This window comes from Phyllobacterium sp. LjRoot231, from assembly GCF_964253365.1.
Taxonomy (GTDB): domain Bacteria; phylum Pseudomonadota; class Alphaproteobacteria; order Rhizobiales; family Rhizobiaceae; genus Phyllobacterium.
The window spans coordinates 569929-624921 of sequence record NZ_CAXUQT020000001.1 but is presented as its reverse complement, the minus strand read 5'-3'; the positions used below and the strand labels follow the sequence as shown (position 1 = coordinate 624921).

The window sequence follows — 54993 nt, the reverse complement described above, 5'->3', positions numbered from 1 at the left end:
ACTGGTTGAGAGCCTCGGGATCGCGCGAAAACTGGACGCCGTCAAAGTAGTCGGGCCAGGGGCCGACACGGAACTGGTTGAACCAAAGCTGCTCGTCGGGTGTCGGCTTGATCGTCGACTCAATCGTGGTTCGTCCGGCGTCGCCCCTTCGCGGTTGATCGAGGAGATAGACGGCGAAGCCCCGCCGGAGAAAGATCGTCTGAAATCCCTCCCGGCCGTCGGCTGTCGTCTCCCACGACTTCGATGATTGGCCCGCCCCATGCCACATGACGATCGGATATTTCCTGGCATCCACCGGAACTTGATAAAAGGCGAAGGCGTGGTCGCCGTGGTAGGTCTGCCCGGCGGGGTCCATCGGCTTGAGCGGATCGAACGTGCCCGGAGCCGTGATGACCTTGCCACCGACCGCGAAGCTGCCTTGGTCATAGATGCCCAATGGCTCGTTCTTGGTCTCCTGAGCCCAAGCCATCGTCGAGATCAGGAAAAGTGCTGCGCCTATCGTCGACGCGAAGATTCTACGATTGTCTCTCATCGAGTTCCTTCCCACGAAATTGGAAGACGCCAAGTTACGTGAGAGAACGACGCAGCATTAGACCTTAAAACCCGTATGAGCCTATTAGGCCTGCTTATTAATCGCGAGCAGTTGATAAGTCGTGATGGAATAATCTTCGACTTCACCCCCGATAGCGCAGGGTGTCGACGAATATGACGAAGGCTGGCGAGGCGTGCCTGCGGTTTGGATAGTAGAGATGATATCCCGGAAACGGCTCGCACCAATCTTCGAGCGCACGCTCCAGCCGGCCCTCGGCCATGTAAGCCTGGGCCTGGTCTTCGGGAAGATAGGCGAGGCCAAGACCCGCCAACGCAGCGTCGAGGCGCATGGCGAGATTGTTGAACACGAGTTGTCCATCCACCCTGACCTTTATCTCCCTTCCATCGCGCTCAAAATCCCAAGGGTAAATGCCGCCGCGTGTCGGGAGACGAATGTTGATGCAGTTGTGCTGGGTCAGGTCCTGCGGAGCCTCCGGTCTGCCGTACCGCTCGAAATAATCCGGTGTTCCAACGACGGCCATGCGCATGTCGCCTCCCACCTTCACGGCGATCATGTCTTTTGCGACCTGCTCCCCCAAGCGGATGCCCGCGTCATACCGTTCAGCAACAATGTCGGTAAGGCCGTAGTCGACGATTACTTCCACATTGAGGTCGGGATAAACGGGTGCGAGTTTGCGGATCGCAGGAGCCAGAATGGTGATGGCCGCGTGTTCGCCTGCGGTGATGCGGATCGTGCCCGACGGCTTGTCCTTGAGTTCGCTGAGCGCACTTAGTTCCGACGATATCTCTTCGAACCGCGGACCCACAGTGGTCAGCAGGCGCTGCCCGGCTTCGGTAGGGGAGACGCTTCGGGTCGTGCGGGTGAGAAGCCTGATGCCGAGTCGCCCCTCAAGTGATCGCACCGTTTGGCTCAGCGCAGACTGGGAGACCCCGAGCTTGGCTGCCGCCTTCGTAAAGCTCTGCTCCTTCGCTACGGTGAGAAAGGCCACGAGGTCGTTGAAGTTTTCTTGAGCCATTCATAAGTCCATCTAATAGGTTCATGCGGATTATTGCAGCTAATGGAAGCCGACCGCAATCGCTAGATTCTGAACAACGCGCAGCGGACTCGACTGACGCCTATTGGCCTTCGAGAAGCACAGGAGATGAGAATGACGACATGGCTCATAACGGGATGCTCGAGCGGTTTGGGCAGGGCATTGGCGCAGTGCTTGCTCGAGGACGGACAAAACGTCGTGATGTCGGCGCGGGATCCCTCGACATTGAGCGACCTTGCCGAGCGGTTTCCCAACGCCGCGGTGTCAGCTCTCGACGTCACGAACAAGAAGGAGGTAGCCGAGACCGTTAGACACGCCCTCGAACGGTTTGGTGGCATAGACGTGCTGGTCAACAACGCGGGCTACGGATACCGGGCTGCCGTTGAAGAGGCTGACGACGAGGACGTCAAAGCGCTGCTGGCCACGAACTTTTTTGGCCCCGTTTTCATGATCAAGGCTGTGCTGCCAGGCATGCGTGCCCAGCGCAGGGGTACGATCATCAACGTCTCGTCGATTGCCGGGCGCTTTGCCGCGCCGGGTTCAGGCTTCTATTCGGCCTCGAAATTTGCCCTCGAAGGGATGTCCAACGCACTTTTGAAGGAAGTCGGTCCGCTCGGTATCCGGGTTATGGTCGTCGAGCCGGGCGCGTTCCGGACCGATTTTACAGGTCGCTCGCTCCACCAGAGCAGTGTGGCAATCGCCGACTATGCCGACACGGCTGGCCGGCGTCGCAAGGAGAACGACCAGACCCATGGCACTCAGCCGGGAGATCCAGTGCGCGCGGCGCGCGCGATCGTCGAGGTCGTGAACAGGGACAAGATGCCCTTCCGGCTACTCCTGGGAAGCGACGCCGTTCGCCTCGTAAGCGCCGAAATGGAGATTCAGCGCCAGGAACTCGACGACTGGAAGAACATCAGTCTCGGCACCGATTTCGACGCGGCAGAGCGTGAATTTTGAAACGAGAAGCCATTCGTACGATTAGTGAGATTGAACTCAGAAGGTGATAAGGAAATGAAAACCCGCAAGATTGGAAGCCTGCAAGTCTCGGCGCTCGGGCTGGGCTGCATGAGCATGACTTCGGCCTACGGCCCTGCGGCCGACAAGGCAGAGATGATCAAGCTCATTCGCGGCGCGCACGAGCGCGGCGTTACCTTGTTCGACACCGCCGAGGCATACGGGCCGTTCGTCAACGAGGAGCTTGTCGGAGAAGCTCTCGCGCCGATCCGCGACCAGGTCGTGATCGCGACAAAATTCGGCTTCGACATTGACTTGGAAACGGGTAAGCGCGGCGAGGGCACCAACAGCCGTCCCGAGCACATCAAGGCTGTCGCGGATGCCAGTCTGAAGCGCCTGAGGTCAGACCGCATCGACCTGTTCTACCAACATCGTGTCGATCCAGAAGTGCCGATCGAGGACGTCGCCGGAGCCATCAAGGATTTAGTCGCAGCCGGCAAGGTCAAGCACTACGGACTGTCAGAAGCGGGCGTTCAAACGATCCGGCGTGCTCATGCGGTCTATCCTGTTACCGCCGTTCAGAGCGAGTATTCCATGTTCTGGCGGGGGCCGGAATCTGAGTTGCTTCCCGTGCTTGAGGAATTGGGTATCGGTTTCGTACCGTTCAGCCCTCTCGGCGCGGGGTTTTTGACGGGCAAGATCGACGAAAACACCAAGTTCGACCCGACCGACTTCCGCAACATGGTTCCACGCTTCTCACCCGATGCCCGCAAGGCCAACATGGCTCTTGTGGATGTTGTGAAGGCGGTAGCCGAGCGCAAGGCCGCAACGTCCGCCCAAGTGGCTCTGGCATGGCTGCTTGAACAGAAACCTTGGATCGTGCCGATTCCGGGGACGACCAGGCTGCAAAGGTTGGAGGAAAACCTTGGCGCAGTGGACCTCGACTTAACTTTCGACGATCTCGCCGAAATTGCGATGGGTCTTTCGAAGATCGAGGTCCAGGGTGAACGCCTCCCCGAAGCGGCTCTGAAGATGACCGGCCGCTAAGATCGACCAATGGAATGTCAAAATTCGAAATCGCAGTGATTGGTAGTTAATAGGCAACCGAGTTACGGAGGATAATAGATGACCGCCGTTGGCGATTGTTGCCCGTCTGGAACGGGGCCGAGAGCGGCTGGTCCGCTATGGAATGAATAGACGCGGATAGCGGACATTTGGCTTAGGAACCGCCTGCGCGGCAAGAAGCCATCGAAATCAGAAGAAAAGGTTGTGAGCCTGAACGATGGTTTTAGAGTTTCGGTCACATCTTTTGAAAGCGGCAACCTATTGATATCACTGGCTCTAACTCATTTTCCAGAAGTTTTGATTTTTTGCAGCACTGGATGCATACGGCATGAAACAGAAACTACTAAATACTCCCGGAGATCCAGAAGGTCAGGCGTCTCCGTCGCACGCTTGATCCGTCCCGGACTTACGCCTTAGCGGCGTTCTGTGCAGCCTCGAATACATCGCGTGCGGACGTCGTACCTGCTACGTGCTCCGTACCCGCGACTCCGAGGTCCATCCATCCTGCATTCACGGCCTCAAACATTTCTTCGGCAGGTCCGGTGTTGCCTTTCGGGATGCCGAATTGCTCGAACGCTTCCGCCCACCCTGCACGCGGGACTGCAAAGGCTTTCACGTCGAGATTCAGGACTTCACCCAATTGCGCCGCGACTTCATCCGCGGTGACCATCGAACCAAGCTCGACGACGCGCTGCCCTGACCAAACTGGCCCGGTCAAAAGGGTTGCGACCTCCGCGCCGATGTCGTTCGCCGCGACCATGGTCGATTTCCGGTTTGTCGGATTGTAGTAGACCGGTAGCGTTCCGCCCTGCGCGACCTGCAAGCCATAAAGAAAATTTTCGAAGAATCCACCTGCGCGCACAAATGCAATTGGCGATATCAGGTCGCGAAAACCTTGCTCCAGAAGCGACAAGGCCGTGATCATCCCAAGCCCGCTGGTCCTGTTAGCACCCATCGACGAAAGTGCAACCACTCGCGGCGGCGCCGCCTTGGTGAGCGCTTCGACATAGTTTGCAATCACGCCCCTTGCTTCTTTGTAATCGGGCGAGGGAGCCCAGACAGCGGGCAACATGACGAACGCGCCTTCGACGCCTTTGAGCGCTTGCTCGATGGCTGCTGGATCATTCCAATCGCCGTCTACCAATTCCACGCCCTGATTCGCCCAGTTAGCCGCCTTCTCGCGATTGCGGACGAGCGCGCGCACCTGCCTGCCGTGCGCCAACAAATGTTCTGCCGTTGCGCCGCCAACTTTTCCTGTGATTCCCATTACTAAAAACATGTTTTCTCCTGATGTTGAGAGACAGAGCACTGCCCCTGTTGGTTCAATGGATGAGCGGTAGAATGGCCCGGATTCGGGGATCGCGCAGATAGAGGCCGCCCCACGTCATCGCGCCCAGAAGCAGGGAAATGATTTCCGGCGGCGATCCCAACTCACCAATGCGGACATGGGCGCAGATCGCGCCTCCCAAAAAGCCCGTCACTAGGATCGCGCCGAGGACGGCGGTGGCCGGGATGGCGTAAAGGATGGCGCAGGCGAGTATGATCGGACCCACGACACGGGTCAGGTCCATCGCGAACCCGGTTTCCTGCAACATGCTCGCGATCTGTGCCGGCGCGAAAAGCTGAATAGTGCCGTCTGCCACCAGAGCGATAACGACAATCCCGCTCATTATTCGGCCGACCCACAGGGCGCGATGCAAGGTCGTAGTTTCAGGCAACTGATGCAGGTTCATAGTTTCGGACACTTTTCATTCTCGATGGGGGGATCTCATATTCGGAGCGTACTATGTCTCTTAGGTGTGATAAACACCGAGGAAAGGAACCAACTGTTCTCTTTTTGGTAAACAATACCGAGGCACGAAAATGCAGAATCTCGAACCCATCCTCATTTTCATAACGGTAGCGGAAATGGGGAGTTTCACCCGCGCGGCCGACAGCCTGGGCATCCAAAAGGGGAGAGCCTCAACGGCGGTCCGGAAGCTGGAAGAAGATATCGGTGTCAGGCTCCTGCACCGGACGACGCGCAGCGTTCAGTTGACGGAGGACGGACGCGCATTTCATGCCCGTGCCCGCGATCTGCTTGCTGAAGTCGATGACCTACACTCGATGTTCGCAGGCGATCGCGTGGCACTTCGCGGACGTTTACGGGTCGATCTTCCGACCGAGGTGGCGCGCACAACGATCGTGCCGGCCTTGCCGGATTTCATGGCGGCTCACCCCGAGTTGGAACTGGAGGTGTCCAGTACGGATCGGCAAGTCGATCTGGTTCAAGAGGGGTTCGACTGTGTATTGCGGCTTGGAGCCATAGGGGATGAGACGCTGATTGCCCGCCCACTGGGCCTGTTGCGCATGGTCAACGCTGCCAGTCCCGCCTATCTGGCGCGCTTTGGCGTCCCTCGATCGCTAGAAGATCTCCAGCGTCAGGGACATCGGACAATTCATTTTTCGACGATGCTGGGCGCAAGACCCTATGGATGGGAATATCCGGACGGCGGCAGCTACGCGACGCTTCAGTTGCCAGGTGCGCTACACGTCAACAGCGCGCAAACCTACGACGCCGCTGCCCTCGCCGGCCTTGGCTTGATTCAAGCCCCGCTCTTGGGGATTGGCCAATATTTTGAGAGTGGAGCGCTTGTGGAGATCATGCCCGATTTTCGTCGCCGGGCGATCGCCGTTTCCCTCGTTGTAGCACATCGGAGCAATCTGTCGCGCCGAGTCCGCGCATTCATGAAATGGATCGAAGATGTGCTGACGCCGTATCTGGAATAGATGGCCGCTTTCGGAACGACTCACTTTGCCCGAGAACGGCGAGGATGAAGGCGCAAAGCAGTCGTTAAATGCATTGATCCCGAATATCCGGTTTGGGCCAGACGCGGCGATCGACGCAGTCGTTTGAGGAGAAGCCGAAGAATCCGGTAGCCTGCGCGTCCGGAAAAAGCGCCAGGTGGCTCGCCAACTAAGCCCGCAATCAATAGTACGATGAGACGCACGCCCGTCGCGGACCGTAGTAGGGCTGGAACGTGTTGTCGTAAGCCCTATAGGACCGGTAGCGCGCATAGCACCAGCGCGTATGTGTGTTGCCGCCATAATAGACCTGGCGGTAATTGCGTGGCGCGTAGTAGCGCGGACGGTAATAGGTCGGCCCGTAGTAGCCCTCATCGTAATAGCTGGGGCCATAATACCTCGGCTGCGCCAGCAATCCGCCGATAATTGCGCCGGCTGCGAGCCCGCCGAGTGCCAACGCCCAATCGTCGTTACCATTGTGGTGTCCATGTCCGCGGTAGCCTCGATAGCCGCCCCAGTATCCACGGTTGTAACCGCCGCGGTAACGTCTGTACTGGACCGGCTGCGCCTCTGCGACTTCGATCTTCGGCACGGCAACGGTGGGAAACGCCATGGCCGGCGGGACGCTCGTCAGCGCCGTCACCAGCGACAGGGCAAAGATTGCTAACCTTTTCATTAGCTTCACCATTCCTCTGCAGCGCCCTGCGTCGAATACGGCGCGCAAGGACGCTGCAGCCCTTTAAATGCGCTGCGTAATTTTACCCTAAAATCGATTTTGACTCGAGAAAATTATGCATTAGCAGGAAAGCTTTCCTTCAATAATGGACCCATTCGCGGTGTCGCATCGCCCCGCGCGAAAAACGCATTTCGTTGATCGCGAACGCTCGTATTGTGGTTCTCTTTCCATCCGGTGCGGTCCTTCTGCAGGTGAGGCCCGCTTTGGGCGCGTTGCAGCCGAAGCTCATTGACAAGGTGAAGGGCAGCTTTCCCGGCGTAGCCCCCCGGCATCTGCCAGTCCGTTTCCCACCCCCAAGCTGGACATTCAGCCTGCATAAGGCCACCGGCAGCTTTCAGGAATTTTAGCAGCAGGCTGAACGGCTGGATTGAGGGCGCAAAGGGGTCATAGTCCGTTTGCGCCACTGCTGCGAACAAGCAGCGGGATCGGTCGGACGCGCGTCAGTGGCGCTGCGGCAGGAGAGCTGGGACGTCGCGCGAGCCATAGTCTCAAGGGGCGTGATCTGTGGTATCATAGGCCGGTAAGGGGGGTAAGGCCGGAGGCGCCGGTCCTGCCTGCCTCTGACCTGCGGCTTGCGAGTCGTGAATCTTTATTGAGGCTCAACATGGAGCGGAAGCTCGCTGCCATCCTTGCCATCGATGTTGTCGGGTACTCGGCGCTCATGGAGGCGGATGAAGCGGGCACCTTCGACCGGCTGAAACGTGGCCGCAAAGAGCTGTTCGAGCCGGAAATCGCGACGCGACACGGGCGAATCTTCAAGCTGATGGGAGACGGCCTGCTGGCGGAGTTCGGCAGCGTGGTGGATGCGGTCGAATGCGCGGTCACGCTTCAGCGCGGCATGGCGGAGCGTAACGCGAGCGTCGCCGAAGACCAGCGCTTCGAAGTCCGGATCGGAATCAACCTTGGAGAAGTGATCGTCGAAGGGGACGATCGCTATGGCGAGGGCGTGAACGTGGCGTCGCGTCTCCAACAACTCGCCGAGCCCGGTGGTATCTGCGTTTCGGAGAAGGTGTCCAAGGAGGTCAGGCAGAAGCTGGCGTTTGCGTTCGAGCCCATGGGCGAGCAGCGGGTGAAGAATATAGCCGAGCCGATATACTGCTATCGCGTGAACCTGCACGTTCCGAGAGCCGCTCCGGTCGGCCGACTGGCATCGCTCGAATTGCCCGACAAGCCCTCGATCGCGGTCTTGCCTTTCACCAACATGAGCAACGATCCGGAACAGGAAACCTTTGTCGACGGCTTGACCGAAGACCTGATCACCGACCTGTCTCGCTCAGCCGGCCTCTTCGTCATCGCGCGCAACTCAACCTTTGCTTACAAGGGGCGGTCGGTCGATGTGCGTTTGACCGCGCGTGATCTTGGGGTGCGCTATGTGGTTGAAGGCAGCGCCCGGCGCGCCGCGGCGCGCGTGCGCATCAATGCGCAGCTGATCGACGCGATCGGCGGCGATCATATCTGGGCCGAGCGCTACGACAGCAGCCTCGAGGACATCTTCGCAGTGCAGGACGAGGTCACGGCCAAGATCGTCGAAGCCCTTGTCGGCCGATTGGCCGGACAGCCGGCGCGCAAACGGCCGACGAGTCTCGAAGCCTATGACCTTTGCGTGCGAGCCCGCGGCGTCAGTTTTCAGACCGGGTTAGGCGCGCGGGAAGCGCGCATGCTCCTGGAAAAGGCGATCGGACTCGATCCCGACTATGCCGAGGCACATAGCTTGCTGGCCCTCAATCTTTGGCTCGGCTGGCTGTTCTGGAACGAGCCGAAGGAAACCAACCAGCCTCGCGCGCTGGCGGAAGCGCAGCGGGCTGTGGCGCTCGACCCTAACGATGCGGGGAACCGCTGGGGGCTGGGCATCATACTTGGTCACGAACGGCGTTACGCGGAATCGGATGCCGAGTTCGAGGCAACCTTCAAGCTCGATCCTAATCATGCCGATGCCTGGGCGATACGCTCGGATCTCATCACCCTGAGGGGCGACGCGGTCAAGGGCGTCGAATTCGTGAAGCGGGCGTTGCGGCTCAATCCGCGCCCACCGGGATGGTACTATTGGATGGCAGGCCAAGCCTATTATGCGCTCGGCGACTATCAATCCGCGGTTGAGGCTTTGCGCAAGCCGGAAACCTACCGCACCACGTCGCGGCGCTTGCTTGCGGCAGCCCTCGCGCAGCTCGGGCGCCTGGATGAAGCCCGTCAGGAGGCGGAATTCTTCATGATGAACGATCCCCATTTCAGCATCAGGCACTGGGCAACATCGCAGCCATTCGACAACGAGGAAGTGCTCCAGCGCTTCGTCGAAGGCTACCGCAAGGCTGGCCTTCCCGACTAAAGAGCGCATCATTTTGGATCGCCGGCTTGCTCTGGTCAGGACATAGGCTCGTCTTTTGGCTGTGAGGCCAATGCCCGTGGGTTCCATCGATCAATGTCCGTTGATGGCGCGCGAGTACGGCGTTGGTGATGGATCCTGCAATGTCCGCTTTCGAGAAGCCGGAAAAGCAGTTTTTGTGACCGACAAGAGGGCGCAAAGCAGTCGTCGTCCGTTAGCCGCTTTCATTCCTGTTTTCGCCAAATCAGAACGAAAGGGGATAGCTAGCGGGTCTGCAGCCACACTCTGTTCAAGGCGTCCTATTGAATAGAGGCACGCACAACAGGCTTTAATCGAGATTGTAGATGGGGTGGACGCCCCTCGGCGGCATCAAGGTGCCATAGTGGGGTGATTGCAACCGCCACGCGAAGAGGAGGCGTCCGAAATGGAAATTAACATAATAGGTCTGGATCTGGCGAAGAATGTTTTTCACGCGCATGGGGCGGATGCATCTGGCGCTGTGCTTTTCAGCAAGCAGCTTCGCCGAAACACGGTGCTTGAGTTTTTCGCCAGACAGTCACCCTGTACGGTCGCCATGGAAGCCTGTGGCGGAGCGCATTACTGGGCGCGCGAAATCGGTAAACAGGGTCACACGGTTCGCCTGATCCCGCCTAAATATGTAAAGCCGTTCGTCAAACGGCAGAAGAATGATGCCGCTGATGCGCAGGCCATCTGCGAGGCTGCACAGCGCCCGACGATGCGCTTTGTTGCGGTGAAGAGCGAAGACCAACAGGCCAATGCGGCTGTATTTCGCGCCAGGGATCTGCTGGTGCGTCAGCGCACTCAACTGATCAATGCGCTTCGCGGTCAACTGACGGAATATGGATGGATCGTTGCCCGGGGTCCTTCACATGTCGCCAGGCTTATAGAGGTGGTGAAGGACCCGGCGAGTGATGTACCGCAAGCGGCGCGTGAGGTGTTTGCAATCCTCGCTGAGGCAGTGCAATCACTTGATGAGCGTATCAAGAAGTTCGATGCCGAAATTGGGCGCCGCGCCAAAGTGGATGAGGTCGTGCGCAGGCTTATGACCATTCCGGGCATTGGGCCGATCACAGCAACGGCCTTGGCTGCACTTGCCCCCGATCCGGCGACTTTTCGAAAGGGACGTGATTTCGCGGCCTGGGTCGGGCTGACGCCGTTGCAACATTCCACCGGCGGAAAACAGAAGATCGGGAGAACATCAAAAATGGGTGAGCGAACATTGCGGCGTTTGCTCATCATCGGCGCTTGCGCCGTCGTTAAGCAGGCTTCGGCCGGCCGGGGTGCTCCAAAAGGATCATGGCTCGCACGCATGATCGCCAGCAAACCACGTATGCTGGTGGTTGTCTCTCTTGCCAACAAGATGGCTCGCATTGTCTGGGCACTGATGGCAAAGGGTGAGGTTTATAAAGCTCCGACCGTGACTGTATAGTCGTTCACGGTCAGAGGTCGCCGAGAGTGTAGGGCAGCTGAAGGATTGATATGGCGCAACAGTCGATGAGACGGGGTCGGTAAACCAGGAAAATGTCTATGCGTCTCGAACGCGAATTGTAGATTTTGGATCCGATCTACGAACTCCCATATGGGCCGGCGGCGTCTGGATGACCGCATCAGAGGCCGAACAGAAGTCACGCTCGACTACACGCGCTTCATCCAAAAATTGTCTTGCATTTTAGGGGGCGTCCACAGAAGACATTTGCGCACCAATCGAATTTGAGGAAAAATCCGCTGTTATCGGCATTTTCAAACGAACAGTTGCTGGTGCCTGCCCGTATTGTACAGCGCTGGGTCTGCCGTGGCTGTCCCATTTCGCTAAGCATCTCCTGATTGACATTTACGGTCGCGACTATGAATCTCTAGCCGCACTATAACCGGGTTGTCGCCAATCTTTCGCGCGCCCATACGCACCAAGAAGGTTTAAAATGGCTACTGGCACTGTTAAATGGTTCAATTCGACCAAAGGTTTTGGCTTCATTCAGCCGGATGATGGCGGCACGGATGTTTTCGTTCATATCTCTGCGGTAGAGCGGGCCGGACTACGCGGCCTCAATGACGGTCAGAAAATCAAGTACGAAATGGTGCGGGACAAGAAATCGGGCAAAATGTCGGCCGATCAGTTGAGCACCGATTAACGATGTGACTCGTTCGCGCCCGGCGGCGAAGGCTGGCCTGGTATAGCAAGAGGGTTGGAGTTGCTGTCTGGCCCTTTTTTCGCATCACTCACACTGAGAGCGGCAAACGCTGGTCGGGCCGCGCCTAAGCGCGGCCCCCGAAGGGATCAGCGGCGACTTGCGGCTGCGATGGCGGGATAATCCGTATAGCCCGCGGCGCCGCCGCCATAGATCGTGGCAGGATTGATCTGCGCCAGCGGCGCGCCGGTTTGCAGTTGCTCCACCAGGTCGGGATTGCCGATAAACGGCCGACCGAAGGCGAACAGGTCCGCCTTATCCTCGGTGAGGTGCGACGTCGCAAGCTCAAGATCGTAGCCGTTATTGGCAATATAGGTGTTGCCGAAGCGGCGGCGGAGCGAGCCGAAGTCGAACGGCGTGACATCGCGTGGTCCGCCCGTGGCGCCCTCGACGACATGAATGTAGACGATGCCCAAGGCATCGAGTTGATCGACGATGTAGTCAAACTGCGCTTGAGCGTCACTGCTCGAAACGCCATTGGCGGGCGATACGGGCGAAATGCGAATTCCGGTGCGCTCGGCGCCAATCTCCTGGACTACCGCAGCCGTAACCTCCAGCATCAGCCGGGCCCGGTTCTCGATCGATCCGCCGTACGCGTCCGTCCGGACGTTGGCGCCGTCCTTGGCAAACTGGTCGAGCAGATAGCCATTGGCGCCATGGACTTCCACGCCGTCGAAGCCCGCCGCAACGGCGTTTGCAGCTGCTTTGCGGAAGTCGTCCACGATGCCCGGCAGTTCATGCAGTTTGAGTGCACGCGGCTCCGAGACGTCGATGAAGCCATCGTTGACAAACGTCTTGGTTTTGGCCCGGATTGCAGACGGCGCAACCGGTGCTGCGCCGTTTTCCTGAAGGTCGATGTGGCTGACACGGCCGACATGCCAGAGCTGCACGAAAATCCGCCCGCCCTTGGCGTGCACAGCGGACGTGACCTTGCGCCAGCCCTCGATCTGGGCCTGGGAATAGATGCCGGGCGTGTCCTGGTATCCCTGTCCCTGCTGCGAGATCTGCGTGGCCTCGGAAATCAGCAGGCCGGCCGACGCGCGCTGGCCGTAATATTCTGCGGTGAGATCGCCTGGAACGAAGCCCGGGCCAGCGCGATTGCGCGTCAAGGGCGCCATGATTATTCGATTGGAGAGGGTCAGCGAGCCGAGAGTATAGGGCTCAAACAGCGTTTTTGTCATCCTAGGTCACCTTTGCTTGTCCCGCCGCGGGGGGGTCGTTTATCGAAATGGCTTCGTTGATGTTCAGGCGGCCGTGCGATACCGCTCGGCCGGATGTTCGTTCCCATAGTTTGGAAGCATTGCCTGGCGCGCTGCCTCGAGCGCGTCCCATTGCCCGGCATCGGGAAGCGGGGGGATGGTTACCGGTTCGCGGCGGTCGAAGCCAACCAGCGCCGCATCAACCAGATCGCCCACCTCCATCACGTTGGAGAGCGTGTTGACGTCGGCGCCGACGTGCTCCCATATCTCGGTTCGCGTCGTGGCGGGAAGCACGGCCTGGACGTAGACACCCTTTGGCGCGAGCTCGAGACTGAGCCCTTGCGACAGAAACAGCACGAAGGCCTTGGTCGCGCCATAGACCGTCATGCCGAACTCCGGCGCCAGGCCGACCACGGACCCGATGTTGACAATCGCTCCTTCGCCGGCCTTCGCAAGTCGCGGGGCGATGGCACTGGCAAGCCGCAGAAGTGCGGTTGTGTTGAGCGCAACGAGCCGCGCGACGACATCAGTGCTCTGCTCGATGAAGCTTCCGCCAATGGCTGTTCCGGCATTGTTGACGAGGATCCCGATGCGGGCGTCATCGCGCAGCCTCGTCTCTACCGCCGCAAGGTCGGAAGGCTGCGTAAGATCAGCCTGGATGATGTCGATCGCCACGCCATTTTCCTGACGCAGACGGGAGGCCAAAGCCTCCATTCGTGCCACGTCACGGGCAACCAGCACGAGGTCGTGTCCGCGGCGCGCGAAGCGCTCGGCATAGGAGGCGCCGATGCCGGTGGAGGCGCCGGTGATGAGAACTGACGGAATGGTGGTCATGGCATTGCTCTTTTCTCTAATGGAACCTATATTCATGACGGATATCATGATTGTGGCTAAATATGATAGCCATCATGTAAATGTCAATGGCACCAGCGGAGAATTTTGAAATGAAGGTCAGTCGAGAGCAGATGGCGGAGAACCGCCGCCGGATTCTGGACGTTGCCAGTCGGCTGTTTCGCGACAAGGGGTTCGACGCGGTCAGCGTGGCGGAAGTGATGAATGCCGCCGGGCTCACCCACGGCGGCTTCTATGGCCATTTCAGTTCGAAGGACGACCTGATCGCAAACACCCTTGCCCATGTCCTCGCGGCGGACGCAGGCGGAGGGGGAGATTTGCGCGCGTATGTTGATTCCTATCTCTCGCCTCGCCATCGTGACAACGCCGCCGGTGGTTGCCCGACGGCGGGCTTGGCCGCGGCCATCCGCCACCAGAACCCCGCTGCACGCTCGGCCATGACCGAAGGCCTTCGATCGCAGATCGACCATATCGGCAAGGCGCTCCCGGAGTTGGATGCGGACGACAGACGACGGGTGGCGATCGGAAGCTTTGCGGCGATGGTGGGGGCAGTGATCCTTGCACGGGCGATCGACGATCCCGCGCTTTCGGATGAGGTGTTGGAACAGACCCGTTCCTGGATCGATACCGGCATTAGCCAGGTGTCTGCAAGCTAGGCGCCTGCGGCAGGAGTGCACTTGTCAAGAGCGTGTCGTTCGGCACTAAAATGTAAGAATGGGTGGTTCCAGTCGAGTTTGGCATTAAAAGGTGAGACTCCAGTGAATTCGAATCTCACGTGTGAAGCGGCCGTTTGGTGCAGAATTCTCAAAAAACTGCACGCTCTCAAATTAAGTGCAAAGCTAACTCGTTGAAACCTTGAGTCGACATTCCATTATTAACTGCAGCGCGTGTAGATGCCCCCGAAAGATCGGACAGTTTCACGGGTTGATTTGGTCAGCGATGAACTCTCGGGGTGAACGATATCCGAGAGCTTTGTGCGGGTGAAGAGCATTGTAGTGCTCGAACCACAAAGGCAAGGATTTAATGACGGTTTTTGCGTCTGGCGCTGGATTAACGTCGGCGTAGTCGCGCTTGAAGGTTTTGACGAGGGCTTCGGCCATGCCGTTCGATTCCGGGCTTCTGACCGGAGTGGTTCGTGCTTCCATGCCAATGTCCTTGAGCAGGGATTTGGTGTCTTTGGCAATGAAACAGGAGCCATTGTCCGTCAGCCATTCAATGGAGTGCGGCAATGTATTGACCTGGCCGAAGCGGCTTTCGACAGCAAGGATGGCGAGGTCCTGCACGTCTTCGCTCTTGATCCCTTCTGTGGTTGCGACATGGCCGATCACTTCCCGATCGCAGCAATCGAGAGCGAAGGCGACACGGACTTTTTCGCCATTGTCGCATCCGATCTCGAAGCCGTCGGAACACCACCGCAGATTGGATTGGTCAACGCTGACACGGCCGTCATGCTTGCGGCTTTCGTGATTGCCGGTATGGCGCTGAAGCAAGAGGCCATGAACCTTCATCACCCGGTGAACCCGCTTGTGATTGGGCCATGAACGGTTTTCCGCCTTGGCATTTCGGCGCAAAACTGCATGAACACGGCGATAGCCGTATGTCGGCATGGCACTAATAATGGCTTTGATCTCTTCGACCAAATCAGCATCGGGTTGTGGCGGACGGCCGCGCCGCATGGCCGGTCTGCCGGATGAGCGTTCGGCAATATTAGAGCGGGAAACATTCAAGATATCGCAGATGGGGTTCATCGGGTGCCGTCCTTCGGCCACGACAAGGACCGCAATGTCTGTTTTTTTGAATCCGTGGCGACCTCAAGGGCATCCTTGAGGATTTCCGTTTCCATGGTTTTCTTGCCTAGAAGCCGCTGAAGTTCACGGACCTGGTTCTGAAGGGCGCGGTATTGCGAAGCTGGCACAACTTCTTCTTCCGATCCCGTTGCCATCAAGGCACCCTGAGCTGCCAGCTTGCGCCAGCCAAACAGCTGATTGGGCGCAACACCCCGGCGACGGGCAACGAGACTGACCGTAGCGCCAGGCTCGTAGGTTTCCTGAACCATTTCCAGCTTCTCGGCTGTCGTCCAACGACGGCGCCGTTCCGGTCCGTTCAAAATCTCAATATGGGGCATGCGACTGGTCATATTCCTAACAATACTCCTACCACTTAATTAAGTGTGAGGGACTGTCCGGATAATTCGGGGGCTATTTCAGCGCGATACGAGCATCTTGCGCCATGGGCGGACATCGAGCGAGGCCCGTCTTGCGTTCCTACAAAACAAGGAACTGCTATCTGACCTTGATGACGACCTTGCCCTTGGCACGTCCTGTTTCGACATAAGCCAAAGCCTCATTGGTCGCATCGAAGGGAAAGACCCGATCGACAACCGGGCGGATCGCTCCGGATTCTATGAGGGACGTGATTTTGCTCAGCTGATCACCCTGCGCCCACATGAAAAGGAACGAAAATTTCACGCCACGGCGCTTCGCCTTGATCCGAATAGCGCGGCTCAATAGGCGCAATATCAACCTCAGCACCAGGTTCAGTCCCCGCTCCCTGGCAAATTCGGGATCCGGGGGGCCGGAGATAGAGATGAGCTTCCCACCCGATTTCAGCACATGCACGGATTTTTCAAGCGTTCTGGCGTCCTGGCTGTTCAAGACGACATCGTAGCCCGAGAGGACTTGCTCGAAGTCATCTTTCCTGTAGTCGATGACGACATCGGCGCCGAGACTCTTGACCAGATCGGCACTCGCTGCGCTCGCTGTTGTCGCAACGGTCGCGCCGAGCTGCTTTGCCAGTTGGATGGCGAATGTTCCCACGCCGCCCGAGCCGGCCTGGATAAAGACTTTCTGGCCTTTCTTCAGACTGGCCTTGTCGACCAGCACCTGCCAAGCGGTCAGGCCGACCAGCGGGATCGAGGCCGCCTCTTCCATGCTAAGGTTCTTGGGCTTCAGGGCGACGTCGGCTTCATTGATGGCGATGGATTCGGCGAACGTCCCTATCCGGCCATCGCGCGGTCGCGCGTAGACTTCGTCACCGGGCTTGAATTTGCCGACTTTTGTTCCAACCCGGACCACCATCCCGGCCACATCGTGGCCCAGGATGAAGGGTCGGCGATAGGGAAGGATGAGTTTAAATTCGCCTGTTCTGATCTTCGAATCCAGCAGATTCACCCCTGCAGCATGGACCTCGACCAAGACGTCGTGGTCCTGAAGCTCCGGCTCCGGCATCTCGGCCAGCCGCAGAATGCCCTTTTTATTATACTTATCGACAACGAATGCCTTCATGGCGTTACTTTCTAAGAATGCCTGTTGGTGTTTCGGGCCGAAACAAGCCGACCGTTTTCAGCTGGACGGCCGCCCTGCGGGAAGGCCTCCGTCTCGAGGAACGAGAGAGCTTTCGGGACGAAATCGGCGAAGTTCTGAAATACTCCGCCATGCCCGGCATCCGGGTAGATAACCAGGTGCGCCCCCGGGATACGCTGGGCGAGATCGTATGTATTGCTGCTCGGCACCATCCTGTCCTGGTCGCCATTCGCAACCAAAGTAGGAACGCGGATGGCGCTCAGATCTTGCGGTGCCTGCAGTCCGTAGGCCTTGATCGCCTTGAGTTGCGCGCCGAACGCGCTCAGCGATATCGCCCTATCCCGGTCAATCCGGCGTTCTTTCAGCCGTTCCAGAAATGCCTTCGCCGCGCGGCGCCCATTCGGTGTCCTTGTGAAGAAGAGATAGTATTTCGGATCCCGAAAAGTCAGCGCGCCCTTGATCATGTCGACGATCGTCAGCGGCGTCACCTTGTCGATGCCATCCCCACCGGCCGGCCCCGTGCCAGCCAGGATTAGTTTGCGCACAAGCTTAGGCTCAGTCAGCACAATCTCCTGCGCCACGAAGCCGCCGAGTGAAAAGCCGAAGAGGTCGACTTCCTCGAACCCCAACGCCTGGATAAAGGCGACCGCATCCCGCGCCATCTCGGGAATGGTCGACGGAGTTTTGCCACCCGAAGCACCGATGCCGCGATTGTCGAAGGCAATCACCCGCCGGGTCGCAGCGAGGCCATCGACGATGCGCGGATCAAAATTGTCCAGCTGAGCAGCGAGATGGTTCAGCAGGATCACCGGCACGCCCGTCTTGGGTCCGACCTCCCGGTAGACAAATGCCGTGCCGCCGACATCGATAGAGCGAGTTGGCGTGTCCTGGAACAAGGCCCGTGAACGGGGCGACTGATTGAATGTATGTGTCATGCTTGGCACCTCCGTCCTGTAGTGCGTTGTGGTTGCCAGTCTCATGTGCATGAAATCCTCTGCCTCGCTGTTGTTCAGACCGGTAACCGGAACTGCTTGCGCAAGCTCTTGTCGAATATCCCTGCGGGGGCAAAGCGGCGCAGGAGGCTGACCTGCCGCGCGGCCTTGCCAGCCGTGTAGCGCCGTCGCGGACGGGCATCGGTCGCCGCCTTAACGACCACATCCGCAACCACTTCCGGCAGATCGGCCTTTGGCATCACATCGCGAAGCAGCGCCTTGAACCCGGCTCGAGCCCGATCGTATTCCTTCAACAGGGAATCCGGCTCGATTCCGTTCTGGTCGAAGACGGTACGCACGAATGCCGGCTCGATGACCGAGACGCGAATATTGAAGGCGCGAACCTCGTGATCGAGCGATTCCGAATAGCCCTCGAGCGCGTGCTTGACCGCCGAGTAGTGTGCTGAATACGGCGCCGGTACGAGGCCCAACACCGAGCCGATGTTGATGATGCGCCCTTCGCCGCGCCGCCGCATCGCCGGCAACACCGCATTGGTCATGCGGATAACACCGAACAGGTTGACGTCGAACAGGGCCTGCACCTGTGCGACCGAGGATTCCTCGGCGCCTCCCAGCAGACCGACGCCGGCATTGTTGACCAGGAGGTCGATCCGGCCGGTCTGCGAAAGCACCGTTGAAACGAGCGCAGCGACGGCCTCGCCGTCGGTTACGTCGCAAACCAGCATGGCCACCCCGTCTGGGCCGTTTCCGACCGCGCGCCGACTTGTCCCGAAAACCGTAAACCCTGCCCGCGCCAGCGCCTCGGCGCTGGCGCGACCGATGCCCGAGGAGGCTCCCGTGACGATCGCGGTTCTTCCTGAATTCGTGTTCATTTCGTGCTCCAAAATCGTGAGGGCTAGCTTTTTCACGCCAATTGAATTATGCTTATAATATAGAATTACGACAATAATGCAATAGCAGAAAGGAACAGCAGCCATGCGCTACGAAAAAGGCCGAAAGGACGCGTCACGCGGCCGGATCATGGAGGTCGCCGCCGACCGTTTTCGGAGTGATGGCATAGCTGCGTCCGGACTGGCAGCCATCATGGGCGACGCCGGACTGACGAACGGGGCCTTCTATCCCCACTTTCACTCCAAGGCGGAGCTTGTGCGTGAAAGCGTGGTGGCGACGATGGAGCTCCAGTCGCAGCAACTTGCGGAGGCACTGGCCTCGGGGGGCGTGGAGATGGCCATAGAGGCGTATCTGTCGGCCGAGCATCGGGACAATCCGGGAAAGGGCTGCGCGTCAGCCGCGCTGCTGCCGGAGATCGCCCGTCAGCCACCTGAAACGCGTGAAGTCTACACCGACCGCTTGCTTGCCCTGGCACACCAATTGGCGGAAGCGCTCCCGCAGGCCAGGAACCGGGAAAGCGTGGCGCTGGGTGTCTTTGCGACGCTCATCGGCGCGCTGCAACTGGCCCGCGCAGTGGAAGGGACGGAATTATCCGATCGCATGCTCGCGGCGGGCAAAGCTGCGGCGAGGGCGCTGATCCAGCCGCGTCAGGACGAAGTGGCGTCCTGACGTGTAGGGGGCGGACTGCCTGCCAGGGATAGGTCTGTTTTTGGGTCAGAACTTCCAGTTCAGGCTGTCCGCGGAACTTATAGCTGGTGGCAGTACTAACAACTCGTTGCCATTCCCCGGCACCATCCGGGGATGAATCTTGCCGGCCCAACCAGGGGCAGTTCCACATCTAGCCGAGACTCCTCTAGCGTAGTTCGTACCGGCGCAGGATTTCCTCGATTTGGGCGTCTTGCTCGTTGCTGGGCAGCAGGGCCGGCTGGCGGCTGGCGCCGACGGAGTTGTCCTGCAAATAAAGTGCGCGCTTGACCATGGCGGGCGCAAAGCCGAGCGCGTAGAGGTCCGTCCGGAAGGCCGCGAAGGTCGCCTGATTGCGTTTGGCTTCGGTAATGTCACCGGAGTTGAAAGCCTTCAGGATGCCAGCGAGCACATGGGGCATGGCATTGCCGAGGCCCGAAATACAGCCGGCCGCTCCGTTCTGTAGCGCCCAGAGCACCAGGTGGTCCGGGCCGGAATAGACTGCGAACCCATTGCTCTCCTTGGCGACCTGAAGGTAAGCTTCCAGCGTCTCCTTGGCCCCGCCCGAATCCTTAATGCCGGCGATGTTGCCGTGGTGGGCGAGGATTCGGGCGGTTTCCGGCTCGACATGGTTCTGCGTGCGCGCCGGGATGTCGTAGAGATAGACTGGGGTCTTCACCGCATCGGCGACGGTCGAGAAATGGCGAATGAGTCCGTCCTGCGTGCAAGCGATAAAGAAGGGTGTGATGACGGCGATGCCGTCGACGCCGATACGGTCAAACTCGCGGGCGAGCTTCAACGTTTCGAAGGTCGCCGGCATGCCGGCATTGACGATCACCTTGACGCGGCCACCGACCTCGTTGACCACCTCCTCCGTGAGGCGCACCTTCTCCTCGAAGGTCAGCGCGGTGAAATCGCCATTGGTGCCGGCGCACATGATGTTATTGCCCGCCTCGACTTGGCGGCGTACCTGGGCGCGCGTCGCCTGGTAGTTGATGGTTTCGTCCTCATTGAAGCACGTCACGAGGGCCACGAAGGCTTGTTTGGTCATGGGAGTCTTCCTCTAAATGGAGCGGCGCCTCAGGAGGCGCGTTGAAGGCGGGCGGCGCGATGGGCGGCCTGCACGTCGGGATCGGGATCGAGCCCTGCGGCAAGAAGGGCGCGGGTATAGTCTTCTTTCGGCGCTTCGAACACCTCGCGCACGGTGCCGAGCTCCACGATATTGGCCTTCTTCATAACCATAACGTGGTCGGCGAAGTCGCGCACGACCGGCAGGTCGTGGGCGATGAAGATGAAGGCGATGCCCATCTCCTTGCGCAGCTTGTCGAGTAGCGCGATGACCTGCGCCTGCACCGAGACGTCGAGCGCCGACACGGCCTCGTCGCAGATGATGAGCTGCGGCTCAAGGGCGAGCGCCCGGGCAATTGCGATGCGCTGACGCTGGCCGCCGGAGAACTGGTGCGGATAGCGGCCCATATGTTCAGGCCCCAGCCCGACCTGCATCAAGAGTTCCGCAACACGCTCGCGCCATTTTGCCTTGGGCAGGATGTCCGGATGGATGATCCAGGCCTCGGAAATCAGCTGATACACGGTCATGCGCGGATTGAGCGACTGGGTCGGATCCTGGAATACCATCTGCAAATCGCGGCGCAGCTTGTAGAGTTCGGCAGGCGACATGGTGAAAAGATCGCGGCCTTTCCAAAGCGCACTGCCACTATCGGGCTCTTCGAGGCGAAGCAGAATGCGCGCGAGTGTGGACTTGCCCGAGCCGCTCTCACCGACGACGGCTATCGTTTCTCCGGCCATGAGATCGAAGGAAACACCCTTCAGGGCCTCGAAGGTGCCGTAGCACTTGCGCACATCGCGAACGGAGAGAACTGGTTTGCTGCGGGCGAGGGGCTCATGCATCTCGCCCTTGCCGGGGGCGGCAGCGATCAGCTTCTTGGTATAGGGATGCTGCGGGTTCTTGTAGACCTCGCGGACCGTGCCGGCCTCGACCAGTTCGCCCTTCTCCATTACCACGACGCGGTCGGCAACCTCCGCGACTACGCCGAGATCGTGAGTGATGATCAGAACAGCCATGCCGGTCTCATGCTGCAACTCCTCGAGGAGCGCCAGGACTTCCGCCTGAACAGTCACATCAAGAGCCGTGGTCGGCTCATCGGCGATCAAAAGGTCGGGCCGCAAGGCGAGCGCCATGGCGATCATGACGCGCTGGCGCTGGCCGCCGGAAAACTCGTGCGGATACTTGTCAAGAGAGCGCTCGGGGTCGGGAATGCCGACGCGGGTCAGGAGGCGCAGGGTCTCGGCCCGGGCCTTGGCGGGTCCCGTTCCATGCGTGGTGAGCGCTTCGCGGATCTGCCAGCCGACTGTATAGACCGGATTGAGGTGGCTGAGCGGATCCTGGAATATCATGGCGATGCGGCGTCCGTTCACCTCGCGCCGCTGATGCGCCGGCATCTCCAGAAGATCGACGCCATCGAGCAGAATCTCGCCCGAGGTGATGCGCCCGGGCGGCATGTCGATCAGGTTCATGATCGCCGAGGAGGAGACCGACTTGCCGGAGCCGCTCTCGCCGAGGATCGCCAGCGTCTCGCCGCGATCTAGATGGTAGGAGATATTGCGAACGGCCTTTACCACGCCCATGGCGGTGTGGAATTCGACCGAGAGGTTGCGGACTTCGAGGAGATGGTCAGCCATTCTTGCGGCCCTTCATTTCGAGGCGCCAGCGCTGCACCGGATCGAGCGCGATGCGCAGCCAGTTCGACAGCAGGTTCAGCGACATGGTGGTCAGGATGATGGCGAGGCCGGGCCAGAAGGACAACCACCACGCATTGGTGAGGTACTGCCGTCCCTGCGAGATCATCAGACCCCAGGTGATTTCCGGCGGCTGGATTCCAATGCCGAGGAAGGAGAGCGCGCTTTCGGCGAGCATCACATATGCGAAATCCAGCGTGGCGAGCGTGGTCAGGGTCGGAAGCACGACCGGGAATATATGCCGGAAGAGGATGCGTTTGCTGGACGCCCCCATCACCCGCGCTGCCTGCACGAACATGCGCTCGCGGATTTCAAGCACTTCCGCACGCGTCGTCCGCAGATAGACCGGGATCCGCGTGATCGACAGGACGAGCATCAGGTTCAGGATCGACGGACCGAGGATGTAAAGCACGATCACGGCGATCAGCAGCGATGGGAAGGACATGATGACGTCCGCCAGCCGCATGATCACCTGGTTGACGCGCGGCGAGGAGAAGCCCGCAACAAGCCCAAGCATCGTACCGACGACCGCCGACAGGACAACGGCGCCAGCGGCGACCATCAGCGTGTTCTGCGTCGCGACGATGATGCGCGCAAGCAGCGGCCGGCCGAGCGCATCCGCCCCCATCCACCAGACCCAGCCGCGTTCCCAGTCGAAGGGTGCCGCGTTGCGGCCACGGAGGTTCTGCTTGGTCGCCAAATCGCCGAGCCAGCTCGGTCCGATGATGACGAGGATCAGGATGAACAGCAGGAAGATCGCGGCACACAGCGCGAACTTGTCGGCGAGCAGCATGCGGAGCATACGTGCCGCGAAACGCGGTTCCTCGGCAATGGCCGTTTCGGTGGTCTGCGAGGACATGGCAGCGCTCCTCAATGCCTGATCCGCGGATCGAGCAATGCATAGGAAAGGTCGATCAGCAGGTTCATGAGGAAGATCGCCAGCGCGGTGACAAGGATGGCGGCCAGCACGACGTTGAAGTCGCGTTGCAAGATGGAATCGATCATCAGTTTGCCGACGCCCGGGAAGCCGAAAATGGTTTCGACGATGACAGCACCGTTCAACAGGCTCGCCGCCTGGTCGCCGATCACCGTGATGACCGGCAGCATAGCGTTGCGTAGCGCATGGACGAAGATGATCGGCCCGGATTTGACGCCCTTGGCACGGGCCGTCTTCACATAGGCCGAGGAAAGGGCGCCGATCATCGACCCCCGCACCACCTGGACGATGATGCCGAACGGTCGGATGAACAGCACCGAGATCGGCAGGATCCAGTGCAGGAGGGAGCCCGTGCCCGAGGTCGGCAGCCATGCGAGATTGACGGAGAAGACGACGATTGCGACGACCGCCAGCCAGAAATCGGGAACCGAAGCGCCGACGAGCGAGATGACGGAAGACAGCCGGTCGAAGAAGCCGCCGGCGCGGAACGCAGCAAGGGAGCCAACCACGATGGCCGCACTGATGACCAGCGTCATGGTGATCACCGCGAGCCTCAAGGTCCAGACGAAGGCTTCGAGCACGACGTCGAGCGCCGGGCGCGCCTTTCGCAGGGATTCGCCGAAATCTCCGGTCGCGACGTCCCCGACATAACGCGTGAACTGCACCAGGAGGGGATCGTTCAGGCCGTGCAGTTCGCGGAACTGCGCCTTCATCTCCGCGGAGGCCTCGACCGGCAGGAACAAGGCGGCCGGATCACCCGTCAACCGCGAGAGGAAGAAGACCATGACGATCAGTCCGACGAGCGAGATCAAACTGGCCACGGCGCGTTTTCGAATGAAAGTCAGCATGGCGCCCTCCGGGGAAACCGGCGGCGAGATAATCCCACCGCCTTGACTGCTCTTGTGACTGGCAAATACCTCGTTCGCCAGAACGGTTTACTTGATCTTGATCTCCGAGAGCTGGAGCGTCGAGTTTGTCGCCATGGTCGGCTTGAAATCCAGCCGTTCAGAGACCCGCGAGAAACCGACCATGTGGAACAGCAAGACGTCGGCAACGACGTCGTCGTGCACATAGGCGATCAGTTCCGACCAGAGCTTGGCCCGCTCCGGCCCGACCGCGGCCGACGCGCGCTTGATCAGGTCGTCGACCTTCGGATCGGAGAAGCCGGACTGCGTACCGTCCGTCGCATATTTGAAGAACATCGAGAACGACGGATCACCCTTCGAGTTGTCATGCATGGCCGCGACGAGCTGCGGGCCGCGACCTTCCTTGAACGGCTTGGAATAGTACTGCTCGTGCTCGGCGACTTCGACGAACTTCAGTTCGACCGTGAAGCCGACTTCCTGGAGCTGCGCCTGGATGGCCTCCATAATCTCCGTGACGTTCGGGAAGTTTGCAGAACGGGCGATGATGGTGATCGGCGTGTTGACCTTCACGCCATCAGCCCTGGCTTCCTCGAGCAGCTTCTTCGCGCCTGCTGGATCGTACGGGAAGACCTTCACGTCGGGGTTCCAGCCGAACGTCGGCGGCGGCACGATCGCCGTGGCGAGCAGCGCGCTGTCCGGAACCAACGTGCCGAGGAAAGCCTGGCGGTCGATGGCAGTGTTCAGCGCGCGGCGAACGCGAACGTCGTTCAGCGGCTCGATATTGTGGTCGATGCGAAGGTAGACCGTTTCGCTGTCGAGATAGGAAAAGTCGGTCGTGGCATTGGTGGCATCGAGCTGCGAGATCGACGGCGAGAGATCCGCTTCGCCTGTCTGCACCATGGCGGCACGCACTGAGGGATCGGCGCGGAAGAGGTAGGTAGCTTCCGTCACTTCCGGCTTCGTACCCCAGTAATCGTCGCGGCTCGTCAGTACGATCTGCTGCCCCGGCGTCCAATTCGACAACTTGTAGGGACCCGTACCGACCGGTTCGCGCACGAATTCGAGCGACGTTTCTTCGGGCACGATGGTGACGAGGGACAGGAGGAGCGGCAGGATCGGCTGGACCGGATCGGCCTTGAAGTCGATCGTGTGGTCGTCGACGACGGTGGGGGTCACCGTCATACCGCCGAAGTAGCGGCGCGATTCACAGGCGTTCTTGTCGCTCATGACGCGATCGAAGCTGTGCTTGACATCCTTCGCGTCAAAGGTCGTGCCGTTGGAGAACTTGACGCCCTGGCGCAAATGGAAGCGCCAGCTGCCGTCGGCGTTCTGCTCCCACTTCTCGGCAAGGCGTGGCAAGACGCCATTGTCGCCGCGAACGTCGAGTTCCGTCAGTGTCTCGCTGACGTTCTGCATGATGACGCGGCCTATGTTCGAGCGCGTCGCCATGCAGGGTTCGAGCAGGTCCGCCTCCTCAGCCAGCACGATCTTGATCGGACCAGACCCGGCATAAGCGTGCGACAGGGCAGAGCCCAGCATGAGGGCACCTAAGACAAGCATTTTCTTCACGGCATTTCCTCCCTAATGAAATCTCGTTTAGCCAGACGTTGCTTTTCCGGATCGTTCGGTGATCAAAGCCCCACAACAGAGGAACCCGCCGCAACAGAGCGCGGTGAGGGCAATGTGTGGCAGCCATAAAATTCGACGGGTGAGACGACCGTGGCGGGAGCGCGAAAGACATGGCTCATGATGCCCATGCAGGCGGCTCCGACGACGCCCTGAAGCGCCACACGGCACATATCCTTCGATTCCGGCATGAAATTCCTCCTCCCGACACCATTTCCCGGTTGCCTAGACCATCTATCTTTTGAAGAAGTTTGTCAAATTAATTTCCTATGTAAATTCTTATGCGTTACGATATCCTAAAAGAAATATGGAAAATCAATGAGATAAAATCACGAAAGACGATAGAGGCCGCACTAAGTAACATTATAAAACTTGACAACTTTGGAGAATTTGTGATTTTAGGAGAATGTGAAGGAGGCGTCGATGAACCCCGAGGAAATAGCTCGCAATATGGATGGCCGGCTCGTGTCCGCTTCGCCCGGGCGCGAAGAAGCGCTGTTACCTTCGCCCATGATTCAGAACCATGCAGCATTTTTGCATCTGCTGCCCGATGGCGCGCTCACCTGCGCCTGGTTCGGCGGCACGCTCGAAGGCAAGTCGGATATCTCGATCTTTGCCTCCGTTTTCCCGAAGGGCGCATCGCAGTGGGGACCGCCGCAGCGGTTGAGTTTCGACGTTGCCCATTCCGAACAGAATCCTGTGCTCTTCACCGCACCGGATGGCAGGCTCTGGCTCTTCCACACCGCCCAGCCATCCGGCAATCAGGACGAATGTCGCATTCGCATGGCCGAAATCCAGCGCGACCCATCGGACCCATTGGCGCTGGCAGCCTCCGAAGGTCGCTATCTGGATTTGCCGCGTGGCTGCTTTGTCCGCGCTCCGCTGGTCGTGCGTGACGACGGGGCGTGGCTGCTGCCAATCTTCCGCTGCATCCAGCGCCCCGGTCAGAAATGGAACGGCAGCCACGACACGGCCGCCGTCGGCGTCTCGCTGAATCAGGGTGCGACGTGGCGGCTGGAAGATCTCGGCCAGTCGATCGGCTGCGTGCACATGTCGCCCGTTTCGCTTGGCGAAAGGCGCCTTGCCGCCTTCTTCCGCCGGCGGCAAGCGGATTGGGTCTATCGGGCGGAGAGTTTCGACGGTGGCCGGTCCTGGTCCGCACCCGAGGCGAGCGACGTGCCGAACAACAATTCATCCATCGCCGCCGTCCGTCTTGGTGACGGCCGCGTCGCGATGATCTGCAATCCCGTCAACGCGGCCCAGTCGACCGAGCGGCGTGCATCGCTCTATGACGAACTGGGCGAGGAGGACGGCCGCCCCAATGCGGACCCGATCGGCGGCTGCGTGCCGATTTGGGGGGTGCCGCGCGCGCCGGTCGCCCTCTGCCTGTCTGAGGACGGCGGCAAGACCTTTGCTACCCGCCTCCTGATCGAAGACGGCCCCGGCACATGCCTTTCCAACGACTCGACCGACGGCCGCAACAAGGAAAAGTCCTATCCATGGCTGCTGGAGGGACCGGACGGCACCATGCACCTTGCCTATACCTATCACCGGCGCGCCATCAAATATGTCCGCTTGGCTCCCGGCTGGGACAGCGCCGACGCACGGAGACTTTCATGAGCAACATCATCGGCATAACCATGGGTGACCCGTGCGGCGTCGGTCCCGAGATTTCGGTCCGCGCGCTTGCTGGCATGTCGCCCGAAGAGCGCGACACGATCCGCATCTACGGCAATCTCGCGACGCTCGAGGCGGCCCGCACGGCTCTCGGCATTGATGTCGATCTTGCGCCGTATGTCGTGGACCTACCAATCGAGGGCGCGCCGCTCGCCTGGGGGCAGTTGAGCCCGGTGGCCGGCGACGCCGCCTTCCGCTTCATTGAGAAGGCGGTGCGCGATACTGAAGCCGGCGTCCTCGGCTGCATCGTCACGGCGCCGATCAACAAAGAAGCGTTGAACCTCGCCGGCCATCACTATGACGGCCACACGGGCATGCTGCGCAGCCTCACCGGCTCTAACGCGGCCTATATGCTGCTCGCCTCCGAGCGGCTTAATGTCATTCATGTCTCCACCCATGTCTCGCTGCAGGAAGCGATCCGCCGCTCGACGACCGAGCGTGTGCTCGCGACCATCCGCGCCGGTGATGCGCATCTCAGGCGTATCGGTTACGCCACCCCGAAGATCGCAGTCGCCGGCATCAATCCGCACTGCGGCGAGAACGGCCTCTTCGGCACCGAGGACGACGACCAGATCGCGCCAGCGGTCAAGGCGGCGCGGGCAGAAGGCATCGATGTTTATGGTCCGATCTCCGCCGACACGGTGTTCTATCGCGCCTTTGCGGGCACCTTCGACCTCGTCGTCGCGCAGTATCACGACCAGGGGCACATCCCGGTCAAGCTCGTCGCCTTCGATACGGCCGTGAACGTTTCTGTGGACCTGCCGATCGACCGTACCTCCGTAGACCACGGCACGGCCTTCGACATTGCCGGCAAGGGCATCGCCGACCACAGCAACATGAACTCTGCAATAGCCTATGCCCGCAAGCTGGTGTCGGGCGCCGCCAAGCGAGGATGACGCCATGACCATCGCACCCATCACCCTTCATCAGCCTCGCCGACTCGCGGTCGGCGCGGGCACGGTCGGAGAGGTTGGCGCCTGGGCCGCCGACGCGACATCAATCCTCGTCATCGCGACACCGGTCACCACGGGCTTCGCCGATCGTCTGAAGCTCACCGGCCGCATCAGCGTGTTCGACGCGATCCCCGGCGAACCCGAAATCGGAACGCTGGATGCGGCGCTCGAAGCGGCACGCCAATGCAGGCCAGACTTGATCGTCGGTCTTGGTGGAGGTTCGGTTCTCGATGTCGCCAAGCTTGCGGCCGCGCTCTGGAACTCGCGGCAGACTCTTGCTGACGTCGCTGGGCCGAACCGGGTCGCTGGCCGCCGCACACGCCTCGTCCAGGTTGCCACAACCGCCGGCACCGGCTCGGAGGCAGGCATTCGCTCGCTGATCACCGATCCCGGCAAGGGTACGAAGATCGCGGTCGAAAGCCCGCATATGATCGCCGATTTTGCTGTGCTCGATCCGGAACTGACCTATTCCGTTCCGCCCGCCGTGACCGCGGCCACCGGCGTCGATGCCATGGCACATTGCGTGGAGGCCTTCACCAACCGCCGCGCCCATCCGATGATCGACGGCTTCGCCCGCATGGGGTTTAAACTTGTCGGCAAGTATCTTGCGCGCGCCGTCAAGGATGGCGCCGATACCGAGGCGCGCGAGGGACTGATGCTTGCCTCCTACTATGGCGGCATCTGCCTTGGTCCTGTGAACACCGCGGCCGGCCACGCCATCGCCTATCCGCTCGGCACGCGGCTTCTTCTGCCGCATGGTCTGGCAAACGCCATCATCTTTCCGCACGTCCTCGCCTTCAACCAGCCCGTTGCGGCAAACAAGACTGCTGAGGTCGCGCGAGCCCTGGGACTGGGAGAAAATCTTGCGGCCGCAGAATTGCTGGACGCCGCCCGCGACTTCTGCCGCAACCTTGGTATCGAAATGTCGCTTGCCGCTCATGGTGCGAAGGCGGGCGACCTGCCGCTCTATGCGAGCGAAGCCCATGCGAACCGCCGCCTGATGGACAACAATCCGATCGATATGAGCGTCGAGGAGGTCCTCGGCGTCTATCGGGCAGCCTTCTAGGTTTGCCTTGCGCCCACCGATCAGAAACCTCGGCAAAGCCGGGGTTTTGCATTTGGATGACTACTTGGTCGCCTGGAAAAGACGTTCACGCGAACCGGTGAGGTGATCGTACATAAGTTGTCGCGCCATCACCCCATTACGCGCGGCGATCGCTTCGGCAATCGCCTCGTGTTCGGCAAAGACCCGCGTCAGGCCGCTAATCTCGCGCTTGACCGAAGCGCCGTGAAAGCGCATGCCGACCGCGATGTGATCCTTGAGCGCTTCCATGGCGGTGAAGAAGTAGCGGTTCTGCGCGGCGCGCGCGATCGCTAGATGGAACTGGAAGTCGGCATCCTCGCGGTGTGATTGCCGGTTGGTGGCATCGCGCATCAGTTCGAGCGCCTGTCGGATGGCCGCGAGCGTCGCGGCATCGTGGCGCTCCGCCGCCGCCGCCGCCGCCGCCGGCTCGACGGTGAGTCGGAATTCGTAGCAGTTGAGGAGATCGGCGACGTTCTCGAGCTGGCCGAAGCCGAGCGGTTCGCGCATGCCGACGGCGCGAACGAAGCTGCCCGCACCGCGGCGCGAATAGATGAAACCCTGCTCGCGCAGCCGTCGCAGGGCCTCGCGGACGATCGGACGGGAGACCTCGAACTCGATCGCGAGATCGTGCTCGGTCGGTAAGCGCTCGTCGGGCCGATATGCGCCGGACTTGATGGCCCGATGCATCCGTTCAAAGACAAGATCGCTGAGGCTCTTGCGTGCTGTTCCGTTCTGCAATCCCATCTGTCATCCCGGCCTGTGGAGAGCTCTGTCCGCGATCTTTTCCAGTGTATCCGGTTGCCCGAATCCTCCGGATTTCGCGATGATGCAATGTCCTTGGGCGTGCGCCAAGCCCAGGCCCGGCAGGCACTCGCCGAGCAGCCGGAAACGCGTGATGCCCATCTTCATCAGCACCGCCTCTGCCGTGGCGCCGCCGCAAAGGACCAGCGTGCGTGCAGTTTGCGTTAGACCGGGAGACACGCTATCGGCAAGCGCCTGCGAAACCGCCTCGGACGTGACGAGCTCTTCCCCCGGAACGGCCTGGACGAGGATGAGCGTGCTGCCATCGGACCGGGTTTCGGCAAGACGGCCATTGGGGGCCGGCAGGTAGCTCGGATTGAAGGCGCTCCGAAAAGCATCAACCTGGGCGAGGGTGATCGGATCACGAGAACCGATGACAAATACGGCCGGGCCGCCCGGTATCTCGGCCACCTGCACGCTTGCCCCACCGCTCAGACGTTCGGCAAGCGCTTCGGCCAGACCGCGTGCGCCGACCAGAAGATCCACACCGCTCTCCTCCGCCTCGTGGAGCACCGCGCTCATCTCGCCTTGGGTGGACGTGTCCGGGATCGTGGCGCGCCGGGCGTGCCTTTCAAGCTTTTCGGCAACGGAAATCGCTTTTTCCACCCCGAAGCCCTGCACCGAGCCGGCTTTCACCACGCGACCGAAATCGGCGATCGCCGGCGCCACCAGTGCGGCGTGAAAGGGGATGACGTCAAGCTCGGCCGCGATATGCCCCTTGAGACGCGAGTCGATCTTTTTGAAAAGGCGTGTCCCGGCTGGCAAGGTCGCCAATGCGGCGGCCGTCACGCGCTGTGCAGCATCGGCGGTCAGTTCCCGCGAACCGAGATTGATCGATAGTACGGCCGGCTTCTCCTGGACGGCTTCTTCGATAGCATCAACTGTCAATACCACTTCAGCATGCATGCCCCTCGCCGCAAACGGCGCCGCGGTATCCAATGCGCCTGTGAGATCATCGGCAAGTATGGCCAGCATCGCAAGCTCCGAAGATTGTTGTTATCTTTATAACGCGATTTGACATTGAAATGTCAACGATCTTTTCAGCAATATGACAAATTCTCCTGCCTTCCGACCAGCGACGAGTGGGCCTTCGAAACCTGGCCGGCGGGTATTCCGGTCCAGATCCACTGCATAGACAACGACCCAAACTTCGTCGGTGAGGACGTAACGGTGCTGTTAGCACGAAGCGGGCTGCCCTCAGTGACAAGTTCCCGTTCTGTGCTTCGAAAATCGCATAATGCCTCCTCTGGAACCGCAGTTTAAGAATGCCGTATTCGGGGCTTCGTTGGTTCGAATCTTTTCAAGGCGTGGGGAGTCAAAGTGGGCCCTAGAGCAATCATTGAGCTAGTGCACTTGAGTGACCGAGATGAGGCCGGATCCGGACAGGCATCTTTCACGTCAGAAATGAGCTAAGCAACCGGTGCCCCATTTTTCTCAGCCGCGCCCATTAAAAGGTGTGCAGTTTGGTGATCTTCGAGAGGTTACCGACATGCAGGATCAGCGGATCGGTCGCGGCCGTGCCAACGGTCACTTCGCCACCATCCTTTTCGAGTGCGCATTCGACATTCTGAACTGCGAACGCGCCCTTTCGGCCCAAAACGATGCGATGCTCCTTCTGCCATGCCCAGCCCTCGGGCTTGATGAAAGCAATCCGCTCGGGGAGCGCCCAGTCGGCGCCGGGCGCCGGCGCCAGTTTCCGGTAGTCGACCTCACGACTATAGACGCCTCTGCGGTCGAGTTTTGAACGCAGCCGGACATGCATCGATATTCGGCCAAGCAGGCGGTTAGGCTCTTTGATCTCGACACAGAACGGGCATTCGAACTTCGCAGCGATCTCGGGCGACAGCTCAGTGCTCAGGCAATAGACAAAAATGTCGTCGGCCCGAACCGAAGCGCGGAACCGCCAGCCGGGCGGCATCTCAACGACATCGCCATCCTCCTTGGTGAGCACTAAGCCCTCTTCGGGTTCATAGCGCAGCTTGCCGTCGTCCGGGTCGCCGCGCACAAACTCGTCTTCGTAGGCGCGGAAGTAGCTCAAGGGGCGCGCGAAGATCTGGCCCCTGTCGATCAGCGCGCGGGCGTAAGCTTCCTCGGCAAGATACTTATAAAGCGGCATCGTAGCATCGCTGCAACTTCACACCACTGCGGGTGGTCGACCAGCCATCGATCGCAAGCGCCAGAACAAAGCTCATAATTTGATGAACCGCGGAGCGAGCCGCGCAACAAGCTCGGAGCCGCACTCGGAAAAGCCGAACAGGCTGAGGACCGGACAGGAAAGCTGGGCGACCACCTCATGCCAATTCGCGGCAAGGACCGGCACGTCCCAAGTGCCGATGGTGGTGCGTTGATCGGCACGCGCATGCCGAGCGGGGGACCAATAGGTATCCCCGAAATCATCGATCTCGCGCCCGGCCAAGCCGCGCCACGTGCATCGAAAGGCGACGCGGCTGCCGTCGTATCGCTCGGCCATAATCCGGGCGTGCGTCACCAGCTCGGCTGTTTCGCGAATCACCGTTTCAGGGCTGAGCCAAGTACCGGCCGGACGCCCCTTCCCCTCGACACTCCGTTGACGATCTTCGCGATAGGGGCGGATAATGGTTGCCCGGCCATCGACGGCGTAGCGCCAATAGTCCGGCAGGCTCATATCGAAGTCGCCGTCGCCGATGAGATTGCTCTCCAGCACGTCGACACCGCTACCATCGTCGAACTCGGGGTGCAGCGCGGCCGCGATCTCAGGCCGCGTGAAGGGGTAGAACATGCTCCATCCCGTCCAGACGGTCTGGCGGACGTCGCGGTTCACCTGTTCGAGAACATGCTGCAACTCGCGCGCCGGGATCGCGATGCCGGTACCGGACAGGATTATATAGCTCAACTGGCAATGATTGGCCCCGATATCGACCAGCCAGCGCAGCGCGGTCGCCTTCTCGACGATCGCTCGCCAGCGCGCCTCACTCTTATCATGCCAGGTCTTCAGCCGATCTTCTATTGCGGGCGCGGGTGGTTCGGAGCGGGGCTGAACGGCACGGGCGATATCCGCGAGCAGACTATCGCGATCGAAGAGAATGCAACGCCGGATCAACGGCTGCCAGTCCTCCATGCCCATCGCTGCTTCGCTCTTTGGACCGGGTTTACGGACATAATAGGTGCCGGCCCGGATCCCTTGCGGTTGGCCCCTCGGATCGTGTGGACCATCAGCCTTGGCGCCGATCGGGGTCGATCCGTGCGAGGGCACGCGCACGACCGGATAAATGAGGCCGGCGCTCGACTGAACGAGTTGGACATCGCACTGGAAGGCAGGCGTCAGATATCGGGTGACGACCCGGCCGAATGTGTCCCGGCTATATCCTGAAAGGTCCGTCGGCCGGTTAGGCGCGATGCTTTCGTCATCGCGAAAGCCGAAGACGAGATAGCCGCCGCCATGGTTGGCGAGCGCGGCGATATGCCTTGCGAGCTTGGCCTGCGCGACCTTATCACCAAGGTCGATCCAGTCTTTGAGTTCAATATCGAGCGTCTCGCGCGGATAGTCGACCAGGTCCGTCAGATCACTGCGCTCATCGGTGGTCTTCGCCATCGCCTTCCCATCCGGCACGACTAAAATCAGGTTAGTGCCATCGCTCCCCAACGTCATACATTCTTGGAGAGTTTCGCTCTAGTGGCAGCTTTTGGAAAAATGTTGCCTGACCTTGGAATGACCAAGTTGAGGGCGCAAAGCGGTCATTCGGATCGCCCATGTTCTCCTACGCACGATCGTAACGAGGTGGCCGCTGGTTCCCTTCCTCCAATTTTCGGCTTCAGCGAGAATGGACAGGTAGATCGGGGACGTAGATATCGCTGCCCCGGACCTTGCCGCCAATCATTGCGGATCTTGAGGCGTAGCTCGATGCCGAAAACAGCAAGATCCCGACGAACGCAGCAAGCGCGCGAGCGAACGTCACTACGGATATTCTGACCTGCATACGATCTGCCGTCGCGGCGATCGCACCGGCCGTGGCATCGGCCGGCTACTTATTGCCCTTCCTGAACGGTATCGCTCATATCGATGTCCTGAACCAAAGGTTCGGCAAGCACCGCGTGCTCGGCGGAACTGCGAAGATTCAATCAACATTCACCTCGAACGGAGCAATCCGCCAATTTTTACGATTGGCGGACGGCGGCACAATCAGGAAGTGCTAGACTCGCGCAGAACACCTCATGAGGCCCAGAATTATGCAGGTAACCCTGCCATCTTTCCGATCTCATCGGCCCACCACGCGGCCATTTTCAAGCGTTCGTCCCAATATATAGCACGGTGATAAGCCCGCCGGACTTCGTCTGCGCCCATATGGCCTAGTTCTGCTTCGATAGCGTCCGGGTTCCACAATCCGCTCTCGTTCAGCAGGCTGGAGGCGCTAGCGCGGAAACCATGGCCGGTCGCTTCATCTTGGGCGTAGCCGAGACGCCGCAAGGCGGCATTGATCGTGTTTTCGCTGATGGGTCGCTCCGCTGATCGCAGGGAGGGAAATGCGAGCCGGCGGTTGCCCGAGTGACCGCGCAACTCCTCCAACAATTCGATCGTCAGAGGAGCTAGCGGCTTTTTGTGCTCACGGCGCATCTTCGTCCGGGACGCCGGTATCGTCCAAACACCCTTTGCCAGATCGAATTCGCTCCATTCCGACAGGCGTAGTTCGCCGGGCCGTGAAAAAAGGAGGGCAAGCAGCTTGAGGGCGATCTGGGTTTCGATCGTCCCTGCATAAAACCAGATTGCTCTGATCAGCCTCTCAAACGCTGGGCGTTCCGTAACAGCGGCGCGATGGGTCGGTTTTGGTGTTATCAGTGCGCCCCTAAGTCCGCCGGTTGGATCATTCTGCGCCCGGGCCGTGGCAATCGCGAACCGGAACACTTGGCCGATGACAGCGCGGAGACGGCGAGCTGTTTCGTAGTTTCCATCGGCTTCGACTCTGCGCAACGGTCGAAGGATCTCGGCAGCGGTGATCTCCGTGATTGGCCGATTGCCAATGTCGCCGCGCGCAAGGCCAATGAGCCACCGCTTTTTGGCAACCGTGACCTCGGCCTTGCCCTCTCTCGTGGTCTTATCCAAGAATTCGTCCGAAAGTGCAGAAAATGTGATTGCTCGAAGATGACTTCGTTCAATCCTGTCGAGTTTCACTTTTTCGGAGGGATCTATGCCGCTGGCGAGCAATTTTTTTGCATCATCGCGCTTGGAACGTGCATCGGAAAGCGAGACAGCGGGATAGGCGCCAAAGGAAAGTAGCTTCTGCTTTCCGTCAAATCGGTATGGAAATCGCCAGAGTTTGCCGCCGGCTGGGGTGTGTAGCAAGTGGAGCCCGCCAGAGTCTGGGATTTTGCGGGGCTTCGTGGCTAGGCCTAAGGATCTGATTTTTTTGTCGTTTAGCGCCATTTGATGGTATCCAATTCTGTGCCGTAGACCCTAGAATCTCTAAGATACCATCAAGACTACCATCATTGGCGTTGGATACCAGCAACCCCACGCAGACGCAGGTAGACACCAGACAACAAAAAAGCCCGGAAAACCGGGCTTTTGTCTTATATCAGTACCGTACTGGACGGTGTGAAACGAGAATTTGGTGCCCAGAAGAGGACTCGAACCTCCACGCCTTGCGGCACACGGACCTGAACCGTGCGCGTCTACCAATTCCGCCATCTGGGCAGCGGGGTTCCATGTAAGGGGCGCTCTCGAGTCTGTCAATCCATTTGCCGGGGAATTCGTCAGCGATTTGTCAGCCCGCACTCGCCCGGCCGGTCAACCCTCCAGAATTTCCTTGGAAGCGACGGTCGAATCGGCGTTGAGCTTGTAGACGATCGGAACGCCAGTCGCGAGCTCCTGCGCGACGATCTCCTCGCCGGTCAGACCGTCGAGCGCCATGATCAGCGCGCGCAGCGAATTGCCATGCGCCACCACCAGCACATTTTCGCCGCGCAGCACGTGCGGTTGCACATCGTGCAGATAATAGGGCCAGACGCGTGCGCCGGTATCGCGCAGGCTCTCGCCGCCGGGCGGCGGGACGTCATAGGAACGGCGCCAGATATGCACCTGCTCCTCGCCCCATTTGGCGCGGGCATCGTCCTTGTTGAGACCCGACAGATCGCCGTAGTCGCGCTCGTTCAAGGCCTGATCGCGGATGGTTTCGAGGCCGGGCTGGCCGATCTCTTCGAGAATGTGATCGAGCGTCGCCTGCGCGCGGGAGAGAACGGACGTATAGGCGATGTCGAAATGCAGCCCCTTGGCCTTCAGCCGCGTTCCTGCGTCCATGGCTTCCTCATGGCCGAGCTCGGTCAGCGCGGGATCGCGCCAGCCGGTGAAAAGGTTCTTCAAATTCCATTCGCTCTGGCCATGGCGGACAAGGACGAGGGTTCCGGACATTGCAGTACTCCTGTTGACAGACTTATGGATTGAGGCCGAGCACGTCGAGCATGGAATAAAGGCCGGGTTTCCGGCCTCTGCCCCAGAGCGCCGCCTTGACGGCGCCGCGCGCGAATATTGTACGGTCTTCCGCCTGATGGGAAAGCGTGATGCGCTCGCCCTGGCCGGCAAGGATGACGGAATGATCGCCGACGACGGAGCCACCGCGCAACGAGGCAAAGCCGATCGTGCCGTTCTCACGTGCGCCGGTATGGCCGTCGCGCACCCGCACGCTATGTTGGCCGAGCCCGATCTCGCGACCGTCCGCGGCGGCTTCGCCGAGCAGCAATGCGGTGCCCGAAGGCGCATCGACCTTGTGCTTGTGGTGCATTTCCAGAATCTCGATATCGAAATCATCCGCGCCAAGCGCCCGCGCCGCCTGTTTGACGAGGACGGCGAGCAGATTGACGCCAAGGCTCATATTGCCGGATTTGATGACGACCGCATGACGGGCGGCAACACCGATCTTCGCATCGTCCGCACTTGTGCAGCCGGTGGTGCCGATAACGTGGACGATACGCGCCTGCGCGGCAAGCTCGGAAAATGCCACGGTCGCGGCAGGCGCAGTGAAATCGAGTACGCCCTCGACACCGGCAAAAGCGGCAGGCGCATCATCGGTGATGGGAACTCCAAGATTGCCGACGCCTGCAAGCTCGCCCGCATCGCGGCCGATGTGAGGCGAGCCGGCCCGTTCGATCGCACCGGCAAGTGTCGCGCCGGGGGTGGCGTGGATGACGCGGATCAGGGTCTGGCCCATGCGCCCCGCCGCGCCGACAACGGCAAGTTTCATTGGCGTCGTGGGCTGTTCCGCTGGGCTCATTCGGCTGGTCTCGCTATCGGAGTTGGCATTTCTTCGCTGTCATCGATGATGGGCGACTCTTCCTTGCCTTGCAACTGATAGAAGCGGGCATAGACCCCGTTGGGGCGGGCGAGCAGCGTCTCGTGCACGCCTTCCTCCACCACGCGTCCGGCTTCCATGACGACGATATGGTCGGCATTGACGATGGTCGAGAGGCGGTGGGCGATGACGATGGTCGTGCGCCCCTGCATCACGCGTTCCAGCGCCTGTTGGACGCGCTTTTCCGATTCATTGTCGAGTGCTGACGTTGCCTCGTCGAGAAGCAGGATCGATGCATTGCGGACGATGGCACGGGCAATGGAAAGCCGCTGGCGCTGGCCGCCGGAAAGCGTCACGCCGTTCTCGCCGACTTCCGTACCGTAGCTCTGCGGCTGCTGGCGGATGAATTCATCGGCATTGGCGAGCTTCGCCGCCTCGATGATCTCCTCATCGGTGGCGTCCGGACGGCCATAGCGGATATTGTCGGCGATCGTGCCTTCGAAGAGATAGGGCTGCTGTGAGACGTAGGCGATGGACTGGCGCAGCGAGCGCTTGCTGACATAGGCGATGTCCTGGCCGTCGATGAGAATGCGGCCGCCATCGATGTCATAGAAGCGCTGGACGAGGCCGATCAGCGTCGATTTGCCGGCGCCGGAAGCGCCAACGATGGCGGTGGTCTTGCCGGCTTCGGCCGTGAAGCTGATGCCGTGCAGGACCGGCGCACCATTGCCATAGCTGAAGCGGACATTGTCGAACTGAACTTCGCCACTCGGTATGGTGATCGGCACGGCGCCGATGCTGTCGGCCTGGCGCGGCTCGATATCGAGGATCTCGTAGATCATGCGCGCATTGACCAGCGAGCGTTCCAGCCCGACTTGCACACGCGCCAGTCGGCGCACGGGATCGTAGGCGAGGAGCACGGCTGTCATGAAACCGAACATCGCGCCGGGCGGCTCTGCATTATAAACTGCTCGGTAGCCCGTATAGATGATCATAGAGGCGATGGCGATGCCGGCAATGAGCTCGGTGATCGGTGTCATACGCTCCGAAACCCGCGCGATCTTGTTGGCGCGTTCCTCGGCCCGTTTGATCAGCGCGCTGATCTTGATGCGCAGCTGGTCTTCCATGGTGAAGGCCTTGACGATGGCGATGCCCTGCGTCGCTTCCTGCATGGCGCCGAGCAGATGCGAGTTCAGCGTCACCGATTCACGGTGGATGCTGCGCAGCCGCCTCGCCAGATAGCGCACCACCAGGACCAGCGGCGGACCGATAAGGAGGGCGATGAGCGACAGGAACGGATCGAGCAGGACCATGCTCACGACGAGCGCGATCAGCGTCGGTACGTCCTTGGCGATAGTGGTGACGACAATGTCGAGCAGTTCGCGGACACCGCCGACGTTCTGGTTGATGCGAGCGGCAAGTTGGCCGGAGCGGGTGTCGTGATAGAAGTCCAGGCCGAGCTTCATAAGATGATCAAAGACGCGGGCCTGGTAGCGCGCAACGATGTTATTACCGATTCTCGCCATGGTTACTGACTGGACATACGTCGCGACGCCGCGAATGACGAAGGCGCCAAGAATACCCAGACTGATCGGCAGGATCAGATCCTCCCGACGTTCATAATAGATCTTGTTGATCACATCCTTGAAGATATAGGCAACGAAAGCCGTGGTGCAGGCGACGGCCAGCATGGCGACGATGGCAATGGCATAGGAGGATCGGTGATCACGGACATTTTCGCCCAGAACCCTGCCGATGACACGCTTCGCCTCGGATGGATCGATCTTCTTTTTCCTGGTCTGTTCGCTCATTACAGGCGGCAACTCGCTGGTACTGAAATCCGGCAAAGGCATTGCCCTTGCCGCTTGATCAGTCCCTATAGCGTTATTGAACCGGCTTGCCTATCGGTTTTGGTCATGGTTTCGAAGGGAGTCCGGGAGTGTTGCTCTCATGCCCGCTCCGGATTTAGTCACGGCGCCAGCGGCGTCCTTCGGTGGACACGCCGAAACGGGTCGGCGTGCGCGAGAAGGCGGAAAGGCCGCTCAACGCCGCCAGCGGATGGGTAATGATATAGACGGGCGTCTCGCGCAGGATTTCACCATGCGGCGCCTTGTCTTCGAAAGCCTGGCGGAAAGACGGGTCCTTCAGCGGCTCGACGATCTTCTGGACGATGCCGCCGGCGAGATAGACGCCGCCGCGTGCCATGAAGGTCAGGGCGAAATCACCCGCAAGGCGGCCGAGATAGGTCACGAACAGCGCCAGCGTTTCCTTGGCTTCAGGCGATACACCGGAAAGGCCGGCAGCGGTGATATCGGCGGGCGTCAGTAGCGTGGCCTCCGTACCATTCACCTTGCAGATGGCGCGATAGATGTTCTGCAGGCCACGGCCGCAAAGCAGCTGTTCGCCGGAAATGCGGCCCTCGATATGTTCGAGATGCGGAAAGATTTCGAGATCCCGGGCAGTGCGCGGACCCATATCCACATGACCGCCTTCACCGGGGACAGGCACCCAGCTGTTGCGTGCGCGGACCATGCCGGCAACACCAAGGCCGGTGCCGGGTCCAAGCACGGCGCGGCTGCCATGCGGGTCACCTGCGCCGCCGCCAAGTTTTTCGAGATGCTTGGGCTCAAGCGAGACGACGGCGAGCGCCTGCGCTTCAAAATCGTTGAGCACGGTAATGTCGCGGAGGCCGAGCGTATCCATCATCTGGTGCGGTTTGACTACCCAGGCGCAATTGGTGAGATCGATTTCGTCGCCTTCAACCGGTCCGGCGATGGCCAGCACCGCCGAGCGCGGCTGGATCGACGTATGGTCGAGAATGGCGTTCTGGATCGCCTCGTCGATGGTCGGATAATCCGCGGTCTGCAAAACCGGAAATTCCTTCGGGTCCGCATAGGCGTCGACCAGAATGGCGAAACGCGCATTGGTGCCGCCGATATCACCAACCAGGATCGGAAACTTCATGATGTGGTCGGTATCTGCCTGTGTCACCATTATTTCTTCCCTAATGTACTTTCAACCGCGTCATCGCGCAGCAAACCTCTTTTTTGCACCAGAACCTCGGCGGTCGCCCGGTTCAAGGCCATCGGAATATCGTAGACGCTTCCGAGCCGCATCAGCGCCTTGACGTCGACATCATGCGGCATGGGAGACATCGGGTCGACAAAGAAAATCAACCCATCGATCTTCCCCTCGGCAATCAATGCCCCGATCTGCTGGTCGCCGCCGAGCGGCCCGCTCTTGACACGCGTGATCGTCAGCGAGGGGCAGGCATCCTGGACAAGGCCTCCCGTCGTACCCGTCGCCACAATATTACATGGGGCCAGCAGGCGTTCATAGGTGCGCGCAAACGCCACCATGTCGTCCTTTTTCTGGTCATGGGCAATCAGCGCGAGGCGAAATGGCTGTGTCATGAAAACTCTGTTTCGGGTTCCAACCCTAAATCGATTGAAACCGTATACTCAATTCATGTCAGCATGAAAAGGCCGGAGGTAGTTCGAAGTTGAAATATCTGGCGCGTGTGAACAATCAATGCTTTTGCAGATGCAGAGCCGCAAGAACTGCAGCCACGCCGATGATTGGGACCAGCAGCGATAAGTAGTTATATATAGTCATTATCTCATCTCACTCAGGTGCCTTATTGCATAATAATGTAGGACAACCCCAAGGGCAAGGCAAACGGCTGCCGACAGTGCCATGAAAAGAAAAACATCACCTTTCATGGCCGGGTCGTAGGCCGCACGAGTGATTGGCGTGAACACGCCAATCAACACCACCCCGATTGCCAGCCCATTGATGAAGTTGGCCCGAAGTTTGATTTTTTCCTTCTCTACTCCGGTCATGAACTGCTGACAAAGACTGTTTCAAGCATAGAGTTCAAGCAGCACTCAGATGAAACTGAAAAAATATGTCTCATAATATCTTCCTAAATAAAGGGAGATACTGGACGAATTCGCAACAAAAGCAAATCCCCTTTGTAACCGTACTTGGCCTACTCAGAAGGCTTCCGTCCGGGGACCGGCACGTCTTCCGGCATATCGCTGCCTTCCGGGGCATAGGCCGTTGCCGGAGCTCCTGCCGCAGCCGGCTGCGCACCCTTTCCGCTCACTCCGTAGGTCACCTCCCTGGCCGATTTTGGTCCTGGCGCGTTCAGGATCACGGCGCAGGCCTTCGGCAGGTCAGAAAGCATTGTCACCTTCGGCTTAACCGGTTCGGCGGGTTCGGGTGCCTTCTTCCACGGCTCGTCGGTAAACCACCACGCAAGGGACTTGCCACAACCGTCATCGGTACTGATCGGCTCCTGCGGTTTGCAATTCGGCGATCCGGGCTGGCACTTTATACGCACATGGAAATGGTAATAATGCCCCCAATAGGGCCGGATTTTCGCCATCCAGCTGCGATCGCCCTGCACGCTGTCACACAGTTTCTTCTTGATACCGGGGTGAACGAAGATGCGCTCCACCTCAGGGTAGCTGGCTGCGCGTTTCAATAGCGCGGTTCGTGACGGTGTCCATTTGTCCGGATCGACGTAAAGTGTGTCGCCCTTGAGCATCGATGGGGCTGCAACCTTCTCACGCTCATCGTCGGTAAAGCGTTGTTTCGGCATGGGCGTCAGCCAGATATCGGCGTCCAGTCCCACCTGATGCGAAGCGTGGCCGGTCAGCATCGGACCGCCGCGCGGCTGCGATATGTCGCCGACGAGCAGACCCGGCCAGCCATCCTTGGCGGCGGAATCGCGCGCCAGCCTTTCCAGAAGGGCGATCATGCGCGGGTGCCCCCAGCGGCGGTTGCGCGACAGGCGCATTACCTGCCAGGCCGGTCCATCCACGGGCAACGCGACACCGCCTGCGAGACAGCCCTTGGCGTAGAAACCGGTCGATTGCGGCGCGCCGACGCTCGGCAGGGCCTGTGCCCCGAACAATTGCTTGGCCGGACCATCCACGGCAATGGCATCAATGGTGCTGGTGAACGAAATGAGCGCGCCGAGCGCGAGACGCAACAGGGCTTTCGATTTCATGATCGCTGTTCCCCACAAGTGACCCTGGCGAATTTGCGCTCCGGATCGGGGCTTTATGATGGCCAGATTCGCGCAAAAGTCGCAATATACAAGTGAAAATCACAAGCTGATTCGAACGGGACAATCACCATGAAAGCAGTCATTTTCGAGCAATTCGGCCAGACGCCGCGTGTGCAGACAGTTGAAGACCCGTCGCCAGCGGTGACGGGCGTCGTCATCGAGGTCGAGGCGACAGGGCTTTGTCGCAGCGACTGGCATGGCTGGATGGGGCACGATGCCGATATCGTCCTGCCGCACGTGCCAGGACACGAACTGGCCGGGACCGTTCAGGCCGTGGGCAAGCACGTGACGCAGTGGAAGATTGGCAAGCGCGTCACCGTGCCCTTCGTCGGCGGCTGCGGCCATTGTTTCGAATGCAATTCTGGCAATCATCAGGTGTGCGAAAACCAGTTCCAGCCGGGCTTTACCGCCTGGGGCTCCTTTGCGGAATATGTCGCGGTGGATTTCGCCGATACCAATCTCGTCGCCCTGCCGGACTCACTGGATTTCGCCACGGCGGCAAGCCTTGGCTGCCGCTTCGTCACCTCGTTTCGCGCAATCGTCGACCAGGCAAAGGTCAAGCCTGGTGAATGGGTGGCGGTGCATGGCTGCGGCGGCGTCGGTCTTTCGGCCATCATGATCGCGACGGCGATGGGTGCCAATGTTGTCGCCATCGACCTGACCGAGGAGAAACTTGCTTTCGCCCGCGAGCTCGGCGCGGTTGCGACGGTCAATGGCCGCGAGACGCAGGATGTGATCGGTGCGGTGCGGGAGGTTACGAAGGGTGGCGCGCACGTCTCCATCGATGCGCTCGGCCATCCCTCGACCTGTTTCAACTCTATCGCCAATCTGCGCCGCCGCGGCCGTCATGTGCAGGTCGGGCTGATGCTTGGCGACCACGCGCATCCACCGATCCCGATGGACAAGGTCATTGCCCATGAGCTCGAGATCTATGGCAGCCACGGCATGCAGGCCTTCCGCTACAAAGCGCTGATGGACATGCTGGAAACCGGCAAACTGCAGCCGCAAAAACTGATCGGCAAGGAGATCACGCTGGATGATGCCCCCGCCGCGCTGATGGCGATGGACCGCTTCGAGGGGATCGGGATTAATGTTATTACCCAGTTTTAGCGCCAAGCCGCTTTGTTCGGTTGGATGATACAGCGCTGGCCCTTGCCCTCCCCCTTGTGGGGAGGGTGGCTGCGAAGCAGCCGGGAGGGGTATCTTTTGGGGAGGCCTCTGATTTGTTAAAGAAAGACCCCTCCCCGTCGCTTTGCTCCGTCCCTCCCCACAAGGGGGAGGGTAACGGCGGCAGCTGTACCTCGTTATTTCCAGGTTCCATCGCGCCACATGGTCGAAAAGGCGGTGCCGTAATCGGGATAGCGGAAGGAAAAGCCGAGCGCCTTGATGCGTTTATTGGAAACGCGCTTGTTCTCGCCATAGAAGGAGCGCGCCATCGGAGTCAGCGGCGCCGTCTCGAAGTCGGCTTCTTCCGGCGGTTCCACTCCCATCAGTTCGGCTGCATAGGCGACGACGTCCTGCGGCGCCGCCGGTTCATCATCGGTGATGTTGAAAATACCGGCTTCCTTGCGCATGCTGAGAAAAACCAGCGCGCCGGCGATATCATCGACATGAATGCGGTTGAACACCTGTCCAGTCTTGTTCAGGCGGCGCGCGGTGCCGCTGGCGAGATTGACGAAGGCGTTGCGACCCGGCCCATAAATGCCGGCAAGCCTCAGGATAGCGAGCGGAACACCGCGCTCATCGGCCAGTTGCTGCCAGCCCTGCTCGGCATCGACACGTTCCACAGAACGAGCTGAAACCGGATGGCATGGCGTGTTCTCATCAACCCAGGCACCGCCATGATTGCCATAGACGCCAACGGTGGAAAGATAGCCGATCCATTGCAGTTGGCGCATGGCGTGCCGAATAGTCTCGCCAAACTGTGCCAGCACCGGATCGCCGCTTTGCCCCGGCGACGTCGAAATGACGAGATGCGTGACACCGGCGAGGACATCGACAATCTCCTGCGAGGCGTGGGTACCATGAAAGAGGAACGGCGTGATACCCTCCTTCTTGAGGTCTGAAAATTTGGCGCCATCGCGCGTCGTCCCGCCGATGAAATCCGCTTGACCATCAATGGCTTTGGCAAAGGCACGCGCCGAATATCCGGCGCCGAAAAGAAAAACGTTCATTATTGATTTTTCGCGGCTTTGTGCCACTCGGTCAAGACGCTCGCATCATTTTCCTGCACGGCGTGGTGCATGCGCAGGGCCGCGAACCGGTCTTCATCCATCAGTTCACTCAGCGCCCAGACAGCGGCACCGCGCACAAGCGGCAAGGGATCGGCGAGATGTAGTTCAATGGCTTCGATCAGATCTGGTTCGCCGGAATTACCGCAGGCAATCAGCACGTTGCGCAGGAAACGATCGCGGCCGATCCGCTTGATCGGCGAGCCGGCAAACAGCACACGAAACGCCGCGTCATCCAGCGTCAGCAGCGATGCGAGCGATGGCGACCTCAGATCATCGCGCGCCTGTAGCTTGGTTTCCCGCGCAGTCTCGGCAAATTTGTTCCACGGGCAGACGGCGAGGCAGTCATCGCAACCATAGATGCGGTTGCCCATCGCCTTGCGGAATTCGTGCGGAATGGCTTCCTTGTGCTCGATGGTGAGGTAGGAGATGCAGCGCCGTGCATCGAGCTGATAAGGGGCGGGGAAAGCGTTGGTCGGGCAGACGTCGAGGCAGGCGTGGCACGAGCCGCAATGATCTGCCTCGCGTTCGTCGGGCGGCAATTCCGCCGTGGTGAAGATCGTGCCGAGAAACAGCCACGAGCCATGGCTGCGGCTGACGAGATTGGTGTGCTTCCCCTGCCAGCCGAGACCGGCGGCTTCGGCGAGCGGCTTTTCCATCACCGGTGCCGTATCGACGAAGACTTTCAGCTCTTCGCCCGCAGCGCGGGAGGCAAAACGGCTGGCGACGCCCTTGAGCTTGCCCTTGATAATGTCGTGATAATCGCGGTTCTGTGCATAGACGGAAATCGCTGCCTTGTCCCTCTGTTCGAGGATCGCCAGCGGATCGCTGTCCGGTCCGTAGTTCATGGCGAGGACGATGATCGAACGCACCTCCGGCCACAGGTTTTCCGGATTGGCGCGGCGGTCTTCCGTTTCATGCATCCATTGCATGCTGGCATGGCGCCCGAGCGCAAGATATTGACGCAAGCGCTCTTCGGCGAGGGGGATGGCGTCCGGCCGGGTGATCGCAACAAGATCGAACCCCGCAGCGCGCGATTCCTCAAGGATGAACTGCTTCAGCCGTTGCGCCTGTGAGGGCCTGTATGTTTCGGAGTGCAAAATCATCTCGCACTGGCCTTATGCGTGGTTCGACAAGCTCACCATGAGGGAAGTTGGTATTTTTGCAAGGAGCCAAGAAACGCCGACGTTTCCGAGCTATCTTGCAATCAACGAACCTCCCTCATGGTGAGCTTGTCGAACCACACATTTATACCGGTCAAATCAAAAATCCAGATCGCCATAATGCGATGACGGCGGCAGGCCGCGTACCCGGTCCGAGAGCAGTGGCCGGAACGACGGACGCGACTTCATCCGTGTGTACCAGTCGCGCGCCGCTTTATATTCGCCCCATTTGATCTCGCCAAGATAGTCGAGAATCGAGATGGAAGCGGCGGCGGACATGTCGGCATAGCTCGGCGCCGGCCCGGCCAGCCAGTTGCGGGTTGCCGTCAGCCAGTCGATATATTTCATATGCTGGGTGATATTGGTTCGAGCGGCACGAATAGCGCCGGAATCGGGCGCTCCTCCGCCCTGTTCGGCGGTCATGTGCAATTTGAAAATGCGTTCGCGTGCCATATGCCGCGTTACTTCGTTTTCGAGCTTGGTCAAAAACCAGTCGACCAGCCGGCGTACTTCGGCGCGGTTGAGCGAATCTTCAGGAAACAACCGGCGGCTGCGCTTCAGCGCGCCGCGTGTCTCGTCGATATATTCGGCGATCACCGTGGCTCCAGACACAGGTACGTCACCTTCCGCCAAAAGCACGGGCAGAGTACCTGCCGGATTGAGCGCCAGAAACTCCTTGCGCCGCGCCCAGCTGTTTTCTTCGATCAGCTCCACTTCAATGTCATATTCATTGAGGATAAGCCGGGTATAGCGCGAACCGGTGGACATGGGATGATGGAAGAGCGTCAACATGACAGATTTGTAATTCTTTCAAACTGGTATTTAGTCCGGTGTGGTCGTATTGCTCGACAGCCGCTTCAAGTCTGCGCCAAACCTATAGGCGCAACCGTAGCACGAGACAAGTAAACAGGATTTCACCAACAGCCGGTTACCTCCCAGCCGGCAGCATCATGAAAGCGGTAATCATGGAAACACAGACGATTGTCGAAGCCCTTTTCCTTGGCTTGCTGGAAGGGATAACCGAATTCCTGCCGGTCTCCTCCACCGGCCATCTGCTGCTCGCCGGGCATTTTCTCGGTTTCGAATCCAGCGGCAAGACCTTCGAGGTGTTGATACAGCTCGGCGCGATACTGGCGATCCTCACCGTCTATTTCAGCCGTCTCGTGAAGATTGCGCGCGATCTCCCAACCGATCCGAAGGCCCGCCGTTTCGTCGCTGGCATTCTTATCGCTTTCCTGCCCGCCGCGGTCATCGGGGCGCTCGCCCATGACATCATCAAGACCGTGCTGTTCGAATCGCCGATGCTGATCTGCGTGATGTTGATCGTCGGCGGTCTCATCCTGCTCTGGGTCGACCGGTTGGAATTGAAGCCGCGCTATACCAATGTCATGGATTATCCGCTTGGCCTGTGCTTCAAGATCGGCCTGATCCAGTGCTTCGCCATGATCCCCGGCACGTCTCGTTCGGGCGCGACGATTGTAGGCGCGCTGCTGCTCGGGACCGACAAACGTTCGGCGGCGGAATTCTCGTTTTTCCTGGCAATGCCGACAATGGCCGGCGCCTTCGCCTACGATCTTTTCAAGAACCGGCACATACTGACCTTCAACGATGCCTCACTGATCATCATCGGATTTATCGCAGCCTTCATCTCGGGCGTTTTCGTCGTGCGTTATCTCTTGGATTATGTTTCGCGCCACGGTTTTGCATTGTTCGCCTGGTGGCGGCTCGTGGTTGGCACGCTGGGACTGATCGCGCTGATAGTGATGCGGTGATTGTCGCTTATCTCCCCCTTACGGGGGAATAACGGCGTCTCAAACAGGCGTCTGGCTGGAATATTGACCATGAACCCTGAAGCGCCAGAGATATGACGGCAGGATTGTTTCGATCGTCTGCGGCCGGATACCAAGTCCCTCGAGCGTGCGGCCTTCCGCCTTGGCGGCATGGGAGACCACGTTGTCGTGCTGCAGGAGCAGGACCTGGTCTTTGGTCAACAGCGGTTTCGGCAGGACGCCGAGTATCGAGCCCTGAATTTTCGCGATCCAGAACGGGATCGACACGAACATGCGCTTGCGGCCGATGACACGCAGCATTTCTTCGAGGCACTGCTTGAACGTCAGCACTTCACCGCCCCCAAGTTCGTAGACCTGGCCTGATTTCAAGGTGCCATCGACAGAACGCGCGATGACTTCGGCGACATCACCGACATAGACCGGCTGAAACTTCGTATGACCGCCGCCAATCAGTGGCAGGAAGGGCGAAATGCGCGCCATACCGGCAAATTTGTTGAAGAAATCATCCTCAGGGCCGAAGACGATGGACGGGCGAATGATGATGGCGTCGGGCAGGATGTTGTGCACGGCCGCCTCGGCGCGGCCCTTGGTGCTGGCATAGACAGAACGAGAATGCGCATCGGCACCGATTGCTGACATATGGGTCAGCGGTACACCGGCGGCTCGGGTAGCTTCCGCGACGGCACGCGCACCAAAATCATGCACGGTACTGAATTTCTGGTTGCCGCTCTCGAACAACAGTCCAACGAGATTGATCACATGATCTGAACCGGCAACCGCGCGATCCACCGAAGCGCGATAACGAAGGTTCGCCTGCACAGCCTGGATTTGGCCTACACCGCCAAGCGGCTGCAGGTGGAAGGCTAGATCGGGACGGCGCACGGCAACGCGAACGCGGTAACCGCGCTTGGTCAGGGCACGCACGACGTGACGACCAATAAAACCAGAGCCTCCGAAAACGGTGACGAGTTTTGGCTTTATGATTGTCATCGAGCTCTCCTATGGAATCCAAGCGGGCAACTGATGCTGTTTAATGCCTTTTGTTGCCGGCGCAAAGGGGATTGGAGCTCCAATCTCGCGGCGCGTTGCCGCGCCGAAATTATAAACGCAGAACGCGTAGCTCGACAAGCCTGCCGAACCACGCGCTTGGATTGATTACTGCAACATCACGGTGCGCAATTCGTGTTCCTGCGCGCCGACAAGCACATTGTCGCGTTCATCGGAAAGCACGATCGGATCGCCATTGGCGGCAAAGAGCGCCCAAAGTTCAACGCCCGGGGTCATCGGCGGGAGGGCCGGAAAACTCGTGGCGAGATCATCGGTTTTGACCTTGCGCATATAGGCTACCTGTCCGGCGCCAAGACGCGCGAATTCGAGTTCGGTCAGGAGATTCTTGTGATCGGTGGTTTGCATAATAGCCTCCATGTTCGGACAGTCCATCCTTAGGCCCTGTCCAGTTAGAGCTACGACTAGTCCTGAACTGCAATGTTGATGCGTTTGACCAATCGTTCGGGTTCCGGCCGGTCGAGATCGATCGACAGAAGCCCATTCTTCAAAGTGGCGGTGCTGACGCGCATTCCATCGGCAAGAACGAAAATGCGCTGAAACTGGCGTGCGGCAATGCCACGATGCAGATATTCGCGGGTCTCTTCTTCGGCCTGCCTGCCACGAATGATTAACTGGTTGTCTTCCGTGGTCACTTCGAGATCGTCATTGGAGAAACCCGCAACGGCGAGAATAATTCGAAGCTGTTCACGATCATTGCTGTTGCCGCGGATACGCTCGATATTATAAGGCGGATAGCCATCGCCGGATTTGGCGATACGCTCCAGCGTTTTTTCCATCGAATCGAAACCAAGCAGCAAGGGGCTTGAAAACGGTGTCATTCGTGTCATTTGTGCAGTCCTCGAGAAAAGCGACCTAAAAGCAAAACCCGTGATCTTAAGGCATTTCACTTCTGTCCTTTGATATGGTCGATTGAACTGCAGACTTCAAGAGAGTGCCGGATTTCCGGTGATAGAAAGTAAGAGATGACGCGTAAAATCATAATCGACACCGATCCGGGCCAAGACGATGCTCTCGCAATCCTCCTGGCATTCGCCAGCCCGGAATTGGAAGTCCTTGGAATCACTGCGGTAGCCGGCAATGTGCCGCTGGCTCTGACCCAATTGAATGCGAGGAAAATCTGCGAGCTTGCTGGCCGTCCCGATGCGCGAGTCTTCGCCGGCGCCGATCGCCCTTTGATGCGTCCGCTGGTCACTGCTGAACACGTGCATGGAAAGACCGGCCTCGACGGCCCGGATCTGCCGGAACCGGTAATGAAGCTGCAGGATCAGCACGCGGTTGATTTCATCATCGAGACACTACGCACAGAGGAAGCAGGAAGTGTTACGCTCTGCGCGCTTGGGCCCCTCACCAACATTGCACAGGTACTGATTCGCGCCCCCGAGCTTGCGCCTCGCATTCAGGAAATCGTGCTCATGGGCGGCGGGTTCTTCGAGGGCGGCAATGTTACCCCGACGGCAGAATTCAATATCTATGTCGATCCGCATGCGGCGCAGATCGTGCTGCAGTCTGGCGTTCCCGTGGTTATCCTGCCGCTCGATGTAACCCACAAGGCACTGACGACCGCCAAGCGTATCGGGCGTTTCCGCGCCATGGGAACAAAGGCGGGCGATGCTTCCGTTGCTCTTCTGGAATTCTTCGAACGGTTCGACGAGGAAAAATACGGCAGCGATGGCGGCCCGCTGCACGATCCGAATGTCATTGCCTATCTGCTGAAGCCGGAGCTTTATCGTGGCAGGCAATGCAACGTCATGGTCGATGCGGCGAATGAGCTGACGCTCGGCATGACCGTGGTCGATTGGTGGGGAGTGACCGATCGCCACAAGAACGCGCTCTATATCCGCTATGTCGACGATGAAGGTTTCTTTGATCTCCTGACCGAACGAGTCGCACGTCTGCCCTGATCAGGTCCCGTCGTTTACTGGACCTATCTACTTGTTTATTCACGGAAAGTTGAAGCCGCGTAAACCATCAATCAGTAATTCTCGGACAAAATCACCCCGAATAGAGTAGTGTCCAATGGATGGACAGCAGAAAACTTGGGGGTTGATATGCTGACACGGCGTGGTGTTCTGACAGGTGTTCTTGCGGCGGTGCTGGCGCCGCAGGCCGCGCTGGCTGCGCCAAAAAAGAAAATCTTCGTCGTCAATCCGGAATTCAGGCCGCAATATGTTTCGTTCGACTCGTCATATGCGCCGGGCACGGTAGTGATCGATCCACGCGGACGGTTCCTTTATCTGGTCGAAGACGGGTTCACTGCACGGCGTTATGGCGTGGGGGTCGGGCGGGCTGGTCGTGTCTTCCACGGCGTGGCGAAAGTCGGCCGCAAGGAGGAATGGCCACGCTGGATCCCGACGAACGGTATGATCAGGCGCCAGCCGGAAAAATATGCGCGCTACGCCGGTGGTGTCGCAGGCGGCCCCCACAATCCATTAGGTGCTCGCGCCCTCTATCTCTATCGCAATGGACGCGACACACATTATCGCATCCATGGGACGACGGAACCGTGGACGATTGGACGCGCCGTATCGAATGGCTGCATCCGCATGGTCAACGAACACGTGATGGATCTTTATGCTCGGGTGCCGGTTGGTGCACGAGTCGTCGTGATCTAGGCCGCCACGCTGTCCCGCTGGGTATCCGGCGCCAGCGTGATTTCGAGACCGTTCAATTCTTCGGTCATGATCAGCTGACAGGAAAGACGTGAATTGTCCTCGACGTGAAAGGTCACGTCGAGCTGGTCGACTTCCTCGTCCTGCGGTGCGAAGAGCTTTTCCGACCAATCCTGATCGACATAGACGTGGCAGGTGCCGCAAGCGCAGGCGCCGCCGCATTCCGCCTTGATGTCGAGACCCCAATCGCGAATGACCTCCATGACGCGGAAGCCTTCAAGGGCTTCCAGCGTATGGCGCTTGCCGTGCTGATCGGTGACGTGGATGTAGAGGGATTCTGAGCTCATCAGGTTGTACCTATGCCGCCTTCAGTTTCTTCTGCAGGGAGGTGGAGGACGTTGTGTACTGGAAGATGATCCGTTCGCCTGGCGAAACGATGCGTTTTGCCGCCTGGCTCATCAACGCCGCCTCGTGAAAGCCCGAAAGGATGAGCTTCAGCTTGCCCGGATAGGTGTTGATATCGCCAATGGCGAAAATTCCAGGCTCGGAGGTTTCGAATTTCTCGGTATCGACGGCGATCAGGTTCTGGTCGAGATTGAGACCCCAATCGGCGATCGGACCGAGCTTCATCGTCAGGCCGAAAAATGGCAGCAGGCGACCGGCCTCAAGGATTTCCTCGCCTTCGGCGCCCTTGAGGATAACTTTCGACAGTTGGCCATCCGCACCTTCCAGACCGCTGACCTGCCCCATGCGGAACTTGACACGGCCATCCTTTTCCAGCGCCCACATCTTGTTGACGCTATCGGGCGCAGCCCGGAATTCCGGACGGCGATGCACCAGCGTCACCGACTTTGCTACCGGTTCCAGATTGAGCGTCCAGTCGAGTGCGCTGTCACCACCGCCCACGATGACCACGTCGTGACCACGGAAAGCCTCGATCTTGCGTACGGCATAATGAACGCTGGTGCCCTCATAGAGCTCGATTTCCGGCACGGGCGGACGCTTTGGCTGGAACGAACCGCCACCAGCAGCGATGACGATGACCTTGGTGATGAAGGTTTCGTCCGCATCGGTCTCGACGCGGAAACGGCCGTCCTCGAGCTTCTCGAGTGCGGTGACCATGGTGGAGAAATGGAACTGCGGATCGAACGGCGCGATCTGCTTCAAGAGATTGCTTGTGAGGTCCTGACCAGTTACCTCGGGCAAGCCCGGAATGTCGTAGATCGGCTTTTCCGGATAGAGTTCGGCGCACTGGCCGCCCGGACGATCGAGAATATCGATCACATGGGCGCGCAGGTCGAGCAGGCCAAGTTCGAAGACGGCAAAGAGGCCGACAGGGCCGGCGCCAACAATAACCACATCTGTTTCAATCAATTCGGACATACGTGTGCTTTCCAGTAACGAAATCAAATTTTGCGGGGTATCAGGCGCCGGGAACGCGGCGCCAGCTATAAGCTCCGGGAACCGTGTGGGAGCCTCTGCCCGGCTGGTAATAGCCGGGTGCATCGTGGAGATTATGATCGGCGAGCCGGGTTAGCGTCACCGCATGACTGACTTTCATCGTATCGAAGCCGGTGCGCAGCATATAGGCGACCTGATCGATCAAAACATCCCCCACGGCGCGCAACTCGCCCTTGAAATGATGCTGGTTCTTGATCAGCTCACCCTTCGAATAGGAGCGGCCGTCGTTGAAGGCCGGAAATTGCAGCGCAATCACAGGGATCGAATCCAGCAACGGCAACAGCGGTTCAATGCTTTCGCCGGGTGCCACTAAAACGCCGATCTTGCGATTGGTGGCGTTGCGCACACCGTCTTCCAGTCCGAGCCATACGGCCAAGGGCAGGATGATGGCTGGTGCATCGCCGGCCTCTTCCAGCGTTTCGGCTGTGATATACGGGTCCTCGCGGAACCCTTCGCGGCCCCAGAGTTCGCCCGCAGATTTTTCAATGTCACTCATAAATTCGAATCCGTCAGCGAGATGTTGCTCAGTTCGTCGGTGAGTCCGGTCAGGTGAATGCCGCACTCGGTCTTGTCCGTACCTGCCCAGCGGCCGGCGCGATCGTCTTCGCCATCCTTGACCGGCGAAGTGCACGGCATGCAGCCGATCGACCGGTAGCCTTCGGCAACCAGCGGGTGCGGCGGCAATTCATGCGCGGTCATATAGGCCTTGAGGTCGGCCGAGGTCCAGTGCGCCAGCGGATTGATGCGAATGCGGGGCCCAACCGATTCGAAAACTGGCAGGGCGGCGCGGGTTGACGCCTGGAACTGCTTGCGGCCGGTCATCCATGCGCGGTATGGGGCAACGGCGCGAGCCATCGGCTCAACCTTGCGAATATAGCAGCAGCGGTCCTTGTTGGTCATCGACAGTGCGCCGAACGGGTCCTCATCCTTGAGGCTCTGCTTCAGCGGATGGATATCATGCACTTCCGTCATGCCGAAATCGGCGACGAGCTGATCGCGATAGCGCAACGTCGCCGGAAAGTGTTTTCCGGTTTCGAGGAACAGCACCGGCGTCGCGCGGTCGATCTGCGCGATCATATGCAGTAATACAGACGATTCCGCACCGAACGACGAGACCACAGCGATCTCCTCGTTGAACAGGTGATCGATGGCAAGCTCGATGATATCCGTTGGTTCGAGATTGCCGTAACGGGCTTCGAGCGCACGCGCCTCATCCGCTACGGTCTGATCATTGACTTCAAGCAGCATTTGCAGCCTCGCTATAGAGCGCATCCTTGAACGGTGCTGCGCCCACACGCCGGTAGGTGGCAAGGAAGGTCTCTTCCTTGTCGGTCCGGATTTCGAGATAACGATCGACGATCGTCTCGATCGCATCGACGACTTCTTCCGAAGAGAAACCGCGACCGGTAATGTCACCGATCGTGCAAATCTCGTCGCCCGAACCGCCGAGCGAAATCTGGTAGAGTTCCTCACCCTTCTTTTCGACACCAAGAATGCCGATATGGCCGACATGGTGATGGCCGCAGGCGTTGATGCAGCCGGAAATCTTCAGCTTGAGTTCGCCGATGTCCGCCTGACGCTCCGGATTGCCGAAGCGTTCCGAAATGCGCTGCGCGACGGGAATCGAACGCGCCGTTGCAAGAGCGCAATAGTCGAGACCGGGGCATGAGATGATATCGGTGATCAGTCCGGCATTGGCCGTCGCGAGACCATCGGTCAAAAGCAGATCATAGACGATACGCAGATCGGCGATCGCCACATGCGGCAGCACAAGATTCTGCTCGTGACTGACGCGGATCTCGTCGTAGGAGAATTTCTCGGCAATATCGGCGACCAGATCCATCTGCGCGTCCGTGGCATCGCCCGGAATGCCGCCGATCGGCTTCAGCGAAATGGTCACGACGCCGTAATCGGGATTCTTGTGAGGTGTTACGTTCTGGTCGACCCAGGCGGAGAATGCATGATCCGCCTTGCGCGCGGCTGCAAGCTCGGACCAGCCCTCCGGGCGCTGAACCAGGTGCGGCGGCGCGAAGTAGTTATCGATGGCATCGACGTCCTTCTGCGGCAGCTTGAGATCGGTTTCCTTGATCGCCTGCCATTC

General features: G+C 59.6%; 56 protein-coding genes and 1 tRNA gene (2 of these 57 cut by a window edge). 16 read left to right on the top strand and 41 right to left on the bottom strand.

What is annotated here, in order from left to right; translation table 11 throughout:
- Nucleotides 1–469, bottom strand: the 5' portion of a protein-coding gene (locus ACSQ3H_RS02980; RefSeq protein ID WP_436119330.1) for an alpha/beta hydrolase. 548 nt of this gene lie to the left of the window's left edge; 469 of the gene's 1017 nt are visible here — the first part of the coding sequence; the start codon lies at nucleotides 467–469; its stop codon lies off the left edge, out of view.
- A gap of 205 nt (nucleotides 470–674) precedes the next feature.
- Entirely contained in the window at nucleotides 675–1568 is an 894-nt protein-coding gene (locus ACSQ3H_RS02975; RefSeq protein WP_436115666.1) for a LysR family transcriptional regulator, read from the bottom strand.
- Between the two features lie 132 nt (nucleotides 1569–1700).
- On the opposite strand from ACSQ3H_RS02975, the gene ACSQ3H_RS02970 reads away from it, so the two are divergent.
- Both ACSQ3H_RS02970 and ACSQ3H_RS02965 read left to right on the top strand, forming a co-directional pair.
- On the top strand, nucleotides 1701–2543 hold the full coding sequence (locus tag ACSQ3H_RS02970) for an oxidoreductase (protein ID WP_436115665.1): 843 nt from the start codon (nucleotides 1701–1703) through the stop codon (nucleotides 2541–2543).
- Nucleotides 2544–2597: 54 nt separating this feature from the next.
- A complete protein-coding gene (locus tag ACSQ3H_RS02965; protein WP_436115664.1) occupies nucleotides 2598–3587 on the top strand; it encodes an aldo/keto reductase in 990 nt (329 codons plus the stop codon).
- Between the two features lie 424 nt (nucleotides 3588–4011).
- On the opposite strand, the gene ACSQ3H_RS02960 is transcribed toward ACSQ3H_RS02965, so the two are convergent.
- Nucleotides 4012–4884 (bottom strand): NmrA family NAD(P)-binding protein, encoded by an 873-nt coding sequence (locus ACSQ3H_RS02960; RefSeq protein WP_436115663.1) that lies wholly within the window; start codon nucleotides 4882–4884, stop codon nucleotides 4012–4014.
- Between the two features lie 43 nt (nucleotides 4885–4927).
- The gene (locus ACSQ3H_RS02955; protein WP_436115662.1) at nucleotides 4928–5350 is read right to left on the bottom strand and encodes a DoxX family protein; all 423 of its coding nucleotides are present in this window, start codon (nucleotides 5348–5350) and stop codon (nucleotides 4928–4930) included.
- A gap of 118 nt (nucleotides 5351–5468) precedes the next feature.
- On the opposite strand from ACSQ3H_RS02955, the gene ACSQ3H_RS02950 reads away from it, so the two are divergent.
- Entirely contained in the window at nucleotides 5469–6374 is a 906-nt protein-coding gene (locus ACSQ3H_RS02950; RefSeq protein WP_436115661.1) for a LysR family transcriptional regulator, read from the top strand.
- 199 nt (nucleotides 6375–6573) lie between these two features.
- Here the strand turns inward: ACSQ3H_RS02950 and ACSQ3H_RS02945 are convergent, their stop codons facing one another.
- On the bottom strand, nucleotides 6574–7065 hold the full coding sequence (locus tag ACSQ3H_RS02945) for a BA14K family protein (RefSeq protein ID WP_436115660.1): 492 nt from the start codon (nucleotides 7063–7065) through the stop codon (nucleotides 6574–6576).
- A 664-nt stretch (nucleotides 7066–7729) separates the two neighbouring features.
- Here ACSQ3H_RS02945 and ACSQ3H_RS02940 point away from each other — a divergent pair.
- The 3 genes from ACSQ3H_RS02940 (at nucleotide 7730) to ACSQ3H_RS02930 (ending at nucleotide 11595) form a co-directional block, all read left to right on the top strand.
- The gene (locus tag ACSQ3H_RS02940) at nucleotides 7730–9448 is read left to right on the top strand and encodes an adenylate/guanylate cyclase domain-containing protein (protein WP_436115659.1); all 1719 of its coding nucleotides are present in this window, start codon (nucleotides 7730–7732) and stop codon (nucleotides 9446–9448) included.
- 421 nt (nucleotides 9449–9869) lie between these two features.
- The gene (locus ACSQ3H_RS02935; protein WP_436115658.1) at nucleotides 9870–10895 is read left to right on the top strand and encodes an IS110 family transposase; all 1026 of its coding nucleotides are present in this window, start codon (nucleotides 9870–9872) and stop codon (nucleotides 10893–10895) included.
- 490 nt (nucleotides 10896–11385) lie between these two features.
- A complete protein-coding gene (locus ACSQ3H_RS02930) occupies nucleotides 11386–11595 on the top strand; it encodes a cold-shock protein (RefSeq protein WP_106714344.1) in 210 nt (69 codons plus the stop codon).
- 146 nt (nucleotides 11596–11741) lie between these two features.
- Here ACSQ3H_RS02930 and ACSQ3H_RS02925 read toward each other — a convergent pair whose 3' ends face one another.
- Nucleotides 11742–12833 carry an alkene reductase gene (locus tag ACSQ3H_RS02925; RefSeq protein ID WP_436115657.1) on the bottom strand — a complete coding sequence of 364 codons (1092 nt, stop codon included), beginning with the start codon at nucleotides 12831–12833 and terminating at the stop codon, nucleotides 11742–11744.
- Between the two features lie 63 nt (nucleotides 12834–12896).
- Nucleotides 12897–13685, bottom strand: a complete 789-nt coding sequence (locus ACSQ3H_RS02920; protein WP_436115656.1) for an SDR family NAD(P)-dependent oxidoreductase — start codon at nucleotides 13683–13685, stop codon at nucleotides 12897–12899.
- A gap of 110 nt (nucleotides 13686–13795) precedes the next feature.
- Here ACSQ3H_RS02920 and ACSQ3H_RS02915 point away from each other — a divergent pair, with 110 nt between their 5' ends.
- Nucleotides 13796–14359 carry a TetR/AcrR family transcriptional regulator gene (locus ACSQ3H_RS02915; RefSeq protein ID WP_436115655.1) on the top strand — a complete coding sequence of 188 codons (564 nt, stop codon included), beginning with the start codon at nucleotides 13796–13798 and terminating at the stop codon, nucleotides 14357–14359.
- A gap of 261 nt (nucleotides 14360–14620) precedes the next feature.
- Here the strand turns inward: ACSQ3H_RS02915 and ACSQ3H_RS02910 are convergent.
- From ACSQ3H_RS02910 to ACSQ3H_RS02895, 4 genes are all read right to left on the bottom strand, one after another.
- Nucleotides 14621–15840, bottom strand: a protein-coding gene (locus ACSQ3H_RS02910; RefSeq protein WP_436115654.1) for an IS3 family transposase whose coding sequence is annotated in 2 segments (ribosomal slippage) — nucleotides 14621–15501 and nucleotides 15501–15840 — 1221 coding nt in all. Because the reading frame shifts where the segments join, the coding sequence is not laid out codon by codon here.
- A gap of 145 nt (nucleotides 15841–15985) precedes the next feature.
- On the bottom strand, nucleotides 15986–16987 hold the full coding sequence (locus ACSQ3H_RS02905; protein WP_436115653.1) for an NADP-dependent oxidoreductase: 1002 nt from the start codon (nucleotides 16985–16987) through the stop codon (nucleotides 15986–15988).
- A gap of 11 nt (nucleotides 16988–16998) precedes the next feature.
- Nucleotides 16999–17940 (bottom strand): alpha/beta fold hydrolase, encoded by a 942-nt coding sequence (locus ACSQ3H_RS02900; RefSeq protein ID WP_436115652.1) that lies wholly within the window; start codon nucleotides 17938–17940, stop codon nucleotides 16999–17001.
- Between the two features lie 74 nt (nucleotides 17941–18014).
- Nucleotides 18015–18830 carry an oxidoreductase gene (locus ACSQ3H_RS02895; RefSeq protein WP_436115651.1) on the bottom strand — a complete coding sequence of 272 codons (816 nt, stop codon included), beginning with the start codon at nucleotides 18828–18830 and terminating at the stop codon, nucleotides 18015–18017.
- 103 nt (nucleotides 18831–18933) lie between these two features.
- On the opposite strand from ACSQ3H_RS02895, the gene ACSQ3H_RS02890 reads away from it, so the two are divergent.
- The gene (locus tag ACSQ3H_RS02890; RefSeq protein ID WP_436115650.1) at nucleotides 18934–19518 is read left to right on the top strand and encodes a TetR/AcrR family transcriptional regulator; all 585 of its coding nucleotides are present in this window, start codon (nucleotides 18934–18936) and stop codon (nucleotides 19516–19518) included.
- Between the two features lie 184 nt (nucleotides 19519–19702).
- Here the strand turns inward: ACSQ3H_RS02890 and ACSQ3H_RS02885 are convergent, their stop codons facing one another.
- From ACSQ3H_RS02885 to ACSQ3H_RS02860, 6 genes are all read right to left on the bottom strand, one after another.
- The gene (locus ACSQ3H_RS02885) at nucleotides 19703–20584 is read right to left on the bottom strand and encodes a dihydrodipicolinate synthase family protein (RefSeq protein ID WP_436115649.1); all 882 of its coding nucleotides are present in this window, start codon (nucleotides 20582–20584) and stop codon (nucleotides 19703–19705) included.
- A 29-nt stretch (nucleotides 20585–20613) separates the two neighbouring features.
- Nucleotides 20614–22233 (bottom strand): ABC transporter ATP-binding protein, encoded by a 1620-nt coding sequence (locus tag ACSQ3H_RS02880; protein WP_436115648.1) that lies wholly within the window; start codon nucleotides 22231–22233, stop codon nucleotides 20614–20616.
- Nucleotides 22226–23149, bottom strand: coding sequence for an ABC transporter permease (locus tag ACSQ3H_RS02875; protein ID WP_436115647.1), 924 nt, complete (start codon nucleotides 23147–23149; stop codon nucleotides 22226–22228). Before ACSQ3H_RS02875 ends, ACSQ3H_RS02880 begins: the two co-directional genes overlap by 8 nt.
- A gap of 11 nt (nucleotides 23150–23160) precedes the next feature.
- A complete protein-coding gene (locus ACSQ3H_RS02870) occupies nucleotides 23161–24075 on the bottom strand; it encodes an ABC transporter permease (protein ID WP_436115646.1) in 915 nt (304 codons plus the stop codon).
- Between the two features lie 87 nt (nucleotides 24076–24162).
- Entirely contained in the window at nucleotides 24163–25653 is a 1491-nt protein-coding gene (locus ACSQ3H_RS02865) for an ABC transporter substrate-binding protein (protein ID WP_436119329.1), read from the bottom strand.
- 71 nt (nucleotides 25654–25724) lie between these two features.
- Nucleotides 25725–25910 (bottom strand): hypothetical protein, encoded by a 186-nt coding sequence (locus ACSQ3H_RS02860; RefSeq protein ID WP_436115645.1) that lies wholly within the window; start codon nucleotides 25908–25910, stop codon nucleotides 25725–25727.
- Between the two features lie 232 nt (nucleotides 25911–26142).
- Here ACSQ3H_RS02860 and ACSQ3H_RS02855 point away from each other — a divergent pair, with 232 nt between their 5' ends.
- The 3 genes from ACSQ3H_RS02855 to ACSQ3H_RS02845 are packed head-to-tail and all read left to right on the top strand — an operon-like array spanning nucleotide 26143 to nucleotide 29415.
- Entirely contained in the window at nucleotides 26143–27339 is a 1197-nt protein-coding gene (locus ACSQ3H_RS02855; RefSeq protein ID WP_436115644.1) for a sialidase family protein, read from the top strand.
- Entirely contained in the window at nucleotides 27336–28292 is a 957-nt protein-coding gene (gene pdxA, locus ACSQ3H_RS02850; RefSeq protein ID WP_436115643.1) for a 4-hydroxythreonine-4-phosphate dehydrogenase PdxA, read from the top strand. Before ACSQ3H_RS02855 ends, pdxA begins: the two co-directional genes overlap by 4 nt.
- Nucleotides 28293–28296: 4 nt before the next feature.
- Nucleotides 28297–29415: an iron-containing alcohol dehydrogenase gene (locus ACSQ3H_RS02845; protein WP_436115642.1), complete on the top strand. Its 1119-nt coding sequence runs from the start codon at nucleotides 28297–28299 to the stop codon at nucleotides 29413–29415.
- Between the two features lie 60 nt (nucleotides 29416–29475).
- Here ACSQ3H_RS02845 and ACSQ3H_RS02840 read toward each other — a convergent pair whose 3' ends face one another.
- The 4 genes from ACSQ3H_RS02840 to ACSQ3H_RS02825 all read right to left on the bottom strand — a co-directional run bounded on the left by ACSQ3H_RS02840 (nucleotide 29476) and on the right by ACSQ3H_RS02825 (nucleotide 33805).
- Nucleotides 29476–30177, bottom strand: a complete 702-nt coding sequence (locus ACSQ3H_RS02840; RefSeq protein ID WP_436115641.1) for a FadR/GntR family transcriptional regulator — start codon at nucleotides 30175–30177, stop codon at nucleotides 29476–29478.
- 3 nt (nucleotides 30178–30180) lie between these two features.
- A complete protein-coding gene (locus tag ACSQ3H_RS02835) occupies nucleotides 30181–31209 on the bottom strand; it encodes a four-carbon acid sugar kinase family protein (protein WP_436115640.1) in 1029 nt (342 codons plus the stop codon).
- A 472-nt stretch (nucleotides 31210–31681) separates the two neighbouring features.
- Complete coding sequence (locus ACSQ3H_RS02830; RefSeq protein WP_436115639.1) at nucleotides 31682–32350, bottom strand: hypothetical protein; 669 nt, start codon at nucleotides 32348–32350, stop codon at nucleotides 31682–31684.
- 72 nt (nucleotides 32351–32422) lie between these two features.
- Entirely contained in the window at nucleotides 32423–33805 is a 1383-nt protein-coding gene (locus ACSQ3H_RS02825; protein ID WP_436115638.1) for an AlbA family DNA-binding domain-containing protein, read from the bottom strand.
- A gap of 416 nt (nucleotides 33806–34221) precedes the next feature.
- On the opposite strand from ACSQ3H_RS02825, the gene ACSQ3H_RS02820 reads away from it, so the two are divergent.
- Nucleotides 34222–34407, top strand: coding sequence for a 2-dehydropantoate 2-reductase N-terminal domain-containing protein (locus tag ACSQ3H_RS02820; RefSeq protein WP_436115637.1), 186 nt, complete (start codon nucleotides 34222–34224; stop codon nucleotides 34405–34407).
- A 31-nt stretch (nucleotides 34408–34438) separates the two neighbouring features.
- Here ACSQ3H_RS02820 and ACSQ3H_RS02815 read toward each other — a convergent pair whose 3' ends face one another.
- The 9 genes from ACSQ3H_RS02815 to mepA all read right to left on the bottom strand — a co-directional run bounded on the left by ACSQ3H_RS02815 (nucleotide 34439) and on the right by mepA (nucleotide 42510).
- Nucleotides 34439–35632, bottom strand: coding sequence for a tyrosine-type recombinase/integrase (locus ACSQ3H_RS02815; RefSeq protein ID WP_436115636.1), 1194 nt, complete (start codon nucleotides 35630–35632; stop codon nucleotides 34439–34441).
- Nucleotides 35633–35817: 185 nt separating this feature from the next.
- A tRNA-Leu gene (locus tag ACSQ3H_RS02810) sits at nucleotides 35818–35902 on the bottom strand.
- Between the two features lie 93 nt (nucleotides 35903–35995).
- Nucleotides 35996–36616: a 2,3-bisphosphoglycerate-dependent phosphoglycerate mutase gene (locus tag ACSQ3H_RS02805; protein WP_436115635.1), complete on the bottom strand. Its 621-nt coding sequence runs from the start codon at nucleotides 36614–36616 to the stop codon at nucleotides 35996–35998.
- Nucleotides 36617–36638: 22 nt separating this feature from the next.
- Nucleotides 36639–37475, bottom strand: a complete 837-nt coding sequence (gene dapB, locus ACSQ3H_RS02800) for a 4-hydroxy-tetrahydrodipicolinate reductase (RefSeq protein ID WP_436115634.1) — start codon at nucleotides 37473–37475, stop codon at nucleotides 36639–36641.
- Entirely contained in the window at nucleotides 37472–39304 is a 1833-nt protein-coding gene (locus ACSQ3H_RS02795; protein WP_436115633.1) for an ABC transporter ATP-binding protein, read from the bottom strand. The genes dapB and ACSQ3H_RS02795 overlap by 4 nt, the downstream gene beginning before the upstream one ends.
- Before the next feature lie 154 nt (nucleotides 39305–39458).
- Nucleotides 39459–40487: a glucokinase gene (locus tag ACSQ3H_RS02790; protein ID WP_436115632.1), complete on the bottom strand. Its 1029-nt coding sequence runs from the start codon at nucleotides 40485–40487 to the stop codon at nucleotides 39459–39461.
- Nucleotides 40487–40906, bottom strand: coding sequence for a methylglyoxal synthase (locus tag ACSQ3H_RS02785; RefSeq protein ID WP_436115631.1), 420 nt, complete (start codon nucleotides 40904–40906; stop codon nucleotides 40487–40489). Before ACSQ3H_RS02785 ends, ACSQ3H_RS02790 begins: the two co-directional genes overlap by 1 nt.
- A gap of 201 nt (nucleotides 40907–41107) precedes the next feature.
- A complete protein-coding gene (locus tag ACSQ3H_RS02780) occupies nucleotides 41108–41335 on the bottom strand; it encodes a hypothetical protein (protein WP_436115630.1) in 228 nt (75 codons plus the stop codon).
- A 149-nt stretch (nucleotides 41336–41484) separates the two neighbouring features.
- On the bottom strand, nucleotides 41485–42510 hold the full coding sequence (gene mepA / locus ACSQ3H_RS02775; RefSeq protein ID WP_436115629.1) for a penicillin-insensitive murein endopeptidase: 1026 nt from the start codon (nucleotides 42508–42510) through the stop codon (nucleotides 41485–41487).
- Nucleotides 42511–42639: 129 nt separating this feature from the next.
- Between mepA and ACSQ3H_RS02770 the strand changes: the two genes are divergently transcribed.
- A complete protein-coding gene (locus ACSQ3H_RS02770; RefSeq protein WP_436115628.1) occupies nucleotides 42640–43680 on the top strand; it encodes a zinc-dependent alcohol dehydrogenase family protein in 1041 nt (346 codons plus the stop codon).
- 194 nt (nucleotides 43681–43874) lie between these two features.
- Here the strand turns inward: ACSQ3H_RS02770 and ACSQ3H_RS02765 are convergent, their stop codons facing one another.
- The 3 genes from ACSQ3H_RS02765 to ACSQ3H_RS02755 form a co-directional block, all read right to left on the bottom strand.
- Nucleotides 43875–44744 (bottom strand): SDR family oxidoreductase, encoded by an 870-nt coding sequence (locus ACSQ3H_RS02765; protein WP_436115627.1) that lies wholly within the window; start codon nucleotides 44742–44744, stop codon nucleotides 43875–43877.
- Nucleotides 44744–45901, bottom strand: a complete 1158-nt coding sequence (gene queG / locus ACSQ3H_RS02760) for a tRNA epoxyqueuosine(34) reductase QueG (RefSeq protein WP_436115626.1) — start codon at nucleotides 45899–45901, stop codon at nucleotides 44744–44746. Before queG ends, ACSQ3H_RS02765 begins: the two co-directional genes overlap by 1 nt.
- Before the next feature lie 162 nt (nucleotides 45902–46063).
- The gene (locus ACSQ3H_RS02755; protein ID WP_436115625.1) at nucleotides 46064–46756 is read right to left on the bottom strand and encodes a glutathione S-transferase family protein; all 693 of its coding nucleotides are present in this window, start codon (nucleotides 46754–46756) and stop codon (nucleotides 46064–46066) included.
- Nucleotides 46757–46929: 173 nt separating this feature from the next.
- Here ACSQ3H_RS02755 and ACSQ3H_RS02750 point away from each other — a divergent pair, with 173 nt between their 5' ends.
- Nucleotides 46930–47736 carry an undecaprenyl-diphosphate phosphatase gene (locus ACSQ3H_RS02750; protein ID WP_436115624.1) on the top strand — a complete coding sequence of 269 codons (807 nt, stop codon included), beginning with the start codon at nucleotides 46930–46932 and terminating at the stop codon, nucleotides 47734–47736.
- A gap of 39 nt (nucleotides 47737–47775) precedes the next feature.
- On the opposite strand, the gene ACSQ3H_RS02745 is transcribed toward ACSQ3H_RS02750, so the two are convergent.
- The 3 genes from ACSQ3H_RS02745 to ACSQ3H_RS02735 all read right to left on the bottom strand — a co-directional run bounded on the left by ACSQ3H_RS02745 (nucleotide 47776) and on the right by ACSQ3H_RS02735 (nucleotide 49649).
- Nucleotides 47776–48744 carry a complex I NDUFA9 subunit family protein gene (locus tag ACSQ3H_RS02745; RefSeq protein WP_436115623.1) on the bottom strand — a complete coding sequence of 323 codons (969 nt, stop codon included), beginning with the start codon at nucleotides 48742–48744 and terminating at the stop codon, nucleotides 47776–47778.
- 165 nt (nucleotides 48745–48909) lie between these two features.
- Nucleotides 48910–49167: a DUF1150 family protein gene (locus tag ACSQ3H_RS02740; protein ID WP_436115622.1), complete on the bottom strand. Its 258-nt coding sequence runs from the start codon at nucleotides 49165–49167 to the stop codon at nucleotides 48910–48912.
- A 56-nt stretch (nucleotides 49168–49223) separates the two neighbouring features.
- Entirely contained in the window at nucleotides 49224–49649 is a 426-nt protein-coding gene (locus tag ACSQ3H_RS02735; RefSeq protein ID WP_436115621.1) for an Hsp20 family protein, read from the bottom strand.
- A gap of 135 nt (nucleotides 49650–49784) precedes the next feature.
- Between ACSQ3H_RS02735 and ACSQ3H_RS02730 the strand changes: the two genes are divergently transcribed.
- Nucleotides 49785–50723, top strand: coding sequence for a nucleoside hydrolase (locus tag ACSQ3H_RS02730; RefSeq protein ID WP_436115620.1), 939 nt, complete (start codon nucleotides 49785–49787; stop codon nucleotides 50721–50723).
- A 147-nt stretch (nucleotides 50724–50870) separates the two neighbouring features.
- On the top strand, nucleotides 50871–51434 hold the full coding sequence (locus ACSQ3H_RS02725; protein ID WP_436115619.1) for a L,D-transpeptidase: 564 nt from the start codon (nucleotides 50871–50873) through the stop codon (nucleotides 51432–51434).
- On the opposite strand, the gene ACSQ3H_RS02720 is transcribed toward ACSQ3H_RS02725, so the two are convergent.
- The 5 genes in view from ACSQ3H_RS02720 to ACSQ3H_RS02700 are tightly spaced (at most 40 nt apart) and all read right to left on the bottom strand, a layout consistent with a single transcriptional unit that may run on beyond the window.
- A complete protein-coding gene (locus ACSQ3H_RS02720; RefSeq protein WP_436115618.1) occupies nucleotides 51431–51778 on the bottom strand; it encodes a 2Fe-2S iron-sulfur cluster-binding protein in 348 nt (115 codons plus the stop codon). The genes ACSQ3H_RS02725 and ACSQ3H_RS02720 overlap by 4 nt on opposite strands.
- 10 nt (nucleotides 51779–51788) lie before the next feature.
- Complete coding sequence (locus ACSQ3H_RS02715) at nucleotides 51789–52814, bottom strand: NAD(P)/FAD-dependent oxidoreductase (RefSeq protein ID WP_436115617.1); 1026 nt, start codon at nucleotides 52812–52814, stop codon at nucleotides 51789–51791.
- A 40-nt stretch (nucleotides 52815–52854) separates the two neighbouring features.
- The gene (locus ACSQ3H_RS02710) at nucleotides 52855–53388 is read right to left on the bottom strand and encodes a DUF934 domain-containing protein (protein ID WP_436115616.1); all 534 of its coding nucleotides are present in this window, start codon (nucleotides 53386–53388) and stop codon (nucleotides 52855–52857) included.
- Entirely contained in the window at nucleotides 53385–54140 is a 756-nt protein-coding gene (locus ACSQ3H_RS02705) for a phosphoadenylyl-sulfate reductase (RefSeq protein WP_436115615.1), read from the bottom strand. The genes ACSQ3H_RS02710 and ACSQ3H_RS02705 overlap by 4 nt, the downstream gene beginning before the upstream one ends.
- Nucleotides 54130–54993, bottom strand: partial view of a nitrite/sulfite reductase gene (locus ACSQ3H_RS02700; protein WP_436115614.1) — the 3' portion only. Its footprint extends 807 nt past the window's final position; only the last 864 of its 1671 coding nucleotides appear in the window; its start codon lies beyond the right edge, outside the window; the stop codon is at nucleotides 54130–54132. Before ACSQ3H_RS02700 ends, ACSQ3H_RS02705 begins: the two co-directional genes overlap by 11 nt.

Coding starts and splice junctions, on each gene's coding strand:
- ACSQ3H_RS02730 (WP_436115620.1), top strand. CDS start 49,785: ATGACGCGTAAAATCATAATCGACACCGATCCGGGCCAAGACGATGCT.
- ACSQ3H_RS02930 (WP_106714344.1), top strand. CDS start 11,386: ATGGCTACTGGCACTGTTAAATGGTTCAATTCGACCAAAGGTTTTGGC.
- dapB (WP_436115634.1), bottom strand. CDS start 37,475: ATGAGCCCAGCGGAACAGCCCACGACGCCAATGAAACTTGCCGTTGTC.
- pdxA (WP_436115643.1), top strand. CDS start 27,336: ATGAGCAACATCATCGGCATAACCATGGGTGACCCGTGCGGCGTCGGT.
- ACSQ3H_RS02885 (WP_436115649.1), bottom strand. CDS start 20,584: ATGACCAAACAAGCCTTCGTGGCCCTCGTGACGTGCTTCAATGAGGAC.
- ACSQ3H_RS02755 (WP_436115625.1), bottom strand. CDS start 46,756: ATGTTGACGCTCTTCCATCATCCCATGTCCACCGGTTCGCGCTATACC.
- ACSQ3H_RS02720 (WP_436115618.1), bottom strand. CDS start 51,778: ATGAGCTCAGAATCCCTCTACATCCACGTCACCGATCAGCACGGCAAG.
- ACSQ3H_RS02935 (WP_436115658.1), top strand. CDS start 9,870: ATGGAAATTAACATAATAGGTCTGGATCTGGCGAAGAATGTTTTTCAC.
- ACSQ3H_RS02780 (WP_436115630.1), bottom strand. CDS start 41,335: ATGACCGGAGTAGAGAAGGAAAAAATCAAACTTCGGGCCAACTTCATC.
- ACSQ3H_RS02840 (WP_436115641.1), bottom strand. CDS start 30,177: ATGGGATTGCAGAACGGAACAGCACGCAAGAGCCTCAGCGATCTTGTC.
- ACSQ3H_RS02825 (WP_436115638.1), bottom strand. CDS start 33,805: ATGGCGAAGACCACCGATGAGCGCAGTGATCTGACGGACCTGGTCGAC.
- ACSQ3H_RS02845 (WP_436115642.1), top strand. CDS start 28,297: ATGACCATCGCACCCATCACCCTTCATCAGCCTCGCCGACTCGCGGTC.
- ACSQ3H_RS02925 (WP_436115657.1), bottom strand. CDS start 12,833: ATGACAAAAACGCTGTTTGAGCCCTATACTCTCGGCTCGCTGACCCTC.
- ACSQ3H_RS02970 (WP_436115665.1), top strand. CDS start 1,701: ATGACGACATGGCTCATAACGGGATGCTCGAGCGGTTTGGGCAGGGCA.
- ACSQ3H_RS02875 (WP_436115647.1), bottom strand. CDS start 23,149: ATGTCCTCGCAGACCACCGAAACGGCCATTGCCGAGGAACCGCGTTTC.
- ACSQ3H_RS02835 (WP_436115640.1), bottom strand. CDS start 31,209: ATGCTGGCCATACTTGCCGATGATCTCACAGGCGCATTGGATACCGCG.
- ACSQ3H_RS02735 (WP_436115621.1), bottom strand. CDS start 49,649: ATGACACGAATGACACCGTTTTCAAGCCCCTTGCTGCTTGGTTTCGAT.
- ACSQ3H_RS02895 (WP_436115651.1), bottom strand. CDS start 18,830: ATGAACACGAATTCAGGAAGAACCGCGATCGTCACGGGAGCCTCCTCG.
- ACSQ3H_RS02705 (WP_436115615.1), bottom strand. CDS start 54,140: ATGCTGCTTGAAGTCAATGATCAGACCGTAGCGGATGAGGCGCGTGCG.
- ACSQ3H_RS02920 (WP_436115656.1), bottom strand. CDS start 13,685: ATGACCACCATTCCGTCAGTTCTCATCACCGGCGCCTCCACCGGCATC.
- ACSQ3H_RS02710 (WP_436115616.1), bottom strand. CDS start 53,388: ATGAGTGACATTGAAAAATCTGCGGGCGAACTCTGGGGCCGCGAAGGG.
- ACSQ3H_RS02715 (WP_436115617.1), bottom strand. CDS start 52,814: ATGTCCGAATTGATTGAAACAGATGTGGTTATTGTTGGCGCCGGCCCT.
- ACSQ3H_RS02905 (WP_436115653.1), bottom strand. CDS start 16,987: ATGAAGGCATTCGTTGTCGATAAGTATAATAAAAAGGGCATTCTGCGG.
- ACSQ3H_RS02940 (WP_436115659.1), top strand. CDS start 7,730: ATGGAGCGGAAGCTCGCTGCCATCCTTGCCATCGATGTTGTCGGGTAC.
- ACSQ3H_RS02770 (WP_436115628.1), top strand. CDS start 42,640: ATGAAAGCAGTCATTTTCGAGCAATTCGGCCAGACGCCGCGTGTGCAG.
- ACSQ3H_RS02830 (WP_436115639.1), bottom strand. CDS start 32,350: ATGCCGCTTTATAAGTATCTTGCCGAGGAAGCTTACGCCCGCGCGCTG.
- ACSQ3H_RS02870 (WP_436115646.1), bottom strand. CDS start 24,075: ATGCTGACTTTCATTCGAAAACGCGCCGTGGCCAGTTTGATCTCGCTC.
- ACSQ3H_RS02740 (WP_436115622.1), bottom strand. CDS start 49,167: ATGCAAACCACCGATCACAAGAATCTCCTGACCGAACTCGAATTCGCG.
- ACSQ3H_RS02790 (WP_436115632.1), bottom strand. CDS start 40,487: ATGGTGACACAGGCAGATACCGACCACATCATGAAGTTTCCGATCCTG.
- ACSQ3H_RS02805 (WP_436115635.1), bottom strand. CDS start 36,616: ATGTCCGGAACCCTCGTCCTTGTCCGCCATGGCCAGAGCGAATGGAAT.
- ACSQ3H_RS02900 (WP_436115652.1), bottom strand. CDS start 17,940: ATGACACATACATTCAATCAGTCGCCCCGTTCACGGGCCTTGTTCCAG.
- ACSQ3H_RS02890 (WP_436115650.1), top strand. CDS start 18,934: ATGCGCTACGAAAAAGGCCGAAAGGACGCGTCACGCGGCCGGATCATG.
- ACSQ3H_RS02795 (WP_436115633.1), bottom strand. CDS start 39,304: ATGAGCGAACAGACCAGGAAAAAGAAGATCGATCCATCCGAGGCGAAG.
- ACSQ3H_RS02855 (WP_436115644.1), top strand. CDS start 26,143: ATGAACCCCGAGGAAATAGCTCGCAATATGGATGGCCGGCTCGTGTCC.
- ACSQ3H_RS02945 (WP_436115660.1), bottom strand. CDS start 7,065: ATGAAAAGGTTAGCAATCTTTGCCCTGTCGCTGGTGACGGCGCTGACG.
- mepA (WP_436115629.1), bottom strand. CDS start 42,510: ATGAAATCGAAAGCCCTGTTGCGTCTCGCGCTCGGCGCGCTCATTTCG.
- ACSQ3H_RS02865 (WP_436119329.1), bottom strand. CDS start 25,653: ATGCTTGTCTTAGGTGCCCTCATGCTGGGCTCTGCCCTGTCGCACGCT.
- ACSQ3H_RS02725 (WP_436115619.1), top strand. CDS start 50,871: ATGCTGACACGGCGTGGTGTTCTGACAGGTGTTCTTGCGGCGGTGCTG.
- ACSQ3H_RS02815 (WP_436115636.1), bottom strand. CDS start 35,632: ATGGCGCTAAACGACAAAAAAATCAGATCCTTAGGCCTAGCCACGAAG.
- ACSQ3H_RS02765 (WP_436115627.1), bottom strand. CDS start 44,744: ATGAACGTTTTTCTTTTCGGCGCCGGATATTCGGCGCGTGCCTTTGCC.
- ACSQ3H_RS02750 (WP_436115624.1), top strand. CDS start 46,930: ATGGAAACACAGACGATTGTCGAAGCCCTTTTCCTTGGCTTGCTGGAA.
- ACSQ3H_RS02975 (WP_436115666.1), bottom strand. CDS start 1,568: ATGGCTCAAGAAAACTTCAACGACCTCGTGGCCTTTCTCACCGTAGCG.
- ACSQ3H_RS02965 (WP_436115664.1), top strand. CDS start 2,598: ATGAAAACCCGCAAGATTGGAAGCCTGCAAGTCTCGGCGCTCGGGCTG.
- ACSQ3H_RS02915 (WP_436115655.1), top strand. CDS start 13,796: ATGAAGGTCAGTCGAGAGCAGATGGCGGAGAACCGCCGCCGGATTCTG.
- ACSQ3H_RS02950 (WP_436115661.1), top strand. CDS start 5,469: ATGCAGAATCTCGAACCCATCCTCATTTTCATAACGGTAGCGGAAATG.
- ACSQ3H_RS02860 (WP_436115645.1), bottom strand. CDS start 25,910: ATGCCGGAATCGAAGGATATGTGCCGTGTGGCGCTTCAGGGCGTCGTC.
- ACSQ3H_RS02960 (WP_436115663.1), bottom strand. CDS start 4,884: ATGTTTTTAGTAATGGGAATCACAGGAAAAGTTGGCGGCGCAACGGCA.
- ACSQ3H_RS02745 (WP_436115623.1), bottom strand. CDS start 48,744: ATGACAATCATAAAGCCAAAACTCGTCACCGTTTTCGGAGGCTCTGGT.
- ACSQ3H_RS02785 (WP_436115631.1), bottom strand. CDS start 40,906: ATGACACAGCCATTTCGCCTCGCGCTGATTGCCCATGACCAGAAAAAG.
- ACSQ3H_RS02880 (WP_436115648.1), bottom strand. CDS start 22,233: ATGGCTGACCATCTCCTCGAAGTCCGCAACCTCTCGGTCGAATTCCAC.